Source organism: Bacteroides fragilis (genome assembly GCF_019583405.1).
GTDB classification, from domain to species: Bacteria; Bacteroidota; Bacteroidia; order Bacteroidales; family Bacteroidaceae; genus Bacteroides; species Bacteroides fragilis_B.
This window is the reverse complement of record NZ_SZUU01000003.1, coordinates 346,029-403,699: the sequence shown is the minus strand read 5'-3', so window position 1 is coordinate 403,699 and position 57,671 is coordinate 346,029. Positions and strand designations below refer to the sequence as shown.

53 protein-coding genes (1 of these 53 only partly in view) are annotated in these 57,671 nt (G+C 39.6%); 26 read left to right on the top strand and 27 right to left on the bottom strand.

The annotated features are described in order from the left end of the window. Nucleotides 1–1,370: the 5' portion of a TrkH family potassium uptake protein gene (locus FDF36_RS09005; RefSeq protein ID WP_220391105.1), read on the bottom strand. The gene continues 466 nt to the left of window position 1, outside the view; the window shows 1,370 of its 1,836 coding nt (coding positions 1–1,370); it begins with the start codon at nucleotides 1,368–1,370; its stop codon lies off the left edge, out of view. Between the two features lie 135 nt (nucleotides 1,371–1,505). On the opposite strand from FDF36_RS09005, the gene FDF36_RS09000 reads away from it, so the two are divergent. Both FDF36_RS09000 and nfo read left to right on the top strand, forming a co-directional pair. Further along, nucleotides 1,506–2,873 carry a TrpB-like pyridoxal phosphate-dependent enzyme gene (locus tag FDF36_RS09000; RefSeq protein ID WP_220391104.1) on the top strand — a complete coding sequence of 456 codons (1,368 nt, stop codon included), beginning with the start codon at nucleotides 1,506–1,508 and terminating at the stop codon, nucleotides 2,871–2,873. Nucleotides 2,874–3,001: 128 nt separating this feature from the next. Further along, nucleotides 3,002–3,838, top strand: a complete 837-nt coding sequence (nfo, locus tag FDF36_RS08995; RefSeq protein WP_220391103.1) for a deoxyribonuclease IV — start codon at nucleotides 3,002–3,004, stop codon at nucleotides 3,836–3,838. Here nfo and FDF36_RS08990 read toward each other — a convergent pair. Continuing rightward, nucleotides 3,832–5,403, bottom strand: a complete 1,572-nt coding sequence (locus tag FDF36_RS08990; protein ID WP_220391102.1) for a ClC family H(+)/Cl(-) exchange transporter — start codon at nucleotides 5,401–5,403, stop codon at nucleotides 3,832–3,834. The two genes, nfo and FDF36_RS08990, sit on opposite strands and share 7 nt — an antisense overlap. A 413-nt stretch (nucleotides 5,404–5,816) precedes the next feature. On the opposite strand from FDF36_RS08990, the gene FDF36_RS08985 reads away from it, so the two are divergent. After that, nucleotides 5,817–7,367, top strand: coding sequence for an RNA-binding domain-containing protein (locus FDF36_RS08985; RefSeq protein WP_220391101.1), 1,551 nt, complete (start codon nucleotides 5,817–5,819; stop codon nucleotides 7,365–7,367). Nucleotides 7,368–7,374: 7 nt separating this feature from the next. Beyond that, nucleotides 7,375–8,076: a hypothetical protein gene (locus FDF36_RS08980; protein ID WP_220391100.1), complete on the top strand. Its 702-nt coding sequence runs from the start codon at nucleotides 7,375–7,377 to the stop codon at nucleotides 8,074–8,076. Between the two features lie 30 nt (nucleotides 8,077–8,106). On the opposite strand, the gene FDF36_RS08975 is transcribed toward FDF36_RS08980, so the two are convergent. Then, a complete protein-coding gene (locus FDF36_RS08975; protein ID WP_005816359.1) occupies nucleotides 8,107–8,931 on the bottom strand; it encodes a restriction endonuclease in 825 nt (274 codons plus the stop codon). Between the two features lie 322 nt (nucleotides 8,932–9,253). Here FDF36_RS08975 and FDF36_RS08970 point away from each other — a divergent pair, with 322 nt between their 5' ends. The 7 genes from FDF36_RS08970 (at nucleotide 9,254) to FDF36_RS08940 (ending at nucleotide 20,591) form a co-directional block, all read left to right on the top strand. Then, nucleotides 9,254–9,466: a helix-turn-helix transcriptional regulator gene (locus FDF36_RS08970; protein WP_220391099.1), complete on the top strand. Its 213-nt coding sequence runs from the start codon at nucleotides 9,254–9,256 to the stop codon at nucleotides 9,464–9,466. Between the two features lie 32 nt (nucleotides 9,467–9,498). Continuing rightward, the gene (locus FDF36_RS08965; RefSeq protein ID WP_220391098.1) at nucleotides 9,499–10,662 is read left to right on the top strand and encodes a DNA cytosine methyltransferase; all 1,164 of its coding nucleotides are present in this window, start codon (nucleotides 9,499–9,501) and stop codon (nucleotides 10,660–10,662) included. Further along, nucleotides 10,652–11,833, top strand: coding sequence for a DNA cytosine methyltransferase (locus tag FDF36_RS08960; RefSeq protein WP_220391097.1), 1,182 nt, complete (start codon nucleotides 10,652–10,654; stop codon nucleotides 11,831–11,833). Before FDF36_RS08965 ends, FDF36_RS08960 begins: the two co-directional genes overlap by 11 nt. Further along, nucleotides 11,826–13,547, top strand: a complete 1,722-nt coding sequence (locus FDF36_RS08955; RefSeq protein ID WP_259281401.1) for an McrB family protein — start codon at nucleotides 11,826–11,828, stop codon at nucleotides 13,545–13,547. Before FDF36_RS08960 ends, FDF36_RS08955 begins: the two co-directional genes overlap by 8 nt. 27 nt (nucleotides 13,548–13,574) lie before the next feature. Continuing rightward, entirely contained in the window at nucleotides 13,575–15,818 is a 2,244-nt protein-coding gene (locus tag FDF36_RS08950) for a DUF2357 domain-containing protein (RefSeq protein ID WP_220391096.1), read from the top strand. 50 nt (nucleotides 15,819–15,868) lie between these two features. Continuing rightward, a complete protein-coding gene (locus FDF36_RS08945) occupies nucleotides 15,869–19,999 on the top strand; it encodes a hypothetical protein (protein ID WP_220391095.1) in 4,131 nt (1,376 codons plus the stop codon). Nucleotides 20,000–20,072: 73 nt separating this feature from the next. Then, nucleotides 20,073–20,591 (top strand): very short patch repair endonuclease, encoded by a 519-nt coding sequence (locus FDF36_RS08940; protein WP_220391094.1) that lies wholly within the window; start codon nucleotides 20,073–20,075, stop codon nucleotides 20,589–20,591. 27 nt (nucleotides 20,592–20,618) lie between these two features. Here the strand turns inward: FDF36_RS08940 and FDF36_RS08935 are convergent, their stop codons facing one another. The 11 genes from FDF36_RS08935 to FDF36_RS08885 all read right to left on the bottom strand — a co-directional run bounded on the left by FDF36_RS08935 (nucleotide 20,619) and on the right by FDF36_RS08885 (nucleotide 32,553). After that, the gene (locus FDF36_RS08935; protein WP_065538132.1) at nucleotides 20,619–21,272 is read right to left on the bottom strand and encodes a hypothetical protein; all 654 of its coding nucleotides are present in this window, start codon (nucleotides 21,270–21,272) and stop codon (nucleotides 20,619–20,621) included. Beyond that, complete coding sequence (locus FDF36_RS08930) at nucleotides 21,272–22,171, bottom strand: relaxase/mobilization nuclease domain-containing protein (protein ID WP_220391093.1); 900 nt, start codon at nucleotides 22,169–22,171, stop codon at nucleotides 21,272–21,274. Before FDF36_RS08930 ends, FDF36_RS08935 begins: the two co-directional genes overlap by 1 nt. After that, complete coding sequence (locus tag FDF36_RS08925; RefSeq protein ID WP_220391092.1) at nucleotides 22,155–22,523, bottom strand: MobC family plasmid mobilization relaxosome protein; 369 nt, start codon at nucleotides 22,521–22,523, stop codon at nucleotides 22,155–22,157. Before FDF36_RS08925 ends, FDF36_RS08930 begins: the two co-directional genes overlap by 17 nt. Before the next feature lie 101 nt (nucleotides 22,524–22,624). Then, entirely contained in the window at nucleotides 22,625–24,430 is a 1,806-nt protein-coding gene (locus FDF36_RS08920) for a DUF3987 domain-containing protein (protein ID WP_220391252.1), read from the bottom strand. Next, nucleotides 24,381–24,980 (bottom strand): BT4734/BF3469 family protein, encoded by a 600-nt coding sequence (locus FDF36_RS08915; RefSeq protein WP_220391091.1) that lies wholly within the window; start codon nucleotides 24,978–24,980, stop codon nucleotides 24,381–24,383. Before FDF36_RS08915 ends, FDF36_RS08920 begins: the two co-directional genes overlap by 50 nt. After that, entirely contained in the window at nucleotides 24,977–25,330 is a 354-nt protein-coding gene (gene mads1, locus FDF36_RS08910) for a methylation-associated defense system helix-turn-helix domain-containing protein MAD1 (protein ID WP_220391090.1), read from the bottom strand. Before mads1 ends, FDF36_RS08915 begins: the two co-directional genes overlap by 4 nt. Before the next feature lie 312 nt (nucleotides 25,331–25,642). Beyond that, nucleotides 25,643–26,905, bottom strand: a complete 1,263-nt coding sequence (locus FDF36_RS08905; RefSeq protein ID WP_220391089.1) for a site-specific integrase — start codon at nucleotides 26,903–26,905, stop codon at nucleotides 25,643–25,645. Then, nucleotides 26,902–27,447, bottom strand: coding sequence for a helix-turn-helix domain-containing protein (locus FDF36_RS08900; RefSeq protein ID WP_220391088.1), 546 nt, complete (start codon nucleotides 27,445–27,447; stop codon nucleotides 26,902–26,904). Before FDF36_RS08900 ends, FDF36_RS08905 begins: the two co-directional genes overlap by 4 nt. Nucleotides 27,448–27,650: 203 nt before the next feature. Next, entirely contained in the window at nucleotides 27,651–29,570 is a 1,920-nt protein-coding gene (gene dnaK / locus FDF36_RS08895; RefSeq protein WP_101602872.1) for a molecular chaperone DnaK, read from the bottom strand. A gap of 288 nt (nucleotides 29,571–29,858) precedes the next feature. Further along, a complete protein-coding gene (locus FDF36_RS08890; protein ID WP_220391087.1) occupies nucleotides 29,859–30,383 on the bottom strand; it encodes a UpxY family transcription antiterminator in 525 nt (174 codons plus the stop codon). Nucleotides 30,384–30,390: 7 nt separating this feature from the next. Next, nucleotides 30,391–32,553: an SLBB domain-containing protein gene (locus FDF36_RS08885; protein ID WP_220391086.1), complete on the bottom strand. Its 2,163-nt coding sequence runs from the start codon at nucleotides 32,551–32,553 to the stop codon at nucleotides 30,391–30,393. Nucleotides 32,554–33,084: 531 nt separating this feature from the next. Between FDF36_RS08885 and FDF36_RS08880 the strand changes: the two genes are divergently transcribed. Beyond that, nucleotides 33,085–34,224, top strand: coding sequence for an ABC transporter substrate-binding protein (locus tag FDF36_RS08880; protein WP_220391251.1), 1,140 nt, complete (start codon nucleotides 33,085–33,087; stop codon nucleotides 34,222–34,224). Then, entirely contained in the window at nucleotides 34,221–35,222 is a 1,002-nt protein-coding gene (locus FDF36_RS08875; protein ID WP_220391085.1) for a FecCD family ABC transporter permease, read from the top strand. Before FDF36_RS08880 ends, FDF36_RS08875 begins: the two co-directional genes overlap by 4 nt. Nucleotides 35,223–35,317: 95 nt before the next feature. On the opposite strand, the gene FDF36_RS08870 is transcribed toward FDF36_RS08875, so the two are convergent. Continuing rightward, nucleotides 35,318–36,109 carry an META domain-containing protein gene (locus FDF36_RS08870; protein ID WP_005818811.1) on the bottom strand — a complete coding sequence of 264 codons (792 nt, stop codon included), beginning with the start codon at nucleotides 36,107–36,109 and terminating at the stop codon, nucleotides 35,318–35,320. 124 nt (nucleotides 36,110–36,233) lie between these two features. Here FDF36_RS08870 and FDF36_RS08865 point away from each other — a divergent pair, with 124 nt between their 5' ends. The 4 genes from FDF36_RS08865 (at nucleotide 36,234) to recA (ending at nucleotide 40,358) form a co-directional block, all read left to right on the top strand. Beyond that, nucleotides 36,234–37,484 (top strand): hypothetical protein, encoded by a 1,251-nt coding sequence (locus tag FDF36_RS08865; RefSeq protein ID WP_220391084.1) that lies wholly within the window; start codon nucleotides 36,234–36,236, stop codon nucleotides 37,482–37,484. Between the two features lie 94 nt (nucleotides 37,485–37,578). After that, nucleotides 37,579–38,772 (top strand): saccharopine dehydrogenase family protein, encoded by a 1,194-nt coding sequence (locus FDF36_RS08860; protein ID WP_220391083.1) that lies wholly within the window; start codon nucleotides 37,579–37,581, stop codon nucleotides 38,770–38,772. A gap of 85 nt (nucleotides 38,773–38,857) precedes the next feature. Continuing rightward, entirely contained in the window at nucleotides 38,858–39,304 is a 447-nt protein-coding gene (bcp, locus tag FDF36_RS08855) for a thioredoxin-dependent thiol peroxidase (RefSeq protein ID WP_220391082.1), read from the top strand. A gap of 10 nt (nucleotides 39,305–39,314) precedes the next feature. Beyond that, nucleotides 39,315–40,358 (top strand): recombinase RecA, encoded by a 1,044-nt coding sequence (gene recA / locus FDF36_RS08850; RefSeq protein ID WP_005775938.1) that lies wholly within the window; start codon nucleotides 39,315–39,317, stop codon nucleotides 40,356–40,358. Nucleotides 40,359–40,419: 61 nt separating this feature from the next. Here the strand turns inward: recA and FDF36_RS08845 are convergent, their stop codons facing one another. Next, nucleotides 40,420–40,644 carry a hypothetical protein gene (locus FDF36_RS08845; RefSeq protein WP_005809822.1) on the bottom strand — a complete coding sequence of 75 codons (225 nt, stop codon included), beginning with the start codon at nucleotides 40,642–40,644 and terminating at the stop codon, nucleotides 40,420–40,422. A gap of 141 nt (nucleotides 40,645–40,785) precedes the next feature. Between FDF36_RS08845 and FDF36_RS08840 the strand changes: the two genes are divergently transcribed. The 3 genes from FDF36_RS08840 to FDF36_RS08830 are packed head-to-tail and all read left to right on the top strand — an operon-like array spanning nucleotide 40,786 to nucleotide 42,499. Then, the gene (locus FDF36_RS08840; protein WP_032529733.1) at nucleotides 40,786–41,301 is read left to right on the top strand and encodes an RNA polymerase sigma factor; all 516 of its coding nucleotides are present in this window, start codon (nucleotides 40,786–40,788) and stop codon (nucleotides 41,299–41,301) included. Next, nucleotides 41,282–41,809, top strand: a complete 528-nt coding sequence (locus FDF36_RS08835) for a hypothetical protein (RefSeq protein WP_032543334.1) — start codon at nucleotides 41,282–41,284, stop codon at nucleotides 41,807–41,809. Before FDF36_RS08840 ends, FDF36_RS08835 begins: the two co-directional genes overlap by 20 nt. Nucleotides 41,810–41,815: 6 nt before the next feature. After that, a complete protein-coding gene (locus FDF36_RS08830; RefSeq protein WP_220391081.1) occupies nucleotides 41,816–42,499 on the top strand; it encodes a DUF4252 domain-containing protein in 684 nt (227 codons plus the stop codon). An 84-nt stretch (nucleotides 42,500–42,583) separates the two neighbouring features. On the opposite strand, the gene FDF36_RS08825 is transcribed toward FDF36_RS08830, so the two are convergent. The 3 genes from FDF36_RS08825 to FDF36_RS08815 all read right to left on the bottom strand — a co-directional run bounded on the left by FDF36_RS08825 (nucleotide 42,584) and on the right by FDF36_RS08815 (nucleotide 45,157). Continuing rightward, complete coding sequence (locus FDF36_RS08825; protein ID WP_005818794.1) at nucleotides 42,584–43,576, bottom strand: YeiH family protein; 993 nt, start codon at nucleotides 43,574–43,576, stop codon at nucleotides 42,584–42,586. Nucleotides 43,577–43,654: 78 nt separating this feature from the next. Beyond that, a complete protein-coding gene (locus tag FDF36_RS08820; protein WP_220391080.1) occupies nucleotides 43,655–44,551 on the bottom strand; it encodes a LysR family transcriptional regulator in 897 nt (298 codons plus the stop codon). A gap of 24 nt (nucleotides 44,552–44,575) precedes the next feature. Further along, entirely contained in the window at nucleotides 44,576–45,157 is a 582-nt protein-coding gene (locus FDF36_RS08815; protein WP_220391079.1) for a DUF6621 family protein, read from the bottom strand. Nucleotides 45,158–45,379: 222 nt separating this feature from the next. Between FDF36_RS08815 and clpB the strand changes: the two genes are divergently transcribed. After that, on the top strand, nucleotides 45,380–47,968 hold the full coding sequence (gene clpB / locus FDF36_RS08810) for an ATP-dependent chaperone ClpB (protein WP_220391078.1): 2,589 nt from the start codon (nucleotides 45,380–45,382) through the stop codon (nucleotides 47,966–47,968). Nucleotides 47,969–48,044: 76 nt separating this feature from the next. Here clpB and FDF36_RS08805 read toward each other — a convergent pair whose 3' ends face one another. The 6 genes from FDF36_RS08805 to nusB form a co-directional block, all read right to left on the bottom strand. Further along, nucleotides 48,045–48,254, bottom strand: coding sequence for a hypothetical protein (locus FDF36_RS08805; RefSeq protein ID WP_220391250.1), 210 nt, complete (start codon nucleotides 48,252–48,254; stop codon nucleotides 48,045–48,047). 516 nt (nucleotides 48,255–48,770) lie between these two features. Then, nucleotides 48,771–49,187, bottom strand: coding sequence for a DUF5606 family protein (locus FDF36_RS08800; protein WP_220391077.1), 417 nt, complete (start codon nucleotides 49,185–49,187; stop codon nucleotides 48,771–48,773). Between the two features lie 17 nt (nucleotides 49,188–49,204). Then, nucleotides 49,205–49,822: a dephospho-CoA kinase gene (coaE, locus tag FDF36_RS08795; protein WP_220391076.1), complete on the bottom strand. Its 618-nt coding sequence runs from the start codon at nucleotides 49,820–49,822 to the stop codon at nucleotides 49,205–49,207. After that, nucleotides 49,812–50,825, bottom strand: a complete 1,014-nt coding sequence (locus FDF36_RS08790; RefSeq protein ID WP_220391075.1) for a CdaR family protein — start codon at nucleotides 50,823–50,825, stop codon at nucleotides 49,812–49,814. The genes coaE and FDF36_RS08790 overlap by 11 nt, the downstream gene beginning before the upstream one ends. 23 nt (nucleotides 50,826–50,848) lie before the next feature. Beyond that, nucleotides 50,849–51,175: a preprotein translocase subunit YajC gene (gene yajC / locus FDF36_RS08785; RefSeq protein ID WP_005775925.1), complete on the bottom strand. Its 327-nt coding sequence runs from the start codon at nucleotides 51,173–51,175 to the stop codon at nucleotides 50,849–50,851. A gap of 46 nt (nucleotides 51,176–51,221) precedes the next feature. Next, on the bottom strand, nucleotides 51,222–52,148 hold the full coding sequence (nusB, locus tag FDF36_RS08780; RefSeq protein ID WP_220391074.1) for a transcription antitermination factor NusB: 927 nt from the start codon (nucleotides 52,146–52,148) through the stop codon (nucleotides 51,222–51,224). A gap of 168 nt (nucleotides 52,149–52,316) precedes the next feature. On the opposite strand from nusB, the gene FDF36_RS08775 reads away from it, so the two are divergent. The 4 genes from FDF36_RS08775 to FDF36_RS08760 all read left to right on the top strand — a co-directional run bounded on the left by FDF36_RS08775 (nucleotide 52,317) and on the right by FDF36_RS08760 (nucleotide 54,556). After that, nucleotides 52,317–52,703 (top strand): PUR family DNA/RNA-binding protein, encoded by a 387-nt coding sequence (locus FDF36_RS08775; protein ID WP_220391073.1) that lies wholly within the window; start codon nucleotides 52,317–52,319, stop codon nucleotides 52,701–52,703. 144 nt (nucleotides 52,704–52,847) lie between these two features. After that, the gene (locus FDF36_RS08770; protein ID WP_005809832.1) at nucleotides 52,848–53,438 is read left to right on the top strand and encodes a 50S ribosomal protein L25/general stress protein Ctc; all 591 of its coding nucleotides are present in this window, start codon (nucleotides 52,848–52,850) and stop codon (nucleotides 53,436–53,438) included. Between the two features lie 104 nt (nucleotides 53,439–53,542). Beyond that, nucleotides 53,543–54,106, top strand: coding sequence for an aminoacyl-tRNA hydrolase (gene pth / locus FDF36_RS08765; RefSeq protein ID WP_005809833.1), 564 nt, complete (start codon nucleotides 53,543–53,545; stop codon nucleotides 54,104–54,106). Between the two features lie 24 nt (nucleotides 54,107–54,130). After that, complete coding sequence (locus FDF36_RS08760; protein ID WP_005775919.1) at nucleotides 54,131–54,556, top strand: RNA-binding S4 domain-containing protein; 426 nt, start codon at nucleotides 54,131–54,133, stop codon at nucleotides 54,554–54,556. 105 nt (nucleotides 54,557–54,661) lie between these two features. Here the strand turns inward: FDF36_RS08760 and FDF36_RS08755 are convergent, their stop codons facing one another. Continuing rightward, the gene (locus tag FDF36_RS08755) at nucleotides 54,662–55,420 is read right to left on the bottom strand and encodes a BT1926 family outer membrane beta-barrel protein (RefSeq protein ID WP_220391072.1); all 759 of its coding nucleotides are present in this window, start codon (nucleotides 55,418–55,420) and stop codon (nucleotides 54,662–54,664) included. 47 nt (nucleotides 55,421–55,467) lie between these two features. Next, nucleotides 55,468–56,982 (bottom strand): coiled-coil domain-containing protein, encoded by a 1,515-nt coding sequence (locus FDF36_RS08750; protein ID WP_220391071.1) that lies wholly within the window; start codon nucleotides 56,980–56,982, stop codon nucleotides 55,468–55,470. A 226-nt stretch (nucleotides 56,983–57,208) separates the two neighbouring features. Between FDF36_RS08750 and FDF36_RS08745 the strand changes: the two genes are divergently transcribed. Then, nucleotides 57,209–57,568 (top strand): helix-turn-helix domain-containing protein, encoded by a 360-nt coding sequence (locus FDF36_RS08745; protein WP_199446681.1) that lies wholly within the window; start codon nucleotides 57,209–57,211, stop codon nucleotides 57,566–57,568. The last annotated feature ends 103 nt before the right edge of the window (nucleotides 57,569–57,671 follow it).

Genomic DNA, 57,671 nt, shown 5'->3' with positions numbered 1-57,671 from the left:
GTCTGTATACTGAGTGAAGTCAAATCGACACTGCTGAATCCGGCCGTTCGGGGACAAGTGGCATTAAAGAAAGCCTGTGTCCACTTATCAGCAATTGACATACCGGCAAACGAATGATTCCACTCAAAGATTGCAATGGCCACCGTGCCGAAAACAAGCAATAAGACAGTCATTATCAGGACAATCTTGGTATTCAGGTTAAATAAATGGTGCACCCGGTGATTGTCCCATTGACGGGTACGAATCAAACGCCAGAAACGACGGGCATGGTAAACAATAATATCTTTGAAATTAACAAGAATCGGGAAACCGATTCCTCCGAAAATGATCAGGAACGACACAGTTATATAAAGCCAATTATGATTAGTCATTACCATCGGATTACCCAAATTGCCCGGCAATGTAGAAAATCCCGCATTACAGAAAGCTGAAATAGAGTGGAAGGCAGAAAAAGCCAGTTCATCTTGTACATCCATCCCCAGTGTACCGTGTATGCTGAACCAAATGGACAGCATACCGACTCCTTCAATCACCAAAGTGAAACCCAATATATATAACAAGGTGGAAAGTAATGACCCCAACGAATTGGAACTTACCATATCACGTACCACTAACTGATTGTACAGAGAAGTATTTCCCATGAAGAACATAGCAAAGAAACTGGTCAGAGTCATGACTCCCAAACCGCCGATCTGAATCAGCAATATGATCACTGTCAGTCCCGCCGGAGTAAAGGTGGCAGACACATCAACAGGTACCAGCCCTGTTACACATACGGCACTGGTAGAAGTAAACAGCGCATCGACCCACGATAATGTAACACCGTCTACCGTACAACGAGGCAACATTAATAATCCCGCTCCGATTAAAATAATCACCAAAAAGCTGGCAGCCAAGATCAGAGAAGGATTCGTCCGCCTTCCTAAAAGGCGTACCAATCCGTTCGATAAATTCAAAAGAGAAAAAAGCAACAGCAGGATAATGTGATAAAAGTAGCCGTGTAAGAACTCCCACAAATGCAAGATAGCCCCTCCTTCTTCGGGACGGTGAAAAATGACAGGTATCAGAGTCAGATATAACAACCAACTCAGTATCCAGGCAAGTTTCCGGAAATTCTTTTTCGTATCCCTGTATTCAAGTAATATATGCAGGGTGACGTCAATCAAGAATATAATCCAGACCGTCTTATAGAGAAGATGTATTTTCGTAACTTCATGTGCAGAAAGCGTAAAGCCATGTTCATAGATCACTCCCACTATCAGCATAATGGAGGCCAGATAGGTAATGATTGCCATTAATCGTAACAAAAGTCGTACGTAAGGCTGCAATAATTTATTCTGATATAAAAAGAATTTATGATATATCTTCATCGGATTGCATATTAATTGAGTCGCACAAACTTAACTAAAATAACAAACATATCCGATTCTTTGTTGCTGAAATCATATAATTCTTAAAAATTATACTTACTTTTGGCATCAGAATAATCAAATAACTACAATATTATGAGCGACAAGAAAAAAAAGTACATGCTGCCTGAAGAAGAAATTCCACACTATTGGTACAACATACAAGCCGACATGGTGAACAAACCAATGCCTCCGTTGCATCCGGGAACCAAACAGCCATTAAAGGCAGAAGACCTGTATCCGATCTTCGCAGAAGAACTTTGCCGTCAGGAACTGAACCAGACTGACCAATGGATCGAAATACCGGAAGAAGTTCGTGAAATGTATAAATATTACCGTAGTACTCCATTGGTTCGTGCCTATGGTTTGGAAAAAGCATTGGGCACACCGGCACATATCTATTTCAAGAATGAAAGTGTCAGTCCGATGGGTTCACACAAATTAAATTCTGCCATCCCTCAAGCTTATTATTGCAAAAAAGAAGGCGTACAAAACGTAACAACCGAAACCGGAGCGGGACAATGGGGAGCCTCTTTGGCCTATGCCGCTAAACTCTTCGGTCTGGAAGCAGCCGTCTATCAGGTAAAGATCAGCTATGAACAGAAACCTTACCGCCGCAGTATCATGCAAACTTACGGTGCCCAGGTGACCCCATCCCCTTCAATGTCAACCCGTGCAGGAAAAGATATTCTGACTGCACACCCCAATCATCAGGGATCATTAGGGACTGCCATCTCCGAAGCAATCGAACTGGCACAAACTACTCCTAACTGCAAATATACATTAGGTTCCGTTTTGAGCCATGTCACTCTTCACCAGACAGTGATCGGTCTGGAAGCCGAAAAGCAGATGGCAATGGCCGGCGAATATCCTGATATGGTGATTGCCTGCTTTGGTGGCGGTTCCAACTTCGGTGGTATCGCATTCCCTTTCATGCGTCACAACATACTTGAAGGTAAAAAGACACGTTTCATCGCTGCCGAACCGGCATCTTGCCCGAAGCTTACCCGAGGCAAGTTTCAGTACGACTTCGGTGATGAAGCCGGATATACTCCACTGTTGCCTATGTTTACATTAGGACATAACTTTGCCCCAGCCAATATCCATGCAGGCGGACTTCGTTATCACGGTGCCGGAGTAATAGTTTCGCAACTCCTGAAAGACAAACTGATGGAAGCAGTAGATATCAGTCAGTTGGAGTCATTCGAAGCAGGATGCCTGTTCGCACAAGTTGAGGGCATTATCCCTGCTCCGGAATCATGTCACGCCATTGCAGCAGCCATCCGTGAAGCAAACAAATGCAAAGAAAACGGAGAAGAGAAAGTGATTTTGTTCAACCTGTCCGGTCACGGACTGATCGATATGGCTTCGTATGACAAATACCTGTCCGGTGATCTGGTAAACTATTCGCTTACAGATGATGATATCCAGAAGAATCTGGATGAAATAGGAAACTTAGCTTAATCATTAAGCCCATCTGAGCTTTTGCCCCATAACAATATATGTAATGAGTGATTACATATATTGTTATGGGGCAAAACATATATTGTTATGGAAATGTTATCTTTGCATATAAATCAAAGAAAAGAATTATGAAATATATCGGAGCACATGTCAGTGCATCGGGAGGCGTAGAGTTCGCTCCTGTTAATGCACATGAGATCGGGGCCAATGCGTTCGCCCTCTTCACAAAAAATCAACGCCAGTGGGTCAGTAAACCACTAACCGAAGATAGTATCCGTCTCTTCAAAGAAAATTGTGAGAAGTTCGGATTCGACCCCGAATACATTCTCCCGCACGATAGTTACCTGATAAACCTGGGACATCCTGAGGAAGAAGGATTAACTAAAAGTAGGACTGCGTTCCTTGACGAAATGCAACGCTGCGAACAACTGGGATTAAAATTACTGAACTTCCATCCGGGAAGCCACCTCAACAAGATATCGGTAGAGGAATGTCTGGACCGAATTGCAGAAAGTATCAATCTGGCTTTGGAAAAGACAAAAGGAGTAACCGCTGTTATTGAAAACACGGCAGGACAGGGAAGTAATCTGGGAAATGAATTCTGGCAGTTGAAATACATCATCGACCGCGTGGAAGATAAAAGCCGTGTAGGAGTGTGCCTGGACACCTGTCACACCTTTACAGCCGGTTATGACTTTCTGAATGATTATGATGACGTATTCGGAGAATTCGGTGAAGTGGTCGGATTTGAATATCTGCGGGGAATGCATCTCAACGATTCAAAAAAAGAATTGGGAAGTCGTGTAGACCGTCACGACAGCATCGGTAAGGGATTAATCGGTTTCGCTTTCTTTGAGAAACTAATGAAAGATCCCCGTTTCGACAATATGCCGTTGATTCTGGAAACCATCGATGAAACATTGTGGCCCGAAGAAATAGCTTGGCTGAGAGAACAAGCTCAATAAATATTGGCCATACTTACCAAAGGTTCGTATAATTTTTCAATATCTTGTGCATCCATCTCAATCTGCACCTGATCCCCCGGAACAAGTTTCTGCTTTGCCGGGGGTATATCTTTCCTGTCTCGGTGTATGTTGATAATTTCACAACGTTCCGGCAACAGTAATTCGCTTACCATCTTCCCATCAAAATACGAACCGCTCATCACTTCCACAGAAAGAGTATAGCGCTTCTCCTCCTGAAAATCAGGAGAATTAATCATATCATCATAAAGTGTCACATTAAACGGCTGGATCTGCAACATCTCCGTAAAATAGTAGGTCAGTCCACCCACGACGATAGAAGGATAGAAAACTTCCAAGTGCCCGGTGATTTCCGTAATCAAGACAATGGCTGTCAGAGGAGTCCGGATCACAGCTACTAAAAAGGCAGACATACATATCAACATAATATAACTGATATTTTCGTATCCGATGATCCCCTGACGTACCAGAATCAAAGCGACTATCTGCCCGATCAACCCTCCGGTAACCAAAGTGGGAATGAAACTTCCTCCTGGCAATCCAGATGAAAATGAAAATACGCTAAAAACAAAGTGCAGAATCATCATCCCCACAATCCACATAATATGAGTATCGGCATGCATCGCCTGTCCCAACAAGAATTGCTCACCTCCACCGGTTAAATTCACCTCAGTAAGCGATATTAAATAAGCTATAAACAAGAGATAAAGCATCTTAATATATGCCGGATGCTTGATGGCTGGATAAAGTCGCTTAAACCAAACTGTAATAACCGAATAAATCTTACCGGATACGGAAATCACTGCAGCCAATAATAAGAACAGTTTTACTTGTGAAAAAAAAGTCAGTCCGGGAGAAATGGCATCAATCTGAAAATAAGGATTGATGGGAAAAATCATACTTGCCACACCACCGGCCACCACTCCCGCAAGCAAAGTAGTTATAGCAGTCTTAGGTGCATCAAAACGCTCGATAGACTCAATGACCAGTAATGAAGAAGCCAAGGGAGCGGCAAAAGCAGCAGCCAATCCGGCACCGGCACCGGCTGCCAGTAGTTGTTTTCGTTCACCGGCAAGCACCCTTCCCCATTTAGACACCAGACAACCGATATAAGAACCGATCTGAACGGAAGGTCCTTCACGTCCCAAAGACAAACCGGCACTCAACGCCAACACTCCTCCCACAAATTTAGATACCAACTCTATAAAAGGATGCTTGTAAGAGATACGTCCGTTAATCACTCCACGGGTTTGAGGAATCCCCCCACCGGTGATCAACGGCATCTTTTTCACCAACCACATCACAAATAAGAGGATACCCCATAAAGACAAAAAGATAGGAATATGCCAATACCAATGTGGCTGTGAATCAAAAAAACTTCTACGAGTATTAAAAAATAATTGTAACAGATAGTGATAGGGTACAGCAACAAGTCCTGTCAACAATCCCACGAATATACTGACAAAATAAAGACGAGCATCTATCAGCTTCAGCTTCCATACCCGCCATTTCCTCATATCCTTTAAATCATCTGATTTCCCAAACATATCTCTGTCCGTTATACCGTTGCAGAGTACAACAATCCGGAGATTGCTTGGTTTCACCGGAATAGTTAAAATTAGTTCAAACAAATAAAGGCCGCCACAAGCACTCGTCTTGCAGCGGCCTTCTATATGTAGACCTATTGTTTAGAACTTACTTACTTGACTTCCTCAAAATCAACATTATCTCTGTATGAGCAACTTGCGTACACGTGTTGCAATTATATCGCAAATCCGAAAATAAGCATCCATAAGCAACCACAGCTCTTGACTGCAAAAGTATATAATTTTTCGATAAAAATCGTGATATAAACGCATAATAATCAAAAGTATGAGGCGTTTTTAACAGAATCTCCGGTTTTATCCTTACCTTTGTATATGATATTGGGGTAATGTGCCCAAACAACAATAAGGAAACGATGCAGATACATAACAATACATTGATAGCGGAATGCTCAGCTTACGATTTCAAGGAAATGTTGGAACGTAAGAAAGTGAAGTCATGGCTCAAATCCGTGTCGGCTTTTGCCAATACAGAAGGTGGCAGTCTGTTCTATGGAGTGAACGATGATGGAGTGATTGTAGGTTTGGAGAATCCGCAAGCCGATGCCGATTTTATCAGCGAAACGATAAAGGCAAGACTTGACCCTGTACCGGAAATACAACTCATCCCGATAGAACATGAAGGGCACTCTTTGCTTGAAGTGAAAGTAAAGGCCGGAACGCTTACACCTTATTACTACTATCAGGACGGAACACGTACTGCTTTTGTGCGGGTTGGCAATGAAAGTGTGGAGTGTAATTCACAGCAACTTCTTTCGTTGGTATTGAAAGGTACGCACATGACATGGGATTCACTACCTACCCAAGTGGATGCCAGCAAACACTCGTTTATTATTCTCGCCAATACTTTCCGTGAACAAACCCATCAGGAATGGAATGACAAGTATCTAGAATCATTCGGTCTGGTTACTCCTGATGGTAAACTGACCAATGCCGGATTATTGTTCGTGGATAATTGCACCGTATTCCAATCGCGTATCTTTTGCACCCGTTGGACTGGACTCTATAAGGATGACGCCATCAGCTCCGTAGAGCATCGGGATAACCTCGTATTACTTCTGAAATACGGCATGGACTTCATCAAGAACTATACCATGAGCGGCTGGGTAAAGATGCCAAACTATCGTCTAAACCTACCGGACTATTCCGACCGTGCCATCTTTGAAGGGTTGGTAAACCATCTTATCCATAGAGATTATACGGTAATGGGCGGTGAAGTGCATATTGACATTTACGATGACCGCGTAGAACTGGTATCACCCGGTGCGATGCTTGACGGTACACAAATTCAAGACCGTGACATATACAAAGTGCCGTCCATGCGCCGCAATCCCGTCATTGCGGATGTGTTCACACAGCTGGACTATATGGAGAAACGAGGTTCCGGCTTACGCAAAATGCGAGAATTGACGGAAAAACTACCCAACTTCCTGCAAGGAAAAGAACCGCAATATCAAACGGAAGCGACTTCTTTCTACACCACTTTCTATAATCTGAATTGGAGCGAAAACGGAAGAATATCTGTTGAGGAAGTAGCCAACAGGGTAAATAGTACCCTCGAAAAGTACCCTGTAAACGAAGAATATTCGGTCGAAAAGTTCGGTGTAAATGCAGAAAAGTTCGGTGTAAACGAAAAAGGTTCGGTGAAAAAGTTCGGTGTAAATGCAAATAGGTTCGGAGATACATCGAAAACACCGAAGAAGGTCAGTAAAACTGCACAAAAGATAATCGACCTCGTTATTTCTGACCCATCAATCACAGCCGATAATATGGCTAATAAAATTGGTGTAACTAAACGTGCCATAGAGAAAAACATCAAAAGCCTTAGGGATATGGAGATTTTGGCTCATGAAGGTTCTGATAAAGCTGGCTATTGGCGCATTATTGTTAACCCTCAAACTGAGTAATAAACCTATGGTAACATCTTTCATACCATTCAGTGCTATAATTGCCGTTTTGATTATCGCCTTTTTGTTTGCCTCCTTACCGCAGGTAAACCATAAAATACGATACAGAGTACTTTATGCAATAGCCATCATCATGCTATTTGCTGTTATTCCTATCAGTGAGTATCTAACCGGGGACACTAAAAATTCAAACAGCAATTATCTGCTTGTTCTGATATTCGATGTTGCGGTAGGTTATTTCTGTATGTACATTGCCGCATTGCTGAAATTCAATGTCCTTAAACGAAAGAATCAAGCATTGGAAAATGCTTTGACCGAAAAGCAACAAGAAAATGTAGCAATTCTATTGGAACATCAGAATGAAAAGCAACAAGCACTTCTGCAAAGAGAACTTGAATGGTTAGCAGATAAAATCAAGATGTTCACTGAGGAAGAACAGAAAGCGATTCTTGCCAGTGCTTGCACATTTGCAGAACACGGTTTGATAATCACTCCCTCAATAACCATTCAGCTCAAAGACACATGTAGCCAGCAAGATCTTATGTACTTTGTTTGTTCTGCTTTTTTCAATATGGGTAAGAAGCGTAGTGATATTGTAAGTTTCTTATCTCAGGTCTTTCCGCTTTATTTCCCTGCAGGAGAAAGTGTATTGGCTAAAAAGATGCCGGGATTGGAAAAGGTAAAAGAGAGGAGAGAGAAAGAAAAATAAAATCATTAGTTCCACATTGAAACCGTACCACTAGCGTTTGGCAACTAATCTGATTTCCCCATTCAAAGCATCCTTTAGGATAGCCTTGATAAACTCTTGAGCGTCAATAGATATATTCATAGTTTTGTTATTTTGTTCATATTCATATTTTATTGCTCTAATTTTCACTAAGCCACAATGGGTATCTATATAGGAATTCTCTAAATAAAAGACATGGTCTTCATCTGGACGTAACTGATTTTCTAAATTATCCAATGTGTCTATAATTTCTCCTTTCGCATTACAGATGCTTCTGTCTTTAACTTGCAAAGGAATATAAATGGAATGAAGCCATTTTTCTTTTGGAGGAAAGTTTAGACAATCTAATCGTTCCCTATATGCTTGAAGATCTAAACCATTTTCTTTTGCCCATATATCATCCACCTCAAAAAGACAATGTCTGACTGATACATTTATACAGGTTCTTACTTCTGCAACAATAGCTTCTCCTTGATTGGGTGTTCTCAATTCTTTTAAACATATACCATAATGGCTGCCCATTTTTTTAGCTCCCTCTTGGTAACCAATCTTTGTAACCATAATTCCAGATACATTATCCAAATCCGACAGCACACCATAAAAATCACGAACTTTACTAATTGGAATAGGCTTGTTATAATTTTTGCATTCAACAGCAACCTTATGTAATACTCCTGCTATTTCATACTCCCAATATACATCTATTTGATGTTTCTGTCCTGATTTACCAAGAATCTTTATATTATGTTTGACTTTTGTACTTTTTACGACATCAGCGTTCACTAATTCTTGATAAATTTCTTGGGTAAATTTCTCATATTCTATGTTAGCATTCATATTTCGCATCAAATTAACTTCAATAATTAACCATATTACATATGTAAAGATACGAATTTTCTTTTTATAGACGCACTTTACGAGTAAATATCTTTTAGCAGATCCTTTGGATAACACGAAATAAGTTGTATAAATTGTAGATAATTCTAATACACTTTTTAAGTCAAGAAACAAACATAGTCAACTACAGGCAACCATATAATTGAAACATACAACAATATAAAGTCGTTTTTCATCATCATATCATCATATAAACACAATTATAAGATGATAATACAAAAAGAATGATTACCTTTGCATTCAAAAACATATCATAGAACGTATGAGTAAAGACATAAATCGTTTGAAGGTGGTTTTAGCTGAAAAGAAACGCACCAATAAATGGTTAGCAGAACAGTTAGGGAAAGATCCTGGTACTGTTTCAAAATGGTGCACTAACACCATGCAGCCTAATTTAGAAACATTAGTTGAAATCGCAAAAGTCCTTGGAGTGGATACTAGGGATTTATTGTGGTCAATTAAAAACGACAAATAGAAAATGAAGAAGAAATTTAGAAAAATAGATTAATGCCTAATATAGTCCAAAATACAAAAAACAATATTGACTGGAACGGTCTTTCTTGGGTAGAGCGAGAGTTCTCGTACCCTAAAAGGACGCTTCGCCTTGCCACATCTTTCAGTGGTATAGGCGCAATAGAGTATGCCCTTAAAAGACTTGGCGTTAGAACAAAAATCGTCTTTGCAGGTGATATTGACAAGAATTGCAAAACTGCATATTTTGCAAACTATGACATAGAAGAGAATCAATGGCATACAGATATTCACCAATTAGATGCTACGCCATATAAAGGGAAAGTTGATTTATTCGTTGGCGGTGCACCATGTCAGGCTTTTTCAATTGTCGGTGAACAGCGAGGATTTGAAGATACACGAGGCACATTGTTCCGTGAATTTGCTCGTGTGGTTAAGGAATGTCAACCTAAAGTTTTTATCTTTGAGAATGTGCAGGGATTATTCAAACACGATCATGGTCGCACATGGGAGGTAATATACAATACATTCAAGGATTATTGCGGATATGATGTGCATTATCAACTTTTAAACGCAAGGGATTATGGCATTCCTCAGACAAGGGAACGTTTATACTGCATAGGATTTAAGAAAAAGACTAACTTTAAGTATCCTGCGCCTATACCTCTCAAATATAGAATGTATGACTTTTTGGAAGATTATACAAATAGCATATATTTTGACTCCACTAATAAGGAGAAGGTCTTATCACCAAACGAGGAGCATCGGCAAGCAATAATTCATGGAGTGGCAACGGAAAGGTTTAACGATTTCATCTTCCCTGTGAGAGAGGTTGATGATAAATATTATCTTTCAGAAAAAGTTGCAAAGTATGTGTTATGTACTGGAACAAAAACATTTAAAACACCGATTAAAACTGACTTAGATATAGCTAGACCACTCTTACAATCCATGCATAAAATGCATCGTGCTGGTGTTGACAACTATGTAACATATAATAAGGGAAAAGGTATTAATGGTTTAAGAAGACTCACTCCAAGAGAATGTCTACGCCTTATGGGATTCAAGGATGATTTCAAAATAGCAGTAAGTAATACATCTGCATACATGGAAGCAGGAAATAGTATCGTTGTCGATGTGCTTATTGCATTATTGAAGCAATTGGATATAACTAAATATGGAATAGAAAATGAAGAATAAATATTCTGACATACAAAACACAAGTGCTAATATTGATTCTCATTCAGATTGGCGACTTCATGAGTTCTCCCATCCTGAGAGAACAATAAGACTTGCCACGTCTTTTAGCGGTATTGGCGCCATAGAACATTCCATGCATCGCTTAGGTCTAAAATATCGTATACAATTCGCAGGAGATATAGATGCAAATTGTAAAAAAGCTTATTTTGCGAATTATCCTATAACAGAAGCACAATGGCATACAGATGTACATAATTTCAATGCAAAACCATATAAAGGCAAGGTAGATTTGTTCGTCGGTGGAGCGCCGTGCCAAGCCTTTTCTTTACGTGGTAAACATGGAGGTTTTGAAGATACTCGAGGTACATTGTTCCGAGAATTTGCTCGTATCGTGATAGAATGCCAACCCCAAATTTTCATCTTTGAAAATGTAAAAGGTATGCTTAGCCATGACAAAGGTAAAACATGGAAGGTTATAAAAGAGACTTTTGAAAACGACTGTGACTATAATGTGTACTATCAAGTTTTAAACGGTAAAGATTACGGCGTTCCACAAAGTCGTGATCGTATATATTGTATAGGATTTAAGAAGGAAACAGAATTCAAATATCCAGCACCTATCTCTTTGGAAAAAACAATGTATGACTTCCTACAGAAACAATTCGAGAAAAAGTATTTCCTTAGACAGAAGGGAGTAAACTTTATAACAAGAAGTATAAATTATCAAAAGAGTTATACTCAAATTAACGGTGATATTCTTTTATGTCAAAAAAGAAATCAGCAGTTTAATTGGCATGGCGATTTTGTATTTCATCCAAAGACAATAGTTGACCCCAACACCCCTCAAACTGATGAGTATCTTTTTGCATTAAAAGATTATGAGGAAAGTTATTTCAAAGATAATTATCCCGAGAAATATGCAATAAAGTCATGTGGAGAAAATATGGAAATTATGGAAGAAGTCGTTTCCAGCATGATAGATACTCAGTATGGCAGGTTTCGTAAGCTAACACCACGTGAATGCCTCCGTTTGATGGGATTTGATGACTCATTCAAAATTGTTTGCTCTGATACAGAGACTTATAAGCAAGCGGGTAATAGTATTATAGTTGATATTTTAATGGCATTAATGAAACAAATTGATATAACAAAATACGGACATAATGGCTGATATAATATGTAGGTGGCGAAATGCCACACCAAAAACAGTTTGCGAGTTCGTGCAACAGTTACCTCACGAACAAATGAGTGCAGAAGATTTCAGACTTCGCATGGGGAATGACTTCTTTCACACTGCTTATCAATTGGCGTGTCAATTAGGATTGTATCTTGAACATCAAGATAAATACATTCCACGTTTCACACATACTATAACAGAAGATGAAGCCAAGGAATATTTAGAACATTGGATACAATACTATTATGCTCCAAATCCATTTACAAAGAGCCTGAAAGGATTAGTTGAACCTGTGTTTGTTGTTAAAGAACTTGTAAAATATTTAGAGCAGCATAATTCTTCTGCAAATTTAAAAGAGGCGTTAACTGATATTTTCCATGACCCTATGGGAAACTTGGACATTATGACAAATGCACTTAACAATTATTCCAAAGTTATATCTGTTAAAGATGGCTGCGCTAAATTAGAAACAAATTATAAAGATTATATGAAACAGATACCCAATAGAAATGACAAGGAGGCTTTCTTTAAGAACTTCGATATAAAAAATAAGAAACAAGAGATTATTGATAACTGTATAACAAGTAAATGTCGTCCCCACATTACCGCCATCAAAACCAAGCCATTCCTTTTGCTTGCCGGCATTTCCGGTACAGGTAAAAGCCGCATTGTTCGTGAACTTGCCCGTGCATGTTGGGATGAAAACTCCGCCGAGTATAATGCTCATAAGCCTAAGAATTTTGAAATGATTCAGGTTAAGCCGAATTGGCATGATTCTACTGAACTAATGGGTTATGTAAGTCGTGTCAGCGGAAAACCAGTGTATGTAATTGGCAATTTCTTGAGATTTATTACACGGGCTTGGGAAAATCCTGATACACCTTATTTTTTATGTTTGGATGAAATGAACCTTGCTCCAGTAGAACAGTATTTTGCGGAATACCTAAGCGTGATAGAATCCCGTAAAATCCATGAAGACGGAACTGTGACAACAGACCCAATATTCAAGAAAGTTGATGAAGAATGGTATTTCAATTTAACCGCCTCATTAACCACAGCTGAAGACATTAGAGTAAGATTCAACGAAGAAGGTATTTGTATACCTCAAAATCTTATAGTTGTCGGCACTGTCAATATGGATGAAACAACCTTCTCATTCTCACGTAAGGTACTTGACCGTGCCATGACCATAGAAATGAATGAAGTGGATTTGTATGCCGGATTGGATAGTAAATATGAACGCATTGGTAAACTGAATAGCGATATGCTTATCGGTACAGCCGTTGAAGGTGTGGATGTATATGCAGATAACGAGGATGTTTGCAATAAGGTATTGGCTTATTTGCAAGCAGTGAATGACGTTCTTAATGGCACTCCGTTCAAAGTTGCCTACCGCACGCGAAACGAATTCCTGCTTTATGTGGTAAACAACTTGCCTTACAATATGGATGAAAAAGGAAACGAGTTCAGTGAGGATGAGGTCATAGCAACCGCATTGGACGAGATAACAAGCATGAAAATCTTGTCGCGAATAGAAGGTGATGATACAAAAGTCAAGCATTCACTTCTTGAAAGACTGATTACCACGATCGAAGCGCAGTTGTTGGCATTGACCGGAGAAGATAAGAAAATAGAATCCGTTTCCATAGCCAAATTGAAAGAGATGCAAGAACGGTTGTCATCCGGCTATACAAGTTTCTGGAGTTAAAAGCTATTAGACAACCAGTAAGAGAAAATGGAACTGCTTACCATAAAGCATCAGGATTTTGAAATGATTGTCGAATGTGCAAAATTCGATGGCATTTGGCAAAAAGCCAAGAGTAATATTGGAGAAGAATGCTTACACTCCACTTATTCTTGGTCAGAAGGTGTATCATCCGTTATCCTGAGCAACTATGCCGGAAAAGAAATTACGATTGAAAACAGCCAACAAGCTCCTGCCATATTTTTCGACAACACCGATTATCCTATTTGGGTGGAATTCAAGAACTATGTGAAAAAGGCTAAGTTTGGCTCCACTCTCCAGAGTGAAAATGAAAAATTCACTTTCCGCAGACAGATATTGGCAGGTTTCTTGAATTATGGCAATGAGGTTGGACGCAGCGAAATACAACTCATGTATCAAGTGGGAGCAGAAACCCGCAGTTTTGTCTTCTCTTTTGAAGTGTTGAGTACAAAGCTCAACTATCACGAGCATTGGAAAGCCATTATAGAGGATATTGAACAAGAGTACAGAATGCTTTCGCTCGACTATATGCGAAGAACCTTTCATGGCTTTTCGCCCGATGCAAACGGTGAGACTCCGGAAATAATCTGGTGGAGCGTATTTGCCAATGAGCAAAAGAAATTCATAAAGGCCTGCAAAAACATCATTGACCGTCCAAGACATCGGTTACACGGAAAAGAGACTTACAAACGTGCCGATAAGCTGACATTTGTCCCCTCTTGCATAGAAAACGAATTGGCAGAACACAGACAGGACAGCTCTCACTTATATCGTGTAGAAGAACGCGTCCGAACAAATGACACGCAGGAAAATAGGTTCTTGAAATTCGCTCTTGGACAGATTACGGATAAATACACAGTCTTGAAGAAGCGCATAGAAGCGGTAAAGAATGCTTCGGATGTGATGAAGGATGACATGCAAGCCACATTGGCAACGCTAAAACATTTGCAACGAAACCCCTTTTTCCGTACCGTAGGAAATTATAAGGGAATGAATCAGGAAAGTCTGGTTTTGCAGAAAGCTACCGGATATAGTCAGGTATATCGCACGTGGAGCCTGCTCCGCCGCTCTTATTCTTTGAATGATGGCATATACCGTTTACAGACCAAAGACATAGCGACACTCTACGAAATATGGTGTTTCATAGAAGTAAGCCATATAGTGAAAGAAAAACTGCATTTGTCTGATGAAGATATAGACCATAAGAACCGTATGGAAATGAATGGCCTGTTCACGTGGGATTTGGGCAAAGGAGAACATTCCCGTATCCTTTTCAAGAAAGACAATGTGGAACTGGCAGAATTAGTCTATAATCCCAAGAACACAGACAAGGGGAATTGCGATATTGGAATGAAAGACCTTGTAGTGCGTACCGTACCACAAAAGCCGGACATAGTCCTGCAACTGACTAAAAACGATTTGCAAGAAGGAATGAAAATGACTTATCTGTTTGATGCGAAATATCGTATTGACGGGAAAGACAAAAACGGTGTGGACGTTCCACCGGAAGATGCTATCAACCAAATGCACAGATACCGTGATGCCATCTATTATAAAGATTATCAATCGAATACTTTGAAAAAAGAAGTGATAGGCGGCTATATTCTGTTCCCGGGTGATGGCGAGCCAGCCGATGTTGCTGTATCGAAATTCCGTAAGACTATAGACGACGTGAACATCGGTGCATTCCCACTTCGTCCTAAAGACCAACATAATCGTCAGCTATTGGAACAGTTCGTTGAACAACTTATCACTACAAAATCACATGAGACAATCTCTAAAGTGATATCGCAAAAGGGAACATTCGTAGAAGTAGGAAACCGTGTACTCATCGGGCTGGTAACTAATAGTAGCCGTAAAGGCTATTTGCAAAGTTTCAAAGACGGTAATGCCACTTTATACTACACTGGCAGTCATTTCCCTACTACTATTGCTCTGCAAAATCTACATTACTTCATGCCTTACTTCAAGGGAGAAGGCATTCGTGATGTCTATGAAATTGTGCGAGTTAGGACTATCACGTCAAAGGAAGCAAAACAAACCGATGGAGAAGAAAGTGTCGATGACCTTCGCCTAGCCTTCGAACTGCGCTACTTCCGTAAACAATATGCCAACATTCAACCCATCAATACAAGCAAGATGATAAACTATACGTTTATTGATACTACTTTTGAGGAGTTGGACCAAATAGTTATGATGGATAAAGGTATTGTGCAGGGGAATAAGCATGAGCGCATGAGAGAGAAAGAATAATAGAGCATTATGCACATAAGTGAAAAAAGAGCTGTATAGGAGTGGTATTTATGCTGAATATTGATTTCAATAATATTAGATCCATAAACGGGTCTGCAAATGAAGGGTTTGAAGAATTTGTGTGCCAGTTGGCACGTAGAGAGGAAATTCCATGTACAAAGACATTTGTACGCAAAGGTAAGCCAGATGGAGGGGTGGAATGTTACTGGACTCTTGAAGATGGAAGTATTGTGGCTTGGCAAGCTAAATATTTTTGTAAGGCTTTTGATGATTCACAGTATCAACAAATAGATAGGTCTGTAAAAGAGGCACTCGATTCCCATCCCAATTTGAGACGATATGTCATAGCAGTACCCACAGATCCCTCCGATGCTCATGTCGCAGGTAGAATGAGTATGAAAGAGCGAATTGATGGATATGTGGAAAGATGGTCAAAGATAAATTCTCATGTAACTTTTGATTTTTGGTGGGCATCAGACTTAATAGAAAGACTTCAAAAGTCCTCTAATCAAGGTCTACTTCGATTTTGGTTTGGAAAGCACGAATTTTCAGATGAAGATATGATGCGATTTAATGCAGGTTCAATAAAAGATTTAGGTAAACGATATACACCTAAACTGAATATTGAAGTTGAACCCGTTCAATATTTCGAGGTTCTTTCACGAGGAAGTTCACTGAGACATTTTTTTGATAAGGAGCTGATAATAGCAGAAGATACATGTAGAAAAATAGAGAAAGATAAGTATTGTCAAGATATTATTAATTTAGTAGAAAGTGTCCGCAATGCGATTAAACAAATAAAGGAAATTAATATCAACGGTATAGATAAAATACCTCTTAATGAATTATTGTCAGCATTGATGTTATTGGGAGAAACTGTTCAAGATATTGCCAACAGTATTGTTGAAAAAGAAAGTGTAACAGAAGAAGAAAACAGAACATCAAGTAACATATTTGAACTAGGTATAAATATTTTGCGCGTTCACAACGATTTGCATCAAGATATAATGAGGCTAGTAAATGACCCTATTTTAATACTTGAAGGGGATGCTGGAGTCGGTAAGTCGCATTTGATGGCTGATACTGTTCAAAGAAGACAAAAAGAGAACCTGTTTAGTCTATTTTTTTTAGGGCAGAAATTTGTTACTGATGAAGAACCTTTCACTCAGATAATGAGAATGCTTAGCTTCAGCAGTTCTTCGGAGGAGTTATTAGAAACGCTTGAAGCCAAGGCAGAATCAACCGGACATCGCATCATCATTTTCATAGATGCAATAAATGAGGGACACGGGCTGGCTATTTGGCAAAGTAATATCCATAGTTTTATTGATAGGATTCGACAACATCCGTGGCTTGGACTCGTTTTGAGCATTCGTACATCATATACCCCTGCAATACTTCCATGGGAAGAATTTGGAAATGATTATTGTGTGTGGGCAAGACATTATGGATTTGGGACTAATACACAAAAAGCCGTACAACTATATTTTAAGGAATACGATATATTGTATCCTTCTGTTCCACTCCTCAATCCCGAATTTAAAAATCCACTATTTTTACATTTGTTCTGTGAAGGAATGAAGAACAATGGTTATAAAAAGATACCGGATGGTGTGAAAGGTATAACATCAATAATGAATTTGTTTTTCGATGGTATTGAAAAATCTCTCAGGAAAGCCAAACATTATTCCCCATTAATCAAGTGTGTAGATAAGGCTGTCCGTAAGTACATAGAATTCACAGCTAAAGAAGGAAGGCATGAAATGCCAATAGACACTGCTATAGAAAACTTTTCCGATATTTATCCCCGTGTGTTTACAGAAGGTGAATTATTGGATTGTTTGATATCTGAAGGTGTTTTCAGCAAAAATGTTTTTTATAATACGGTTGGCAAGTACGAGGAGTGCATATATTTCACATATGAACGATTTGAAAATTTTCTTCAAGCAGAATATCTAATAGATAAATTACAATTTGACGATAAAGCTATAGAGGAATATGTACTAACGATAAAATCTCCTTATGTAGTTGGTGGATTATTGGAATCACTGGCAATTTTATTGCCAGAATGTAAGGGGATAGAATTATATGATTCATTACCTAATTTCCATAGTAATAAAGCCATTATAAATGCAGTCCTTTCTAGTTTAACATGGAGGGAGGAAAGAACAATAGACTCACATCTTGACACATATTTTGCAGAATTTGTAAGTAATGAACAATTCAGAGACCGCTTTATTCGAACCGTTATAGAGGTTGCATTTAATCCGGGGAACTATTATAATGCCAATTATCTTCACAAAATGCTGGAACCAATGCAGTTAGCTGACAGGGATGCCATGTGGACACCTACATTATATCGCATTTATAGCAATCAGGATGAAATAATAAAAGATATTATTAACTGGGCATGGGATGAAAGCGATAAGGTCAATATGGATGAAGAGTCTGCTGAGTTGGGAGCTACTTTACTTTCTTGGTTTTTGGCAAGTACCAATCGACAACTACGCGATACAGCGACAAAAGCCCTCGTACAACTTCTGCATAATAGGATGCAGGTACTTATACCACTTTTGGAAAAGTTCTCAAAAGTAGATGATCCATATATTCATGAAAGACTTTATGGTGTAGCATTAGGCTGCGCCGTGAGGTCAAAATCAAAAGAATATTTGGCCAGTTTGTGCCAATACATTTATTCGTCAGTATTTAATGTTGAGGGTGAGGTTTACCCTCACATCTTGCTGCGTGACTATGCACGGAATGTTATAGAATATGCTATTTTTATAGGAGAAAAACTGAATGTTGATATTAATAAAATACGACCACCATATAATAGCTCTTTTGATTATACTCCTGTATCTGATGAGGAAATAAAGTCTATATTAGACGAATGTGGGGAATACAAGAATTCTCCGGGTATGTGTAACATGCTTACTTCCATGTTTACAGAACATTCAGCCATAGGTCTTTATGGCGATTTTGGAAGGTATACATTTCAAAGCGCATTGAGCAACTGGAGAATTGATGCAGAACGTCTGAGTAATGTGGCCATAAAACTCATTATCGATAAGTATGGATACCAAGAAGACAAGCATGGTACATTTGACCAAGAAATTGGATCTGGAAGAGGACGCTCAACCATACCCAATGAACGAATTGGAAAGAAATATCAGTGGTTAGCCTTACATGAATTGTTAGCTCGTGTAGCAGATAATTTCGAAAAATTAGAATATTCATGGAGTGATAATGTCGTAGAATATGAGGGAACTTGGGAACCAACCGTTCGTGATATAGATCCAACAACTCTTGTTAGAGTAAATGAGAATCGTCAAGATCCAGACTTCAAAGAAAATTTCTGGTGGTATGGAGGGAGGTATGCTAACTGGGGACATAAAATGTCTGATTGGCTTAATATAAAGGATGATATTCCAGCAGCCGAACCAATTATAGAATTGACAGATGCAGATGGATGCGATTGGCTTGCATTGGAATGTTATCCAGAATGGAATGAACCTCATGGCAAAGATTGCATATACAAAAGCCTGTGGTATCAAGTAAGAAGCTGCATCATTGACGAGGATGAGTTCCCTCTCGTTTGTGAATGGGCTTCAAAACAAAATTTTGGTGGGAGATGGATGCCCGAACACTCTGATAAATACGAATTGTTTTATCGTGAATATTACTGGTCATCAGCATACAAACATTTTGATATTAAAGGGCTTACCAAGAGGGACATATATGACAAGAAAACGAATCGGTTCATAGCTCATGTAGAGATAACCACAATCGGTTATTTGTGGGAGGCAGAAGAAGACCATTCTAAAGAAACATCCTTTTACTGTCTCATGCCTTCAAAACAGTTATTTGATGGTCTTAGGATGCAATATGCAGACGAGGAAGGGGTATTCTTAAATGAAAAAGGCAAGGTGATTTGTTTCGATGCAAGAGCCGTAGAGAAGTCAAAAAACAATCTTTTAGTCCGGAAGGATGCCCTGTTGGATTATCTCAAAACACATCACAAGAAAATATTGTGGTATGTACTTGGTGAAAAAAACATTATAGGGCTACATAGTTATAATAATGTACCTAATTTTCCTATGTGGCTTGTAGTGAGTGGAACTTATACATTGGATGAGAAAGGCAAAGTAACAGGATATATGAAAACGTCCCATGAGAGATAGTGACTATTCTTCCTTTGTTTTTATGGCTTTGCAAGAATCTAATAAGTCTATTCTATGAATACACCTTACAAATATGGATAAATTAACTAAAGAACAACGCCATCGTTGTATGTCCGCTATAAAAGGAAGGAACACAAAACCTGAAATACTGGTGAGAAAGTTCCTTTTTAGCCGTGGCTTCCGCTATCGGCTAAATCATCCGCGCCTTCCCGGTCATCCCGATTTGGTGCTTCGCAAATATCGCACTGTCATTTTTGTAAACGGTTGCTTTTGGCATGGTCATGATAATTGCAAATATTTCCGTTTACCTAAAACCAATATAGATTTTTGGTCAAACAAAATAAAAAGGAATAAGGAACGAGATAAAAAAGAACAATGCCAGCTTGCTGCTATGGGCTGGCATTGTATCACGATTTGGGAGTGCCAACTAAAGCCAAAGGTCCGAATACAAACACTTGAGTCGTTAGCTTATACATTGAATCATATTTTTCTTGAAGATAGGAAAATCAAGACATACGAGTTATCTGATACAGACAGTACACTTGTGGCGGCAGAACCAGAAGTGACTTATGGAAGAAATAAGCAACAATAAAGTGCTGTCGCTTATTTTCTCCGATGACTATTCCGTATTTCTTTTTAGTTCTATTCCTGTTTTTTCCATCAAGCATTGATGCTGTTCTTTCACCGCCCGATACATCGAATAATACGCAAAGGCTTCTTCTCGATGCTTCATGCTACTAACCGATGCTACAACAGCCCACGTAACAATAATGACAACAAACACTACGACATATCGAAGTTTTATATGATAGCCCCGTATAAACATCCCATTGATATTGGGTGGAATAACCGTTACTGGATTTTTCAACTCATTGATTTTTGCAAATATCTCATCCTGCCGTTTTAATATGCTTTCGGTATTTGCTTCAATAGTCATACGATTAAGATTATAATCGCAAACGTGCCGATAAAGATATTCAAGAAATTTGGACTTCTGCTTGAATAATTCAATAAGCTTCGGAAACCATAGCGAGAACGGCAATGTGTCCGATTGTTGCTTCCAGATATGCTTCTTCACCACTGATAACGCATCGTTCCAACAAGTACAGAAACTTTTGGCGACTCCATTATAAATGGTCTTTTCGTCAAAATCTATTTTTACAGACTGATCTGGTTTGGGAATTGTAGTATTCTGTTTTTCAATACACTCTTTTAGCTCGTTGATACTTTGGCGCAAATTTGCAAGATTTGCAGCTACTACATCTTCTTTCATTATCTTCTACGTTTTGAGGGTTTATAAAAAGGTTCGGTTCTTTGGTTATCCTTGTCTTTGTCGTCTCGCCATCCCAGTTCATTACTTGCTCCTCCACCTCCACTGGGAGTTATGGCTTGATGAGGTTGAACAACCAGTTCCGCTGCCACATTACCCAATGTAGCACAAAGGCTATTAAAACTCAAATCACGGTCAAGTTTAGAACCGGCTATACTATATTCATTTTGACAGAATGATATGCCATGAATTTTATCAGAGTTATCTATACGATTAAAGCGTATATCTATACCCTGACCTTTGAGAATGCCAAGAAAATCATTCCATGAGCGAGATACAGCCAGTGCATCAAGAGTTGCAGAACGTAGATTATACTTCCGTAATTGATAAGGACGCAAACGACTCTTGTTTCTAGCTTTACTATTCTTAGGAGCAAAATACAGTCCATATTCTTTCGTCAAAGCCCGACATACCTTAGTATTACGTATTCTTTCATTACTATCAGAAATGAGATTGCCTTCATTGTCTATCCGATTGAACACCAAATGACAATGAGGATGTTTCGTGTCATGATGTCGGGCTATAATATATTGAGTATTGCGGATGCCCATTTGTTCCATCCATTTCTTGGCAATCTCTAACATCAGTGCATCTCCTTCTTCGTTATCGGGGAAACGGTTAATGTCCTGCGAAGAGAAAGCAAGTGATACGTGTTTTACCGGACTTTTTACTTTCAGGCGCATGGACGCTTGTATCTGAAAAGAATCGGCTATGGTTTTATTACTGATGACACAGACACCTTCGTGTGCTAAAAGTATGGCACATTTCTTCTTGTTCTTTTGGTCATTAGCGTAATTCACTATTCCTCCGAAATCTGCTCTTGTTTTAATCTTCGCTATCATGGCTATTGTTCTTTACTTGAGTGATAATTCTACTGACTTCTGATATGATTGAAAAGCATTGTTGTTTGACTGCTTCCAAACCATAAGTGTGCATCTGATGGGCAATCTGATTGACATTGTTGGCAATGCCGGAAAGGTCACGAATTGCCGATGCCATTTCCGGACTGATGCGCTGACAGACCGGACAATCCATTGCAGCCTGATGGCAAAATTCATTGACAGACAACCCAGCTTGTTCCGCTTTGGATTGGATATAGATATAGTCGTTCTCGGTAAACATTACCCGAAAACATTTGGTACGTTTCTGATAGTTCGCCAACTTAGGGCGACCGCCAAGTTTCTTCTCCTTCATATTTATCTTAACTTTCAATGTTCATGAATTGATTTTTTGAGAGTGGCAGTTTATCAGCTTGCCGTATAGGTTTTAGTGGCACTAAAACACAAACTTGCCACTCAAAAAATCTTCCTATATTTCCCCTGCTCTATTCGGCATAGCTTACCATCTTTGATAAAGGCTTCTATCCACTTGTTTGCCGTACTTCCATTTTCACCCAAAGATGAAACTTGTGCATCATAATCCTTCTTCGTGAATGTCTCAGGCAGCATATTATAAAGGGCATTCCTTCGTGCATAAATGCCAGTTTCTTGCGAAGCGGAATTAAATCGTTTGGACTGATTTCCTGACAAATTCTGATAAATGAATACGGCATGATAAAGTAAGGTTTCGCAAATATTCATGGCTGTAGAATAGTCAAACTCATGGCAGACCAGTTGCTCTGCCCCGTCAAGTGAGGAAGAATTACGATGTACATTCTCCAAATGCCGGATAGCGGTCAACACCATCATTATACGATAAGCAATCAGTCCCATCCGTCTGACTATTCCCTGCATCTTGTTATCCACTTCGTCACAACACTCTTCATTCACACGACTGAGATATTCAATAAAGTGTTCCTGTAAATCGGAGGGAAGGGAAAAGGAATAATTTCCCTGTCGTACAAATTCTTCATGCAGATAGCAGAACTTATCTCCCAATAGTTTGAACATTACGTTCTTGGATTGAGAAATATCGCTTGTGGCAAACACATTTCTTATGCCTCGCTTGAAACGGATGATATAGAAACAAAAGCGACTCATCAATCCGTTTTCCGCATCAGGTATCAATCTTCTTACTTGTTCGGGAGTTCCAGCCAAAGCTACTGACACTCTTGGATTAGCTACTTCACAATACTCCCTATCCTTGCGACGACTCAAACTTACCAACTCATGATGGAATGCCTTTCGCAACACATCGGAATAATTGCCATAATCCGACTTCAAAGTCTGGCTTAACGTGTCGCCCTCCGATTCAAACAACAGTCCGATTCCGTCATTATCTCCCAATATCTTCAAGAAAGAGCTTGCACTGCTGTTAGCCGGAATAACAAGCATACGCATGGGCGGCTCGGCCGGCATAGTCACTCCACTATCTTTCTTACCTTTGATATAAGCCGCTATCGCTTCTTTATATTCCTGTTCCAATCGTTTTGAGAGTTCATGCAAATTGCGATTAATGGGTACTACCAGTTCTCTGCATAGGGTTAATGCCCCTTTTCCCATACCTGCATCTGCCACAACAAACAGATAAAGATTCGGATAAACAATGCGTTCATCGTACACACCACAAACATTATGAAAGCATACCGACAAACACACAATCGCCCCAATCAGTATCGTATCACGGTCATCTACTGAAATGGAGTTATTGACAACCTCATTTAGAAAAGGAGGAAGATGCTCAAATACACATTCAGGAAATGCAGGAAGTTCTTCTTCTGATTTTATCCATTTGCCCGTTTTGCCATTTTGGATATTTGGCAAAATGGCTAAATCCTCTTTGTTGGATGGAGCCAATGAGATTCCAGCTTGATTTGCCAAATGGAAGAAAGAACGGATAGTAATACCTTGCCCCTTGGATTGCAGACAATGCGTATATTGTTTGTCTGTTTCTTCCCTTTGATAGGTAGGGTAAAATCTGCTGATGCGATGATAATACTCCCGTCCGTTCTCTCCCAATCCATCAACAAGTGCGAAACCCAACTCCATCCAATCTTTATAATTGGGTGCTATATCAATGCCACGTTGTTCTATCTCCCGAACAACACATTCCACATCGTCTTTAACCTTATTATATATAGGGACAATATCAAGCGTATGTGTTTGCTGTATTTCAGAAGGGACATTCTCCCAATCTTGGGCGGAAAATATTTTCTTCGACATCATCTTTGTATTTAGGGTTAATATATGCTTGTGGGTCGCATGGCAGGAAGCAGGAACGAGCCACATCGCTGCCGGACATATCCACTGATGGCAAACCTGTCGCTTTGATACAGTTGGCGACAGCCTTGAAGTACCGGGAATGTTCCCATCCTTTCAAGTCAACAGGTATTATCCACTTCAATCCGCTACCGGATGGACTAACAAATAACAGTTCCGTATCGAAATATTCATGATTGAGCAATTGCTGTTTTAGCTCCACGATATTCTCCACATGGTCGAAATCCAGACACATCAATCCTGAGTGCATAATCAGTTCCTTTTCATTCCGTTTGCGAAATAATCCCGAAAAAGTACAATAGTCGAAATGGGCGGCTTTGTATCTTTTAGCTTCGGGAGAAGATAGCATCAAACGCAGGGCTTCGGTTTGTGGTTGGGCATAATGCCCGATGACATAGCGATACACATCCACAATGCCTACTGCCCTTATCGGTTCGATGTTTTGAATGGGCTTGCGAAAGAACGAAAAGCAATAATCTGTCGTTCCCATCATTTGATGATCTTTTTAGATTCGACAAATCGTCTGGCTTCTTCCATTAAGTCATCTTGGGTTCTGTGCGATTTGTTCTTCAACCAATCGTCAATCTCCGATTGCAGGAAAGCCAAAGCCTTATTTATTTTATGTACGGGAATCTGTTTGGTAGATACCCATCCATAAACTGTCTGTTTGGCTGGATGTGATGGCAGATAAGCACAAAGCTCGTCTATATCCATCCACTTGGGTGAATTACTTGCTTGCTTATGTTGCAAGGCATTTACTTTGGATTGCAGTACTTCTACGGACTCAATCAGGTAGGACAACGCATTTGGCATTTCCTCCAATGAATTTACTTTATAGGCCATTTTCTTCGTATTAAAGTTGATGCCGCAAAAGTATAGGGATGTTTATGAGTGCTAAATAGGTGCTTGAAAGCCACCAATTAGCCACTTATTTGCCACCGATAGATTTAATTTTCATTAACCTAAGGATTGGTTGGAAGAGATAATAAAATGGGGAAAAAACATTATTGACACTAATAATATCATCCCTGAGAACGCCTATACTACAAGATACCCCTCAAAAAGCCGATGCTTCATGAGGGGGATACGGTGGTAAGTGTGTCGTTGATACTATATAAATCATTGATGTTCAATGGTGGAAATCTCCACTATAACCTATAAAGCCAAATTCTCTATATACAGCGTATTGGCGGCTTTCTCTTTTTGTTCATTTACGATATGCGTATAAATCTGCGTAGTTTTGACGTTTGTATGTCCCATCAAAGACTTGATGGTGTATATGTCAACACCGTTTTCCAATAATAGCGAAGCGTAGCTATGTCTCCCGCAATGGAAGGTGATATGTTTCTTGATGCCAGATGCTTCTATCCAAACTTTCAGAGGACGGGAAATCCAAGAGGCATCAGTCAATCCTTCAAAAACGAAAGCTTCGTCATTGCTTGAGCGTTCACCACATAACTGAAGGGCTTGTTGGATGACTGGCTTATAATCGGGTCTTTTTGTCTTTTGCTGAACTACGACTGCTTGCCATGTGCCCTTACTTGTTTGCTGAATTTGTTTCCATTTCAAAGTTTGAATATCACTATGCCGCAATCCTGTGAGAATAGAGAACAAGAACGCACGTTTCAAAACATCATCCTTGCAAGGAGTATCAACCAACATTTGCACTTCATTCATGGTAAGCGCAACACGAGGTTTCTCAATGTTTGTTATTCCCTTTACTTTCGCGCTTATATCAACGGTCAGATATTCATCAATAAATGCCTGTTTCAATCCGGCTTTGAGTATAGAAAAATAAGTCGATGCCGTGTTTTGTGAGATGGTACCTTTCTTATTCCCTCCCATTGGAGCACGGAGAAGGAACATCTTTATATCTTCAAGCAGTTTAACTGAAATCGTCTTGAATGAAATCGGCTGCCCTTGCGAATACATTTTCAATAATTCGCCTACACGCCTCCAATTGACTATTATTGAATCAGAACTGTTGGGATGACGTGTGCTTATAATACCATTGAAATACTTGATAAAATCCTGTTCACTCCGCTCATTCTGTGCAGCGATTTCGTTTTCCTTATCAGTGTAAAGGATGGCACTATCGTATTCGTGTTGCCGCAACTTACGCACATTATCGGCATAGATACAAGCCTCTTGGTCTATCGTTGAACGGCATTGGATAATTCCATTCAAATCGCGCTTAGGCTTATAGTTGAATGTCCCATCCGGCAAGATGCGTGCAATGGACGATTTGTCCCAAACAGGCGTGGATATAGTCCGGTTAATGGATTCCACCACACGGCTTGCCCGTTTAGAACCTCGCTTATAAACTGGGTATGATTCTATAATCAGATACCATTCTTCTTTATAATTCGACCTTCTGAGTTTGACGGTCACTTTGGTATTAGGTAATGCTTTTTTCATAACGTCTTATATAATTTATCAATTTCAGATTTGGGAACATAAACATAGTTACCGATTTGGCGTGTAGGAATAGAATGACGGCGTATGTGCTTAAATACACTGCTGTCATTGATATGGAACTTCTTTGCGATCTCTCCGATGGTGTAACAATCTTTGGGTTCAAAGGACAATGCTTCCTTTTTTCTCTTTCTACTCCCTGCCTTTGTTTTGAAGTGTTCATCCATATACTGCCGGCTAAGGCGTGTCAGACGTTGGCCAAAATTGTATGACGGTATCAAGCCTTGCCGTATCATACGATAAAGAACGTTTTTACTAATGCCGTAAATCAGCATAGCCTCTTTAACCGTTAGATATCCCTTACTGGATGGTATTCGCCTGACCAACGCTTGACGTATCGCCTCTTTCTCTTTTGCGATTTGCCTTTTCTTATACGCCCTCTTGGAACAAGCTGGACAACAATACTTCGACACTAATGTGGGAGGAGTAAAGATTTTACCGCACTCCTCGCAACTTCTTTGAATGGTGTAATTTCCTCTTGGCATATTCTTCTCGTTATAAATGGTTTATATCAATCTAAGTTGTACCTTATCGCCAAATAAGACGTGTCGCAAACATGTCGCAAATAAGAGATAAAAAAGCCCATAGAAAACACATAGCAACCATGAACCCTATAAACGCAAAAAGCGTGCAACTCGTTGAGCTGCACGCTTTTGATTATTGTTTATTATCTGTTTCCTTATCGGAATCATTTGACTTCCTCAAAGTCAGCATCCTGAACGTTATCGTCCTGTTTGCCGTTATTTTGTCCGGCATTAGCCTGACCTGCGTTCATATCCGGACCAGCCTGCGCACCACCTTGTGCACCGCTCTGAGCATACATTTCAGCACTTGCAGCCTGGAATGCTGTATTCAGTTCGGCCATAGCGCTATCAATGGTTGCCATATCCTGAGCCTTGTGAGCATCTTTCAGTTTCTGAAGAGCAGCCTCTATCGGAGCTTTCTTATCTGCCGATAACTTATCGCCCAATTCTTTCAACTGAGTCTCAGTCTGGAAGATTAAACTGTCAGCCTGATTCAACTTGTCGATCTTCTCACGTTCTTTCTTATCTGCTTCTGCATTAGCCTCAGCTTCTGCTTTCATCTTTTCGATCTCTTCTTTGCTCAAACCGCTGGAAGCCTCGATACGGATAGCCTGTTCCTTACCTGTAGCTTTATCTTTAGCAGATACTTTCAAGATACCGTTGGCGTCAATATCAAATGTAACCTCGATCTGAGGAACGCCACGACGTGCCGGAGCAATGCCAGTCAGATTGAACTGACCGATTGATTTATTTTGTGCAGCCATCGGACGTTCACCTTGCAGAACATGAATGGTAACTTCTGTCTGATTGTCGGCAGCAGTAGAGAATGTTTCGCTCTTACGTGCAGGAATTGTAGTATTAGCGTCAATCAATTTAGTCATCACACCACCCAGTGTTTCGATACCCATTGACAACGGAGTTACATCCAACAATACCACACCTTTGATTTCGTCAGTCAGTACAGCACCTTGAACAGCGGCACCTACAGCTACTACCTCATCCGGATTAACACCCTTTGAAGGAGTTTTACCGAAGAAATCTTCAACCAACTTCTGTACAGCCGGAATACGTGAAGAACCACCTACAAGAATTACTTCATCAATATCTGAGTTACTCAAACCAGCATCTTGCATTGCTTTCTTACAAGGTTCAAGACAAGCCTGAATCAGATTGTGAGCCAAAGATTCAAATTTAGCACGAGTCAGAGTCTTAACCAAGTGCTTAGGTACACCACCTACCGGCATGATATACGGCAAGTTGATTTCAGTACTTGTAGAAGAAGACAGCTCAATTTTAGCTTTTTCAGCTGCTTCTTTCAAACGCTGCATAGCCATCGGATCCTGAGTCAGGTCAGCACCTTCGTCATTCTTAAATTCCTGAACCAACCAGTCGATAATAACCTGGTCAAAGTCATCACCACCCAAGTGGGTATCACCGTTTGTAGAAAGTACTTCAAATACGCCACCGCCGAATTCCAGAATAGAGATATCAAATGTACCACCACCTAAGTCGAATACGGCAATCTTCATATCTTTGTGAGCCTTATCGAGGCCATAGGCCAACGCAGCTGCAGTCGGTTCGTTTACAATACGTTTCACTTCCAGACCGGCAATTTGTCCGGCTTCTTTTGTGGCCTGACGCTGTGAGTCAGAGAAATATGCAGGAACAGTGATTACTGCTTCTGTCACTTCTTGTCCCAGATAATCCTCAGCTGTCTTCTTCATCTTCTGCAGAATCATTGCTGAAATTTCCTGTGGAGTATATAAGCGTCCGTCTATATCTACACGCGGAGTATTATTATCACCTTTCACCACTTTATAGGGTACACGTGCGATCTCTTTCTGCACCTGATCCCAATTTTCACCCATAAAACGTTTGATAGAGAAAACTGTACGGGTAGGATTCGTGATAGCCTGACGTTTTGCAGGATCACCCACTTTACGTTCGCCACCGTCTACAAATGCTACAATGGAAGGAGTTGTACGTTTACCCTCACTATTTGCGATTACTACAGGTTCGTTTCCTTCAAATACAGAAACACAAGAGTTTGTAGTTCCTAAGTCAATACCAATAATTTTTCCCATGATCGTTATTCTTTTATTTATTATTATTTCAGTTTCTTTTGTCCGGTTATTCCCGCACTCTCTTTAGGAGTTTGTCTTAAGCGGACGACTATAAAAAAACAAACCTTATGCCAAAAGGTTGAGTAAGATCGAAAATGACAGGATTCTGACAGAAAGTCAGATTTTGGTATTCTTATGTCATCTAAAAGGTGAAAAGGAGTCAAAGTTACAGGGAAAATGAAATAATAATTCCCCGCCCTGTAACAGACGAGGAATTATCGTTGAGATGAAAAAAAGAGAAAGTATAATCTAAAGCCTTTCAATCCACTCTCCGGGTATGGTTATGCGAAAACATCCCATAGCATGAAAACGGATCATTATCCGCATTTCTGTTTCCGAAGTATCAAGTTCGCCCACCAGTCCATTTAAAGAACCTCCGGTGACACGAACCATAGGAGCCGGTTCCGGACAATCAGGTATCCACTCCACAGCAGTATCTATATGAGAAAACAGTAATTGATAACTGTTCACCTGCCATTCCGGTATCCGATATTCCCATATATTGTGAGGAATAATTAATCCTTGTATTCCGGACAACTGCAAAACATCAGATTCTGAAGCCCGGATAAGAATGCAACGAGTTATCTGTGGTAACAATGTTTCCTTGGGACGACCCTGCCATTGATAAGTAATTTTCCGCAACGGAAGATAATTCCGCACTTTTCGTTGATCCAGTTCTTGTTTTACACGTTGCTCTGCCCGCGAAGCTGTAAAAGCAAGATACCAATGACATGACTGTTTCTCCGCCATTTCGGGCTTTTCATTTATATTCATCTATCTCTTATTTTGTTAAACTCACCATAGAAGCAACCATTGCAGCAATAGAAGCAATGGAACTACTCATGCCTACTGCTCCGGACACAGTAGCTTTTTTCCGTTCTTCTTTAGTGGGAACGATTATTTCACACCCGGGCTCAATGGCATTTGCCGTATTGTGTCTTAATCGGGAAACAGTGCCATTCATATATACAACATAGGCACGTCGCTTCAAGGCCCGGTTGCCAAAGCCGCCCGCTTGACCTATATAATAATCAATTCCACTTCCTTTTTGATAAAGAACCGTATTGGGATACATCACAGCTCCGGTAATGGTCACAGTACTGACATATTTAGGAATAAAAAGTACATCTCCCTCACGCAACACCAAATCTTCATCGGACTTTGGTTTTGCCAATGCTTTTTCAAGTTCAATACCTACTGAATAAGTCTGATCGACTTCCAGAGCAGCCAAAGATACCGAATCTTTTCCGGTTCCCTTAACAGCAAACCGGACTGCATCTTGTTTTTGCCGGATTTCATCAGCTGTCATCCTACGCATCAGGCGTGCACCTTTTACATAGGCATCTTTCGATAATCCTCCGGCCTTAGCTATCAGATCACTCAACCGTTCATTCCTTTTAGTCAGCGCATAGTTGCCTGTGAATATTACTTCTCCGTCAACCGTCACATTCGCCTGTTTCTGATAGCCCGGACTTCTACGTATAAAAACCATATCATAAGGTTCCAATTCAAACACCCGCTTTGCTCCTACCAATAGGCCATTCTCCAATTCAACCGTAAAACTTTTCCCTATTACAGAAGAGGAAGAGGTGCTTTTAGCATCTTTAATACGCCGCGATACATCGATACGAACCGTTGAAGCTGATTCCAACAGACCACCGGCTTTTAAAATCAGATCCTGGATAGTCATATTTTTAGCAAAAGGAAAATATCCCGGATTTGCCACATCACCATAAATAGCCAATGTTCCTTCCTTTTCCAGTTCCCGGATACTCGATATATAAAGTACATCATTTTTCTGAAGGGGTAAATCCGGAATAATACCTTCCATCAATTTCCTTAAATCAACAGGAATCATTTCATGTGACAGATCCTCACGCTCTCGCTTAAGCAACGCTCTATTAAGAAAAGCATCCCCACGAAGCCCTTCGGCCTGACATATCAGTTGTTTTATAGTTCCTGTCAAACTGTCCAGTTGATACATACCGGCACGATATACCGCCCCACGAACTTCCACTTTATTAGAGAAACGATCTAATACCGCCTCTACGGAAACTTCATCATCATCAGTCAGAATAAAGTTTTCATAATCCACTTTATCTACATTATATATTTGCTTCTCTCTTCCGCTACGACGCAATAAACGAACCGTATTCCGATAAGCATCCCCCGTAAAGCCGCCTGCATAGTTGATTAAGGCAGCCAGAGACTCTCCCTGTTTCATCTCATAAATCATCGGTCGTTTCACTTTTCCTGAAATACCGACCAGATTCTCATAAGGAGAGACCAGAATCACATCTCCTTCCGACAAACGGATATCATCTGCCAGTTTTCCCTCCATTATATATTTATATACATCCACATCGGCTACCTTTTCACCGTTCCGCACGACTTGAATCGTACGCAAGCTGCCAATTCGATTGACCCCTCCGGCCCGATACAAAGCATGAAACACTGATGCAAAAGCAGATAACCGGTAGGTACCGGGAACTTCAACCTCCCCCATGACATTAACCATAATGGAACGTATCTTCCCTAATGTCACCTTGATATGTACCGATTCTCCGGAGATAGCTGCATAGATTTTACTAAATTCACGCCGTAGATGCTGCTCGGCCTCCTGCATGTTCAGACCACTCAGGTAAATAGGACCGATGTTCTCCACCAAAATACTTCCTTCGGGAGAGATAGTCTCTCTTACCGTATTTTCCGAAGTTCCCCATATATCAATTATCACTTCATCTCCCGGTCCTAACATGTAGTTTTCCGGAGTAGGAATATTCAGATTAGGTTCAAATGACAAGTTCCGACTTGCAAATATATTGCGCCCAAAAACCTGAGTTTGTGTGCTCTGCCCTACTACTCTTCCCAACTCTCCTTGTTGAGCACTTACCCATCCAATAAATAAAAAAAGCAGTAAAAAGACTAATACTTTCTTGCCCATTTGCCTAAGTCATTCTATAAGGTTATTTTTCTTCTTAAATCGCCGAAAATCATAAAGTATCCATATCAGGCAAGCAAGCAGCCCCAATATTACACTTCCAAGAATCAATCCCAATAAATTCATAGTGGTTAACTTTTAATAAATTCTCAATAAAAAATTCTTATTATCAGCATATTATATCTAAAAAATGTGTTTTTAAACGTACGTTTATTTGTCACAAAGATAAAGCTAATATTTAAATACACAAAGTGTTTAATAAAAAGACTTTTATTTAACTTTCATTTTTATTGAAATAACCTCATTCTCAAATCAGTGGCTGTTCTTTCTCTTTTCATTTTATCTCTATGATTTTATAAATCTTTTCTTTCAATGAATTATTTATTTTTAATGTGTTTTTAAACGTACGTTTAAAAACACATCTCCATCAATTTTCCCTTTGCTCGTATTTACGGCATTTTCCTTATTAGGCAGACCTATAATCCGGAATAATCCTGTATTTTTGCACCACGACTAATCAATATTTAAAGTATGATGAACCGATCTTCTTTTATTCTTTTTGTACTAATATCATTTCTGCTCACTGCTTGCAAAGAAAAGCAGAAAGCAACACTCACTGTCGAAGAAGGTGTTCCGGCCCCTCTTTCATACGCAGAAGGATTCGGAATAACACATTCTCCTGAATACACTACAGTAACAGTATATAATCCCTGGAAACCGGGAGAGGCCTATGATATCTATTATCTTGTGAAAACCGAAGATCAGCCTGTCCCTGCCAATGGTCACAAAATAGTGATCCCACTAAAAAGTATGATGACCAACTCAGCTACTCATTTGGGTTTTCTTGAACTTCTGGGGGAATTGCATAAAGTGACAGGGGTGTGCAACTCGGCCTATATTTACAATCCTACCATTCTGCAAGGTGTCAAAGAGGGTAAAATAAAAGATTTGGGCGATGCTTTCAATCTGGACATAGAAAACTTACTTTTATTACACCCACAGGCCGTAATGACTTCTGCCTACAATACCGAAGACGAAAACAGCCGACGCATGAAACAAACGGGATTGCCTATCCTATATAATATTGAATGGCAAGAAAAATCTATTCTGGGACGTGCAGAATGGATTAAATTTGTCGGAGCCTTTTTCGACAAAGAAGCATTGGCTGACAGCATTTTCGGGCAAATAGCAAAACAATACAATGAAGTAAAAAAGAGTGCCGAGAAATTTTCATATGCGCCTTCTATACTTTCCGGGCAAGATTACAGGGGAACCTGGTCTATGCCGGGAGGAAGAAGCTATAGTTCACAACTCTTCCGCGATGCAGGTGCCAATTACTATTATGCCAACGACACAACAGCTTCCGGTAGTATATCCAGCAGTATTGAAGAAGCTCTGATACATTTCAACCAAGCTGACATATGGGTAGGCGTACAAGCCAATACTTTGGAAGAGTTGGGACGAATGGACCCAAAATACAAACTATTCAAATCATATAAAGACGACAATGTATACCATATAAACAAGCGGACAAATGCTACTGGTGGAAACGATTATTGGGAAAGTGGAGTAGCTCGTCCAGATCTATTATTGAGTGATATGATCAAGATCGTTCATCCGACACTATTGCCTGACTACGAGTTAACTTACATGGATAAATTAAAAAGTGAATGAAAAACTACCGGCTGTTTTTATTATTAATCATATTGTTAGTCGTTGCTTTCATGGCAGATATTGCTATTGGGAGCGTCAACCTCTCCATACGAGACGTATGGGATACGCTTACCGGAGGCAGTGATAATCTTATCTATCGTGAAATTATCATCAATCACCGACTTCCCAAAGCATTAACAGCTATTTTAGCAGGAGCATCACTTTCTGTTGCCGGAGTATTGATGCAGACCTTGTTTCATAACCCACTGGCCGGTCCTGACGTATTGGGAGTAACTTCCGGCGCCAGCCTGGGAGTAGCCTTACTCACTTTAGGCACTTCTTCGCTTCCCCTGTGGCTCATAGCAGGATGGGGGCAAGTGACAGCTGCTATCATTGGGGCTATAGGAGTTTTATTATTGGTAATAATCGTTTCTATCAAAATACCTCAGACTGTCTCCCTGTTAATCATAGGCATGATGTTCGGCAACTTTGCCGGTGCCATCGTCAGTATCCTGCAAAGCATGAGCAATCCGGATACTCTCAAGCTTTTTATTACCTGGACCTTTGGCAGCCTCTCTTCAGTGGGCTGGGAACAGATGAGTGTGATGGCCCCCGTCATTGCCTGTGGAATTCTGACTGCATTGCTCTTGCAAAAACAACTCAATATCTTGTTGTTGGGAAAAAACTATGCCAACGGATTGGGAGTCTCTGTGACCAGATTACGCCTCTGGATTATTCTGGCCACTGCACTTTTGGCCGGAACTTCGACAGCTTTTACCGGTCCTATAGCCTTCATAGGCATCACCATGCCCCATGTAGCCAGAGGATTGTTTGGGAGCCCTAACCACCGTATTATTCTTCCGGGCTCCATACTGTGTGGTGCCATTACGCTGTTAATTTGTGACTTAATTTCTCAAATGCCCGGAATGCAGGGTACATTACCTATCAATGCAGTAACTGCTTTGTTTGGCTCTCCAGTAATCGTTTGGATCATATTCCGCAACTCATATCTAAAATAAGAAGAACCATTATTATACTAAACCTTAGTTAAAAGATACAGAGAAGGGTGTCCTTTGCAGGACACCCTTCTCTGTATCTTTTAACTAAGGCACTTCTATTTTTTCACTAACACCATTACCAGTGTTCCGTCTGCGTTATACAAACCAATTCCACCACCGGACAACACATCAAATGATTTCACCTCATTGATAGCCTTCATCACTTTACTTTCTACCTCCATGTCCGGACAAGCCATCATAGTAGAAATAACATTTGGGAAAGAAATAGAACGAGGATTTTCTTTATCAGTTTCAAATCCCCCATTAATCAGATTACATCCGGCATTTCCATGAATAGATTTCTTTTTAACGTCAAAACTGATAAAAGGCTGCTTCTCCATACCGGAAGGGATAGTCTCACCATTCACTTCCTCTATTTTCCATTCACCGCTCAGTGCAGACAACTTCACCGTAGATACTTTCTTCTGAAGGACAACTACCGGGCGACTGGAAGCATTACAAAGAGCTATGTTCTGTTTACCCAGTTTTTTATAACTCTTTACCTGTCCCAATGCATTCAGTACATTTTGTTCCGTTGTCATATCAGGACAAGCCATACGAGTACTTCCCAAACGACTCATATCAATAGTACCGGGTTTTGAATTTAGGTCTATCGAACCCATCATACGGTTACAGCCGCTGTTACCATATACTTTTCCAGTTGCTGTATCAAAACCGATAAACGGCAATTCCTGATTCTCTGCCGGAACAATAGCCGAACCGTTCACTTCAATAATGTTCCATTCACCATTTAAAGATGATAAAGAAGCGGTCTCTTTGGTTGAACCACAAGATGACATTGCGAATGCTGCACCTGCCATGCAAATTGAAAACAATACTTTTTTCATTGTTATACTATTTAAGTTAAATATTGGCGCAAATATAGATAAAAAATAATATAAAGTTGATACATTTGTCGAATTAAGATAAACAGAACAGACATACGAATAGTTCAACAAACAATATACAATCATGAAAAGACGTATCAAAACCTTATTACTCCTTCTATTGACAGTCGCTTCCACGGCAATTGCACAGAAAGATTATTCCGTACCCCTCTCTTCCCCCTTGGCCCCATCGGTTGACGAAGAAACGAATTTCATAACAACGTATTTTCCGATGAAACAATTATGTAAGTGGACACCTGGAATAAAATTTATGTTTATTCCGGATAGCGGTGACGAATTCATCCCCATATTTTGTTGTTACGAAAACGGGAAAGAAGTAGTTAACGACTTACTCAAAAATAAAACTGTAGAATATGTAGGATCCGAAGAAACAGAGCATGAAACATATATCGGTAAAATATATACTTCACGTTTCATTTTTGAATGTGAAGGTAAAAAATACTATTACGAAATGAAAGATACCAAACTGAACGATCTGTGTGATAAAGATCCTCGTGCCGGTATCAACGGACTCATCTACCTGCAAGATATAAATACCGCCAAAGAATTATTGATTGGAAAAACACTTTATACCCGGACTACCACAGTAAAAATAAATGATGTCAGCAGTTACTCCGGATACAGAGAGGTCAGTATTCCCAAAGGTGAACCCGTAAAAGTCATAGCAATCAGTGTTGGCAGCAAAGCTTTTCCTGTGAGAATTATTTTTACTGATAGTAAAGGGAACACCTATTATATTGACGTAGCCATGTCCAGAACAAATTCCGGTATGGAACCTGACGATTTTCAAGCAGAAAAGAGGATGAGCTACTTCCCCAACGCATTTTCTTTTACCAATCCGGACATTAAAGCCAAAGAGTCCATTCAATCTAAATATATCGGACAAGCCGTTTATCCCTTAAAAACAATACGAACAAAACAAGCAGATTTACTGCGTTATACTCCGTTACAAATCAAAGATGTGCAACCTGAAAAAACAGGAACGTCAGCTACACTCCTACTGGCAGATGTTTTGGGAACAACATACCAGATAAAAGTAGATTTGAGATATGATCCTATCCTTAGAAATGAAGATTTCATTGAAAATCTTTTTGCATTTACCAACATACGAAAAAAATATCCGAACATTAGCGAAGCCAATTGGTTAATGCTTGCTAAAGGAGAGGTAAAACCGGGTATGACAACCGAAGAGTGTAAATTGGCAATCGGCGAACCTATCGAAATCAGAGTCCGGACCGACTCTCGTTTTGAGACATGGTTATACAGGGGGAAAATACTCGAATTTGAAAATGGTATCTTGCTTCGCGCCAAATAAAGAAACTTAAATCGGCGAATATTCTGAAATAATGCCGTATATTTGTTCCATCAACAATTCTTAAATTCTTAATTTAAAATTCTTAATTAAAGAAATGGGTAGAGTTCTTATTATCGGTGCAGGCGGTGTAGGTACCGTTGTAGCACACAAAGTGGCACAAAATGCCGATGTATTTACTGATATCATGATCGCAAGCCGCACGAAGTCAAAATGTGACGACATTGTGAAAGCCATCGGCAACCCCAGCATAAAAACAGCCCAAGTGGATGCTGATAATGTAGACGAACTGGTAGCACTATTCAACGACTTCAAACCGGAAATGGTTATTAACGTTGCTTTGCCTTATCAAGATCTGACTATCATGGAAGCCTGCCTGAAAGCAGGTGTAAACTACCTGGATACCGCTAATTATGAGCCTAAAGACGAAGCTCACTTTGAATATAGTTGGCAATGGGCTTATCACGAACGTTTCAAAGAGGCAGGTCTGACTGCTATCTTAGGTTGTGGATTCGACCCGGGAGTAAGTGGCATTTATACGGCATATGCTGCCAAACATTATTTCGATGAAATTCAATACTTGGATATAGTAGATTGTAATGCCGGAAATCATCACAAGGCTTTTGCTACAAACTTCAATCCGGAAATCAATATCCGTGAAATAACCCAAAACGGACGTTATTATGAAAACGGACAGTGGGTAACCACCGGACCCTTGGAAATTCATAAAGACTTGACCTATCCGAATATAGGTCCTCGTGACTCATACTTGTTATACCACGAAGAGTTGGAATCACTTGTAAAACACTTTCCAACTATCAAACGAGCACGCTTTTGGATGACATTCGGCCAGGAATATCTGACACACCTACGTGTGATTCAGAACATCGGTATGGCCCGCATCGACGAAATCGATTACAACGGGCAAAAAATTGTTCCTCTGCAATTCTTGAAGGCCGTGCTACCTAATCCTCAAGATCTGGGTGAAAATTACGAAGGGGAAACCTCAATCGGTTGCCGTATCCGTGGCTTAAAAGATGGCAAAGAACGTACCTACTATGTATACAATAACTGCAGTCACGAAGCAGCATACAAAGAAACGGGTATGCAGGGAGTAAGCTATACCACAGGTGTCCCGGCTATGATTGGTGCCATGATGTTCTTCAAAGGCGAATGGAATCGACCGGGTGTGAATAATGTAGAAGAGTTTAATCCGGATCCGTTCATGGAACAATTGAACAAACAAGGTCTGCCTTGGCACGAAGAATTCGACGGAAACCTGGAATTGTAATTAACATAACAATATGTCAATTGGCTATATGCCACCTTGTGGCAAACGGATTGACATAATTTATACATTGGGAAAATCATCAAAGATGAATATAGGAGATAAAGTCCCTGAATTGCTGGGTATCAATGAAAAGGGAGAAGAGGTACGCCTCAGCAACTATAAAGGAAGAAAAATCGTCCTTTATTTCTACCCCAAAGATAGCACTTCTGGCTGTACAGCTCAGGCTTGCAGCCTGCGTGACAATTATGCAGAATTGCGTAAGGCCGGATACGAAGTGATCGGTGTCAGTGTAGACAATGAAAAGTCACATCAAAAATTTATTGAAAAGAATAATCTGCCATTTACCTTGATTGCCGATACTGATAAAAAATTAGTAGAACAATTTGGAGTATGGGGAGAGAAAAAGCTATATGGCCGTGCCTATATGGGTACTTTACGCACTACTTTCCTGATCAATGAAGAAGGAGTCGTTGAACGAATCATCGGTCCGAAAGAAGTAAAGACCAAAGAACACGCTTCACAAATTTTATAAATCGATCATTATGGCAAAGAAAGAAGACGAGTTAAATTTTGAAACAGATAATAATAAAATGGCATCAAGCGAAAAATTAAAAGCCTTACAGGCTGCCATGGACAAGATAGAGAAAAGCTTCGGTAAAGGTTCTATCATGAAAATGGGTGAAGAAGTGGTAGAACAAGTAGAAGTAATTCCTACAGGTTCGATTGCACTGAATGCAGCATTAGGCGTAGGCGGTTATCCCCGCGGAAGAATAATTGAAATTTATGGTCCGGAATCATCCGGTAAAACCACACTGGCGATCCACGCCATTGCAGAAGCACAAAAAGCCGGTGGAATTGCCGCTTTCATTGATGCAGAACATGCCTTTGATCGTTTTTATGCGGCCAAGCTGGGAGTGGATGTAGATAATCTGTTTATCTCTCAACCGGATAACGGAGAACAGGCATTGGAAATTGCGGAGCAATTGATCCGCTCTTCAGCCATCGACATCATCGTAGTAGACTCCGTAGCCGCCTTGACTCCGAAAGCAGAAATAGAAGGAGACATGGGTGACAATAAAGTAGGTTTGCAGGCTCGATTAATGTCTCAGGCATTACGCAAGTTAACATCAGCAGTGAGTAAAACCCGTACGACTTGTGTTTTCATCAACCAATTGCGTGAGAAAATCGGTGTAATGTTCGGTAATCCCGAAACAACAACCGGTGGCAATGCATTGAAGTTCTATGCTTCGGTACGTTTGGATATCCGCGGTTCACAACAAATAAAAGACGGTGAAGAGGTGATTGGTAAACAAACAAAAGTCAAGGTTGTGAAGAATAAAGTAGCTCCTCCTTTCCGTAAAGCAGAATTCGATATCATGTTTGGCGAAGGTATATCACATTCTGGAGAGATTATTGATCTGGGTGCTGATTTGGGAATCATCAAGAAAAGTGGTTCATGGTATAGCTATAATGACACGAAGCTGGGACAGGGTCGCGACGCAGCTAAACAATGTATTGCCGATAATCCCGAACTCGCCGAAGAACTGGAAGGATTAATCTTCGAAAAATTGAGAGAACACAAATAACTAATCAACAGATAACGACTGGCTGTCATTCAATGAAATACAGCCAGTCGTTTATCATATATCAATTCAGAGAATTCCGTTTTTCCAATGCCAACGGATAGTACTTATCCAGCAACATCGCCCACTCCGCTATAAGTTCAATTGGCATTCTCTGACCATTTTCATCACCAGACTCTGCAAATGTCCTTATCCGATCATCCAATGTAACCAAGCGCCGTATCTCTGGTTCTCTCTCACCTAATACCTCTACAATAATATCCAATTTCGTAATTTCACTTTCGCTCATAGTATTTCATTTTAATTAAGTCATTAAAAGTACATCCTTTTCATCAAATATCTTCATATTACTTGCTCTTTTTTCTCTTTCTTTGTAACATAATTCGTCCCGTTACGTCTTACAAATATAAACATTGACAAAAACGAATCCATGGATGCTGAGAGTTTTAAAAAAGAGTTTCTGCCTTATCACCGCAAACTGTACCGTGTAGCTTACCGGCTACTGGAGAATTCAGCCGATGCGGAGGATATAGTGCAAGAAGCCTACCTGAAGCTGTGGGATAAGCGGGAAGGACTGACTGTTATTAGTAATCCGGAAGCATTTAGTGTCACTTTGGTAAAGAATATGTGTTTTGATTTGCTCCGCTCAGGAAAGTACATATTGTCCCGACAAACCGTAGAACTGTCTGCCGTTCAGGATATTTCCCAGTCGGACAACCTGGAAGTACGCGAAGGCGCACGACAGGTAAAAGATATCATAGCCCACTTACCCGAACAGCAGCAACGGATCATAAACATGCGCGATATCAAAGGCTGTTCTTACGAAGAGATAGAACAAGTCACCGGATTGAATTCTATTAATGTTCGTGTACTGCTATCACGAGCAAGGAAAAAGATACGTGAAGAATTTAATAAATGGAATAATTATGAAAGTCGAAGAAATTGAAAGGTTACTCGCCGAGTTTTATGAGGGGACTACTACCGAGAGCCAGGAAGAGGCGCTGAGAGATTATTTCAGAACAACAGAAGTACCCGAATATCTGTTGAAGGATAAAGAAATCTTTCTTAACCTTTACTTAAACGCAGATCAAGATGTGGAAATTCCTGCATATTTGGAGGACAAACTAAACTTGTTGATTGATGAAATGGCCGAGAAAGAACAACGCTTCTTCCACCCCAACAGTTCCAAGAACAACTGGCGGTGGATTGGAAGTATAGCAGCCACTATGCTATTACTTGTCGGCCTTGGATATGGTATCGAAAATCTGGGTAAAAATGTGTGTCCACCTACACCGCAAGACACATTTTCTGACCCGGAAGAAGCCTACCGAATGTTCCAGGCGACTTTACTGGAGATTTCCATTAACCTGAACAATGGGTTCAATGAAGTAAAAGAAAGCCAAATAGACATGAGAAGAATACATCAAGAAGTAAAAAACGAAATAAAAAAATAAACGGTTATGAAAACAATGAAATTTATTCTGGTTTGTGTACTGTTATTGTCACCTCTCTTTTGTCAGGCACAAAAAAATTTGTTCAACAAATACAACGACATGAAAGGAGTATCATCAGTTTATATCTCTAAAGCTATGATGGAACTAAATCCGAACTTATTTATGAAAGACCTTTATATAGGTAAGGTGGCAGAACACTTGAACTCTGTTCAGGTTCTTTCTACGCGTGATAATAAGATACGTGAAGAGATGGCTAAAGATATTCGTTCTTTGATGCAGTCATCCAAATATGAACTGTTGATGAAACAAAAAGGGACAACTTCCGGTTCAGAAATCTATGTAAATCGTAAAGGAAGTAAGATAAAAGAACTAATTATGGTAATGGACCGGGCATCTTCCATAAAATTCGTATATATGGAAGGAGATATGACGACGGATGATATCAAAAAACTAATGTTGTATCAAAATACCAGTCAGTGCTTTATAATATCAGGAGATAGGCTCTATACCAATAATAAACCTGCCATTTATGACAGCAAGAAAGATATAAGCAAACAAAAAGGTATGATAGAATTAAGCGGAACTTATAATTTGAACACTATAGATGCGAATTATAGGGAAGAATTAAACGCTTTGAATGAGGAACTAAAAAACCTTGGGAAAGAACTAAAGAACATAAGTATAGAGTAAATGATATAGGATATTTATTAAATGTAAGAGGTACGATGTCTAAATACATCGTACCTCTTTACATATAGTTCTGTTTATATTTAATCAGCACCAATAAATATATGCTAAAGTGCTCAGACTAATCACTGCCCACAAAAGTACTCCCTGTATCAAAGGTTTGATACCTACGGACTTCACAACATCCAAAGAAAGAGAAGCCCCGATGAAAAACATAGTAATAGTTAAAGTCTTACGAGCCAATCCATTGATAGCTGCCCCCAATGCGGGCACACTACCCAACAAATAGGTATTCACAATCATAGCCAATACAAAGAAGAAGATAAACCAAGGAATGCTGATCTTCTGTCCTTTACTTTTAAAGATAAATGAAGTAGCAAATGCCATTGGAATAATCCAAAGGGCACGGGTCAATTTAATAGTAGTAGCAACTTTTAGCGCCTCCTCACCGTATGCAGCACCGGCACCTACCACAGAACTTGTATCATGAATAGCAATGGCAGCCCAAGTTCCGAACTCATGTTGACTCATATTTAAAGCATGCCCGATTACTGGAAAGATAAAAAGAGCAAGTGCGTTTAATATGAATATTGTAGCCAACGCTACAGACATTTCACTATCATTCGCCTTTACTACGGGACCTACAGCAGCAATAGCACTACCACCACAAATCGCCGTACCCGAACTGATAAGATAAGAGGTATTACGATCTACTTTCAAGAACTTACGACCAATAAACCATCCTATGATCAATGTACCGATTACTGAAATAACAGTAAACTCCATTCCTTCTTTACCGGAAGCAAGTGCCGAATGCAAATTCATACCAAAACCTAATCCAACAACAGAGTATTGCAACAAATATTTAGATGTCTTTTTATTAAATTTCGGATGAGCCTGTCCACAAGTTAACGCAAAAGCCAATCCAAGAAAGAGCGCTAACGGTGGAGTTACCCATGCAGAAAGTGCCTGCAATCCTGGAACATAATCCAACATTAAAAAGAAAGTCAAAATAGAAAGTAAAGAAACATAGACCTTTTTATTGTTTGTCTGTAACGTTTTCGTAATAGCTGATACCATATCTTATTATCTTTTTTATTTTTCGGGTGCAAAGATACGGCTACTTGTCGGTATATGCCAATTGCATCTAATTATACTCTATAACTTTTTGTTATGATGCATAGCAAACTGCATCAAAACTTGTGATAACCCACTCTCTTGGCCTTGAGGTTGAGCAAAACAGAACTCACGTAGCATTGGCATACCTTTAATCTCAATAACACGGAAAGTACCTGAAAGTAATTCACGACTGATAGAACGGATAGAAACAATTCCGATACAATCTGTATATTCTAAAAACAGCTTGATACTCTCTGTACTGCCTAAATATAAAAGTACGTTCAAGGATGATAACTTCATATTATGCTCGGATAAAGCTCTCTCGAAAACATCCAATGTGCCCGAACCTCTCTCCCTGAGCACAAGCGGAATTCTGGATAAATCTTCCGGCGCTATCTCATCTGGCAATGAAAGTTTGCTACCTGTATGGACAACTGCCACTAATTCATCCTGCAAAAATGTAGTATATTTAAGATTGGGTAGGCGGCAAATACCTTCTACCAATCCTAAATCGATACGATGTTCCTGCAAAGCAGCCTCTATCTCTCTGGAATTCCCATTCAACAAAGAAAGATTTACTTGGGGAAACTTGGCTATAAAATTAGCAAGCAAAGGAGGAAGCACATATTGAGAAATGGTAGTGCTGGCACCTAATTTCAAATCACCTATACACTCGTTATGCAGCAAATGCATTTCATATTCCAACCGCTTGTAGTCCTCCAATATCTTTTCACTATGTTCCTGCAAAAGTTTACCCGCTTCTGTCAAAGAAATCTTATTTCCCTGCCGATCAAACAACCGAACCTGATAACAGGTCTCCAATTCCTGAATATGTTTGGTTATGGCAGGCTGACTGACAAACAACTCTTGTGAGGCCTTAGTGAAACTGAGGTTCTTAGCAACGCTTAAAAATACTTTCAGACGAAAATCAGACATAAATATAAAGGCTTATTGCTAATATTACAACTCTTCTCCCTTGATTCCCAATGCTTGCATCACGGGATATGCCAACATCTCCCACTGATGTCCTTCAATATTCTCCTCCGGTTCATTCATACGGAATTGAATGATTTCCTTATTCTTGATAGCTTTTAACCGCTCCATTACCTTAGCACCATATTCTTCATTGAAAGAGACCAAAATCAGCCGTTCCACATCAGCAGAATCTGAAACGATATTCAACAAATCCAAATATAATTCTTCACGAGATACCATTTCCTCGCAAGGTACACTGGCAAAAGAAAACTCTCCGAACTGACTCTTAAATGCCACCCCATTCAACTCTGCCGATAAATCGGAAGGTCGGCAATTAGACAACTGAGTCGAATCCTTATCATATACCATTAATATTTGGATTTGATTATCGCCTACTGCCATACCTGCATCAAGTACTATATAGGTTATCAGTTCCGAGAGATCAATCTCTTGCAGTTCACGCATCAAGGTTTTCTCAAAGTATTTCTTCAGATCCATTACAACTAAATTCAGAAATGCTGCATCAATCAGTACCACATTCGAAGGAAACTTTATTTTTTCGTCCATATCGTAATTCCTTAATCATTATATTGAGGGCATAAAGATACAACATACTTCTAAAATGCTCTTACATTCGGACACAATTTCCTCCATAAAAGAAAATACATGACATTTTGGCTTTTATTTTTCTTAAAAAGCTGAAAAAAAGTCAGTTTTTACCCCATGGCAAATCTTTTGCGCCTCTAATAGTGTTATTGAAAACAAGAATAAGAAAGGAGAACAAACGATATGAACTTTAACAATTTTACCATTAAATCTCAGGAAGCTGTACAAGAGGCTATTAACCTGGCACAAAGTCGGGGGCAACAAGCCATCGAAACGGCTCATATCCTGTACGGAGTGATGAAGGTAGGCGAAAATGTGACTAACTTTATCTTTCAGAAGTTGGGACTGAACGGACAACAAATCTCCCTCGTACTCGATAAGCAGATCGACTCTTTCCCAAAAGTTTCCGGTGGAGAACCTTACTTGAGCAGGGAAGCGAACGAAGTCTTTCAAAAAGCTACACAGTATTCCAAAGAAATGGGCGATGAGTTTGTTTCATTGGAACATCTTTTACTGGCCTTACTGACAGTAAAGAGCACAGTGTCTACCATCCTGAAAGATGCAGGAATGACCGAAAAGGAATTGCGTGGTGCCATCAGTGAATTGAGAAAAGGAGAAAAGGTAACCTCTCAATCCAGTGAAGATAATTACCAGTCACTGGAAAAATATGCCATTAACTTAAATGAAGCAGCCCGTAGCGGTAAGCTCGACCCTGTGATCGGACGTGATGAAGAAATCCGACGGGTACTTCAGATTCTAAGTCGGCGCACAAAAAACAATCCTATATTAATAGGTGAACCGGGTACCGGTAAAACAGCTATTGTTGAGGGGCTGGCACACCGTATTCTTCGTGGTGATGTCCCTGAAAACCTGAAAAATAAACAGGTATACTCACTTGATATGGGCGCACTCGTTGCAGGAGCTAAATATAAAGGAGAATTTGAGGAACGACTGAAATCGGTAGTGAATGAGGTGAAGAAATCAGAAGGTAACATCATATTATTCATTGATGAAATCCATACTTTGGTAGGAGCAGGAAAAGGAGAAGGTGCTATGGACGCAGCTAATATTCTGAAACCTGCACTTGCCCGTGGAGAATTACGCTCTATCGGTGCTACCACTCTCGACGAATATCAGAAATATTTTGAGAAAGATAAAGCTTTGGAACGTCGTTTTCAAATAGTACAGGTAGATGAACCGGACAATCTGAGCACAATATCTATCTTACGTGGATTAAAAGAACGGTATGAAAATCACCATCACGTACGTATCAAAGATGACGCAATCATTGCTGCCGTAGAATTAAGCAGCCGGTACATCACTGACCGTTTTTTGCCCGATAAAGCAATTGACCTGATGGATGAAGCTGCCGCAAAACTTCGCATGGAGGTGGATTCCGTCCCTGAAGGATTAGATGAAATCTCACGAAAGATTAAACAGCTGGAGATTGAGCGAGAAGCTATAAAACGGGAAAATGATGAACCGAAATTACAGACAATCGGCAAAGAATTGGCTGAATTGAAAGAACAGGAAAAATCATATAAAGCAAAATGGCAAAGCGAAAAAAGCCTGATGGATATAATCCAGCAGAACAAAGTTGAAATAGAAAATCTTAAATTCGAAGCTGACAAGGCAGAACGTGAGGGAAACTATGGCAAAGTTGCAGAGATTCGCTATGGCAAATTGCAGGAACTGCATAAGGAAATTGAAGATACCCAGAAAAAACTGCACGAAATGCAAGGGGATACAGCCATGATAAAAGAAGAGGTGGATGCTGAAGACATCGCTGACGTAGTATCCCGTTGGACCGGAATTCCTGTAAGCAAAATGATGCAGAGTGAAAAGGACAAGTTGCTCCACCTTGAAGAGGAATTACATCAGCGTGTTATCGGACAAGACGAGGCTATTGCAGCCGTATCTGATGCTGTACGCCGCAGCCGTGCAGGTTTACAGGATCCCAAACGACCTATTGGTTCTTTCATCTTCTTGGGCACTACAGGAGTTGGTAAAACCGAACTTGCCAAAGCTCTTGCCGAATTTCTGTTTGACGATGAAACGATGATGACCCGTATCGACATGAGCGAATACCAGGAGAAGCACAGCGTTTCGCGTTTAGTTGGAGCGCCTCCGGGATATGTCGGATATGATGAAGGCGGACAATTGACAGAAGCGATTCGTCGTAAACCTTATTCTGTAGTATTGTTTGATGAAATCGAGAAAGCACATCCGGATGTATTTAATATCTTGTTGCAGGTACTTGATGACGGACGATTGACAGACAACAAAGGCCGCGTGGTAAACTTTAAAAATACAATTATCATTATGACCTCTAATATGGGCAGTGGCTACATACAGAGCCAGATGGAAAAACTGAATGGTGCCAACAACGAGGAAGTAGTGGAAGAAACCAAGAAAGAGGTAATGAACATGCTAAAGAAAACCATCCGTCCGGAATTCCTAAACCGTATCGATGAGACTATCATGTTCCTGCCATTAACGGAAAAAGACATCAAACAGATTGTCTTGTTACAGATTAAGAGCGTACAAAAGATGCTTGCCGGTAATGGAGTAGAGCTAGAGCTGACAGATGCGGCTTTGGATTTCCTTTCACAGGTCGGCTATGATCCGGAATTCGGTGCACGTCCTGTAAAAAGGGCTATTCAGAGATATTTGCTCAATGATCTATCGAAAAAATTATTGGCACAGGAAGTAGACCGTAGTAAAGCAATCATTGTAGATGCACAAGGAGACGGATTAGTTTTCCGTAACTAAAGGATTAAGAAGTAATAAACAACAGCGATTTGCCGGTATGCCTTATGGTATACCGGCTTTTCTTTTATTGAAAAGTTCAATAAATAACTCGCCTAACTTCCACCGGATAGGATAAACAGTGAATTACAAGCACATACATACCTTTTTGGGGTAATGTAAAAGTAGCAGAAGATTTTGTTGAGTGAATTTTCCCTATTAACTCACCCTTCTCACTATACAGATATACCATCGTATTAACATCCAGATGCTCTATCGATAAAACTCCGGTAAAATCATCCAGTTTCATACAAATCCCGCTATTTCTTGCTGCTTTCATGCTCTTTTCCTTCCTTCTATCCCTCCCGGTTCCCTCGAAAGAATCTTTCGTATATAAAAAAGCGTGGGAACGTTGTAATTATCGTACCTGAGGCTCTGGACTGCCACTATTCAAATAATGTACAACAACCCACGCTCGATACTATATATTTGCATATACAGCAGAGCATGAGCGTTCGTTACATTATTCCTGAATAGTGAAATTGTCCAGATTTCAAGTACAGAATAATATCTTAAAAACGCTTTTGTTCTTTTTGTGTAATATTCCTCGTAACACTGACTCTTCAGGTTCCGACGGATTGCAACAAAGATAATTAAAAAGCCCTGAATACGACAAATAAGTTCTCTAAAATATTCTATGCAAATTTGATATAGTCCTGCAAGAACAGCTTAAAAAAACTTTTGTTTATAGAGATATAATAAAAAAATAAAAGCACAATACCCTTTAATAAAGGACATTATGCTTTTAACTAAAAGTATGGTAGATTTATTCTGCTTCAACAGCAGTCTCTTCACCAAAGTCTGTAATTCCGTTAGAGACTAAGATGTTATACCACAAGATCAATTTCTTGATATCATTGGCATATACTCTGTCACGATCAAAGTCAGGCAAAACCTCAGCCAAATACTCACGTAATTGCTCAGAAGTAGCTTTCTTCACATCTATAGAAGCGATAGCTGCATTTTCTTTTTCTTTTATTGAACGCAACACGTCACGTAAAGGCACTTCTGAATCGTTTGTGTACATTGCTATATCTGCCAAAGAGATAATTTTTTCGTTACCATAAGCAGGAAAACGTTTCTTAGTTGCATCAATTGTTTCTACAATCAACATATTTTTACCCTGCGAAATAAGCTTATACAACCCCGGTTTACCGGAGATAGACAAAATAGTCTTTAACATAGTATATTACTTTTATATTAGTTATTTTTTGCGGAACAAAGGTAATGAATCTTTTGATATAGAAAAGCAATTAGATCTAAAATCTGTGGTATCAACGGCTTTTCACCATCGTTTATTATGACGAAAGAAGCCCTCTCACATTTTTCTTCATCACTCATTTGGCTCCGGATACGCTGCATAATCTGCTCGCATGAAGCATTGTCACGCCGTACCGCACGTTCTACTCTGAGTTCCAAAGGGGCGTAGACCATCACTATACAATCAACTTCATCCGCAAAACCCGATTCTATCAGAATTGCCGACTCCATACCTATTATGTCCAGACACTCTTTGTGTGAGCTCCATTCCCTGAAATGCTCCTTAACCCTCGGATGTATGATTCCATTAACCTGATAAGCATGCGTCGAAGAAGCAAAAAGATATGTGGCCAGTAAAGTCTTATTTAATTTGCCATCAGAAAAGACCTCCTCTCCTACTAAATCACACAATTCTTTACGAATAACAGGATCAGTCGCCACCACTCTCTTTGACTCTTCATCCGAGATATAGACAGGAATCCCCATCACTTCAAGTAAATGTGAAACAACACTTTTACCACTACCGATTCCACCGGTTATTCCAATTTTAATTGCCATCAGAAGAGAGTTGTTCTATCAGGAAATCAACCTGTTCCGGATGGATTCGCACATGACTTACTCCACGCGGAAGAGATTTTAATTTTACAGTATATTTATCAGTACCTAATTTCAAAAGTTCTTCATAAGAAACATTCACAACAAAGTCACTTGCCTTAATCTCGCGAAAACGACTTAATCCAACCTGAAACGTAATCTGAACTTTAGATGGAAATGCCCTTAACACCTTATCTGCAGGAAAATTGATACCATGTAATAAGACTTCAACTGTTTTCTCCGTATATATATCCACGGGTAAAGTCAAATCAATAGCTCCGGGAACAAATTTCGCACCTTTTACTCCGGCAAGCGCTATTCGTTGCTTCAATGTATCCATTACATTTTCAAAATTAACTTTTTGTGTATAAGCTGCCGTTATTGTATCCAATATAGCCACGGGAGCATATACCAAAACAGAATCCGGAGAATAGATCGTATCCGAAATATAATATTGACGTCCTGCAACAACTTTACCCTCCAATTTAACAGGCACTAATTTAGACTTTCCGGTAGAATAAATATACTCCAAAGTATCAGGCTTTACAGACAGCAACCGGGTCGATACATTAAGTTGCCCCGCAATTTTTTTCTCAAGTTCTGACGTATAAATCTTCACATGATTATCAGGTACTTTCGACTCGGAAAAATCGATATTAACCGGAAAGAAACTTTTGCCCAACATATAGTTTAGCAATACCGTTCCTTTATCTTTTACTTTAATGCGGAGTTCAGAAGGAGGTTCAGAAGTTAAAACCACATGATTGGGAACTCCTTTCAGACGGACAGGAATAGAAAATTCGGCTTCATAATCATTGTTTAGCGTTTGAAGCAACCAAAATCCACCTGCAATAAAAAAGAAGAATAAAAAAATTAAGAACTCTCTGCTCTTATCACTAAGCAGAAAGTCCTTAATCCTTTTTGATAATTTCAAATAAATATACTTTATGTTCCTACGTTCGAACATAGGCTTTATTTATTTTTAGTTCCTTATTTTGTAGCAGACTGGCTATTGGCAGCAGAAGCGTCTGCAAAAATAGAGTTCTTATCTATCTTAATTTTTACATTAGAAGCGATTTCAAGAACAATGTAATCATCATTGATTTCCTTAATCACACCGTGAATGCCACCAGCCGTAATTACATTCTGGTTAACCTGGAGAGATTTGCGGAAATTAGCGATCTCTTTCTGCTTCTTGTTCTGCGGACGAATCATGAAAAAATACATGATAACAAACATTGCTATCAGCATGATCCACATCAAACTACCGTCAGGACCAGCAGCAGGAGCTTGAAAAAATACAGTTAATAGGTTCATAAAATAATCTGTTTTATTAGTTTTTTAATCTATTTAGACAAAGGTATTAGTTTTTTGTCAACTTACCTTCTTTTTTTAATTGATTAACTATTCCGTCCAATGTACCATTGATAAAGCTACCGCTCTTCACTGTACTATAGAGTTTAGCAATCTCTACATACTCATTTAACGAAACACTAACCGGAATGTTCGGAAAACTAAGAATTTCTGCTAATGCACATTGCATAATAATTACATCCATGAAAGCTACGCGATCCAGATCCCAGTTCTTTGTATTTTCGCTGATCAGATGCCGGTAATAATCGGCATTTAAAATGGTTCGACGGAACAAACGGCGTGCAAACTCCTGATCTTCGTCATCTTTGAATTCGGGTAACAGTGGTTGGTTAGCTCCCTGTTTTTCTTCAAAACGCTTAATAGTCTTCAATACAAATGTATCGACAATCTCTTTATCATCATTCCAGTATAAACTCTGATCCTCCAACACCTGATCTAATGAATCATTGTTAAAAACGAAAGTTTTATAGAGTTTTCTCCATAATTCACGATCCGCCTCATAAGATTTGTCGGAAGAAGCCATATACTCCTTGTATATATCAGATGCAATAATCTTTTCGTATAATTCTTTAATAAAGTCCTGATCATTAGCCCAGGTCCTTTTCTGATTAGCTATAAATTCGCTTAATTGTTTATTCACTTCGAGTTGTGCCACAAATTTATTTTCCACAAATTTCATGTTGGGATACAACTCTTCTTTGGTAGGTGCCAGTTTAGCTTTCGCTGTGTCGATGCGTTTTTGTGCATATTCCGTCAAAGCAATCATAAGCATCAGCAAATAGTTGTACAGATCGTAAGCCTTTGAGAGGCTAAAGAACAACTCTTTCTCCGCTGAGTCTAAATTTTTGCTGCCGTTTTGATAGTAAGCATACACTATCTGTATGATCTTTAGACGAATAAGAACTCTGTTAATCATAATTTTAATTAATACTGTTATTAACGAATTGCAAAAATAGACATTTTTAATGAGTTTACACAAATAAATCACATTTTTTAATGCAGTATTTCATTCTCTTTCCTTTTTCTTTTGACAGTTTAAAAAAAATATCCAATTTTGAAGCCAATTATAAACAGACCTAACAATATGGAAGATTTAAAAAAGAAAATAGGAACAGATATGAATGATAAAGAGATCGTATTTTCAAAATCAATAAAGGCTGGTAAACGTATATATTACCTGGACGTTAAAAAGAACCGCAAAGATGAAATGTTTCTTGCCATTACCGAAAGCAAAAAGGTTGTGATGGGCGAAGGAGATGATTCTCAGGTAAGTTTTGAAAAACATAAAATTTTCTTGTATAAAGAGGATTTTGGTAAGTTCATGGCCGGACTCGAACAGGCTATTAATTTCATCAATCAGAATCAAGAATATACAGAAGATTCCGAATCGGAGAGAAAAATCGAATCTGAAAGTGAACCAGAGACTACAGTTTTAGATAGCGAAATCAAGATCGACATTGATTTTGAATAATTAAAAGCATCAATTCTTTGATATTTCAGAAAGAAAGTGTACTTTTGCACCGCTTTTTGCACATCGTGTGATAATCACATCGTGTGATGGTGAATTAAGCAAGCAAAATAACTTAATTTAGAGTAACACAAAAAATTTCAAGAAATGAGATCAATTGAAGTTAAAGGAACTGCAAGAACAATTGCAGAACGCTCTTCTGAACAGGCAAGAGCTTTGAAAGAAATTCGTAACAACGGTGGTGTACCTTGTGTACTTTACGGTGGTGGAGAAGTTGTTCACTTCACAGTGACTAACGAAGGACTTCGCAATCTGGTTTATACTCCGCACATCCACGTAGTAGACCTGATTATCGATGGCAAAAAAGTGAATGCGATTTTGAAAGACATTCAATTTCACCCTGTAAAAGATACTATCCTGCACGTAGACTTCTATCAGATTGACGAAGCTAAACCTATCGTAATGGAAGTACCGGTACAACTTGAAGGTCTTGCTGAAGGTGTGAAAGCCGGTGGTAAATTAGCATTGCAGATGCGTAAACTGAAAGTTAAAGCTTTGTACAACGTTATTCCTGAGAAACTGACTGTCAATGTATCTCACTTGGGTCTTGGCAAAACAGTTAAAGTAGGCGAATTGAGCTATGAAGGACTGGAACTTCTGAACGCAAAAGACGCTGTCGTATGTGCCGTTAAGTTGACTCGTGCGGCAAGAGGTGCAGCTGCTGCAGCAGGAAAATAATATCGCTATCCCTTTATTAGAGATATCATTCAAACGCAGATTAATGCAGATTTCACATCTGTGTTAATCTGCGTTTTTTATTTAAAACAAATAAACTGAAAGATATGAAATACTTAATTGTCGGATTAGGCAACATTGGTCCAGAATACCATGAAACTCGCCATAATATAGGCTTTATGGTGTTGGATGCTTTGGCCAAAGCAAACAACCTATCATTCAAGGACGGTCGTTATGGCTTTACAGCTACCCTATCCGTGAAAGGAAGACAAATGATTCTGTTAAAGCCTTCGACATTTATGAATCTAAGTGGCAATGCCGTGCGTTATTGGATGCAAAAGGAAAATATTCCATTGGAGAATATGCTAATCATCGTTGATGACTTGGCTCTTCCTTTTGGAACATTACGTCTGAAAAGCAAAGGTAGCGATGCAGGTCATAACGGATTAAAACATATCGCAGCTATCTTGGGAACTCAGAATTATGCACGGTTGAGATTTGGCATTGGCAATGACTTCCCAAAGGGCGGACAGGTTGATTTCGTATTAGGACATTTTACGGAAGAAGACTGGACAACAATGAACGAGCGCCTGGAGACAGCCGGAGAGATTGCCAAAAGCTTTTGTTTGGCAGGAATCGACATAACGATGAATCAATTCAACAAAAAATAATAATTCATTTTCAATTTATAACCAATGCCTGAAGCAAGAATAGATAAATGGATGTGGGCAGTCCGCATCTTCAAAACCCGCACCATCGCCGCTGAGGCCTGCAAAAAAGGACGAATCAGCATCAACGGATCGTTTGTGAAAGCATCTCGTATGATAAAGCCAGGAGACGTAATTCAAGTAAAAAAGCCCCCCATTACATACTCTTTCAAAGTATTACAAGCTATCGAGAAACGAATCGGAGCAAAGCTTGTATCCGAGATGATGGAAAACGTAACGACACCCGATCAATATGAACTTTTGGAAATGAGCAAAATCAGTGGGTTCATTGATCGCGCAAGAGGCACCGGACGCCCGACTAAAAAAGACCGTCGAAGCATTGAAGAATTCACTACTCCGGAATTTATAGACGATTTTGATTTTGACTTTGATTTTGAAGAAGACAATAAATAAAAATCCCCGACAGCCGTCACGGACATCGGGGAGGTATAAATAAATGGACTTATTTATAAAATCACCCACCCGACCGATAACCTATCGGCCGGATGGAGATAGAGGTCAAAACTTAAATCCGATCTTCAATGTCGGAGCCGCCAAAACACTGTAGTTGTGGCTGTCCGCCGAAAGATCGCCAAGACCGGCTTGCGGATTATACGTAGTCTTGTTGTACGTATAAGCAAACGGATCGATCTGTGCACCGATGTAAAGGGCAGGAAGAACATAGTAATCGACACCGATAGTCAGGGCGCCACGAAGATTCCAGCTCTCGGCAACCGATTTACCCATAGAGGTCTCTTCATCATACTTCATTTCATTTTCGCCGTAAGCAAAACCTACGCGAACGCCTGTATACCACATCAGGTTAGGAACACGCTTGATGTTGAAATAACGATCAACACCTGCCGACACATTATAAGCGAACGACTGAGCACTGGCTACGGCACGGTAGTTAGGAATACTCCCATCACCGATCTCCGTATTTTCGTCTATTGTACCGGGAACAGCCGGATAACCGGGGTTATTCGTGAAGCTGACACCGCCACCCAAATTTAGTTTCCACTGATCTTTGAAGAACCAGCCCCCTTCGAAACCAACCATCAGCTTTTTATCTGCCCAGTTGGTTGAAAGCGCTCTGACTTCATAGTCAGTCAGCAGCCCCGAAGGGGCTGTGACATTTGTGTAACTATTGTATCCAACAGTAGCCGCTACCGTAAAGTCTCCTTTTTTAGGAGTATTGTCTTTACTACAGTTCTGCGCATTAGCTGCAAGACACATTATGGGTAGAACGGCCAACACTAAAAGTCTTTTTATTTTCATACGATACTTTTTTTGATTTGTTGTTTATTTGCCGTTACTATTGGCGATTATTCAGCGTTTAATTCTGCGTCTAACGCAGCTTTTGCATTGTCAACAATAATTTTCTTAGCAGCAATCTCTTTTTCCAGGTTAGCCAACTCTTCTTTTTCTTTAGCTAATTGGGCCTCAGCATTCGTGATATTAACTTCATAGAATTTAATCTGCTCTTTAGCATAAGCAATATTATATTCACATTGAGCAATTAATTCTTCAAGGTTCTGACTATTATTATAAAGTGCATTAAGAACACTATACTCACTCCAAAGTTTCATCGGAGTCTCATTTGCATCATTAAATGCTTTAGCAACAGTTTCATTCGCTTTAACCAATGCTACAATTGCACTAACGGCATCATTATATGCTTTTACATCAACAGCTGCAAGAGCAGCAGCAAATTCATCAGAAGCAGCCTTTTCTTTATCATACTCAGCTTGTGCAATCACAATACCATCTTTCGCAGAAGCAATTGCACGCTTTGCATTTTCTATAGCTTGCTCTTTAGCCTCCTTTTCTGCATCTGTTGTTTCACCCATCTTATTTGCATCTTCCAACTGTGCATTAGCAGCAGCAAGACGACCATAAGCAGTATTCTTATCCTTAGTATCTGCTGACGTACCCAAAGCATCTGCAGCATTTTTTACACGATTTGCAAAAGATGTTTCTGCTTCAAGTTTTTGGCTTTCACTTATATAAGCCCCTAAATTAACAACATCAGATTTAATACCAGTAGTCGATTCCCACTGCAAATATTCTGTTCCTGTAAATGCAACGACACCATAATAAAGATTATTTACCTCATCAATTGCATCTCTATCCAAAGCATCAATAGCCTCCTGAATACCTTTGGCGTCTGCATCCAAAGCAGCACCTTCATTATTCATCACTGTACTATTGGCTAACCTATACTTTTGAAGAGCAGCCTCCTTTTTAGCGTTAAGCGCATCCTTATCAATATTTGCATTAACTGGGTCTTTCAGAACCTCCAATTTAGCAGTTTCCGCTGCGATACTTCTATTCAAAGTAATAGTGTTAATCTTAGCATTTGCTTCTGCTGTAGTTATACCTGCTTCTAACTGAGCAAGACCGGCTGTTCTGGTAAGAAAGTTTTCATTCAAAACAGCCAATTCACCAGCAGCTATAGTATACTGTCCGTATAACCACTGAACACGTTCATCAGCATTTTTTAAAATAGCCAGTTCAGCTTCAGAAGCAGCTTTCTTTGCTTCAGCAATTGCTTTTTCTGCCTCGGCTTTAATTTTTTCAATTTCAACAGCAAATTTCTGTTTAGCCTCTTCAGTCATTTCTTTCTGGTATTCAGCTTGTGCATTTTTTAATGCTGCCTCAGCCTCAGCTGTAATTTTCGTAGCCTCAGCTTGTGCATTTGCCAATGCTGCCAAACCTTTCAACTGTTCAGCTTTCGCATTACGTACCGCCTCCACAGAAGCTGATTCGTTGTTATCTACGCAAGCTCCCAGTGACAAAGCACCCAGGAGCATTGCAACCATCATGAGTTTCTTTTTCATAATCTCAAAATTTTAGTGTTAATAATAATAATATAAATGTTATGTTCCACTCTGTTTTTCTTCCGCTACCAGAAGAGTGTTGGTCCACTTCTTCCAGTAATTCGCAGCAAATATATCCCAATTTATCTGATAAAACAAATAAATTATGAACAAAATTCAAAAATAGACAGATATTCTTTTATACCGATAAACCTAACTCTTCGGATTATGTTGTACTTTCATGCAAATGAAAAAAAGCAATATTTATATAGGTGAAATTATCAAGAATATAATGTCCGAGAGGCAGATTACTAAAGCCGAACTCGCAAGAAGATTGGACGTTAAGCCTCAAAGTGTAGATTATCTACTGACAAGGAAAAGCATTGATACGGATACATTATATAATATTTCACTGGCGTTAGATTATGATTTTGCCCTTTTATATAGCATCAAACAAGAACAGATAAATTGTGATAACGAAGATATCAGATATAAATTGGGAAATGCCAAAATTACAGTAGAGATAGAACTGCAGCAAGATGAAATTATCAAGCTAAACCTGAAAAAGAAAATAGCCGAGTTACTGGATGGAAGAGCTAATAAGTAGAGTTGTTTATACCTTATTATATATAGGGAACAAAAGCTATCAAAGAAAAGATATAGCCCCTACAGAATAATTTAACAATGTTAAGGAAGAAACAAAGATCATT

Excerpts from the sequence above, each read along its gene's own strand:
- FDF36_RS09000 (WP_220391104.1), top strand. The coding sequence starts at position 1,506 with ATGAGCGACAAGAAAAAAAAGTACATGCTGCCTGAAGAAGAAATTCCA.
- nfo (WP_220391103.1), top strand. The coding sequence starts at position 3,002 with ATGAAATATATCGGAGCACATGTCAGTGCATCGGGAGGCGTAGAGTTC.
- FDF36_RS08990 (WP_220391102.1), bottom strand. The coding sequence starts at position 5,403 with ATGTTTGGGAAATCAGATGATTTAAAGGATATGAGGAAATGGCGGGTA.
- FDF36_RS08985 (WP_220391101.1), top strand. The coding sequence starts at position 5,817 with ATGCAGATACATAACAATACATTGATAGCGGAATGCTCAGCTTACGAT.
- FDF36_RS08980 (WP_220391100.1), top strand. The coding sequence starts at position 7,375 with ATGGTAACATCTTTCATACCATTCAGTGCTATAATTGCCGTTTTGATT.
- FDF36_RS08975 (WP_005816359.1), bottom strand. The coding sequence starts at position 8,931 with ATGAATGCTAACATAGAATATGAGAAATTTACCCAAGAAATTTATCAA.
- FDF36_RS08970 (WP_220391099.1), top strand. The coding sequence starts at position 9,254 with ATGAGTAAAGACATAAATCGTTTGAAGGTGGTTTTAGCTGAAAAGAAA.
- FDF36_RS08965 (WP_220391098.1), top strand. The coding sequence starts at position 9,499 with ATGCCTAATATAGTCCAAAATACAAAAAACAATATTGACTGGAACGGT.
- FDF36_RS08960 (WP_220391097.1), top strand. The coding sequence starts at position 10,652 with ATGAAGAATAAATATTCTGACATACAAAACACAAGTGCTAATATTGAT.
- FDF36_RS08955 (WP_259281401.1), top strand. The coding sequence starts at position 11,826 with ATGGCTGATATAATATGTAGGTGGCGAAATGCCACACCAAAAACAGTT.
- FDF36_RS08950 (WP_220391096.1), top strand. The coding sequence starts at position 13,575 with ATGGAACTGCTTACCATAAAGCATCAGGATTTTGAAATGATTGTCGAA.
- FDF36_RS08945 (WP_220391095.1), top strand. The coding sequence starts at position 15,869 with ATGCTGAATATTGATTTCAATAATATTAGATCCATAAACGGGTCTGCA.
- FDF36_RS08940 (WP_220391094.1), top strand. The coding sequence starts at position 20,073 with ATGGATAAATTAACTAAAGAACAACGCCATCGTTGTATGTCCGCTATA.
- FDF36_RS08935 (WP_065538132.1), bottom strand. The coding sequence starts at position 21,272 with ATGAAAGAAGATGTAGTAGCTGCAAATCTTGCAAATTTGCGCCAAAGT.
- FDF36_RS08930 (WP_220391093.1), bottom strand. The coding sequence starts at position 22,171 with ATGATAGCGAAGATTAAAACAAGAGCAGATTTCGGAGGAATAGTGAAT.
- FDF36_RS08925 (WP_220391092.1), bottom strand. The coding sequence starts at position 22,523 with ATGAAGGAGAAGAAACTTGGCGGTCGCCCTAAGTTGGCGAACTATCAG.
- FDF36_RS08920 (WP_220391252.1), bottom strand. The coding sequence starts at position 24,430 with ATGTCGAAGAAAATATTTTCCGCCCAAGATTGGGAGAATGTCCCTTCT.
- FDF36_RS08915 (WP_220391091.1), bottom strand. The coding sequence starts at position 24,980 with ATGATGGGAACGACAGATTATTGCTTTTCGTTCTTTCGCAAGCCCATT.
- mads1 (WP_220391090.1), bottom strand. The coding sequence starts at position 25,330 with ATGGCCTATAAAGTAAATTCATTGGAGGAAATGCCAAATGCGTTGTCC.
- FDF36_RS08905 (WP_220391089.1), bottom strand. The coding sequence starts at position 26,905 with ATGAAAAAAGCATTACCTAATACCAAAGTGACCGTCAAACTCAGAAGG.
- FDF36_RS08900 (WP_220391088.1), bottom strand. The coding sequence starts at position 27,447 with ATGCCAAGAGGAAATTACACCATTCAAAGAAGTTGCGAGGAGTGCGGT.
- dnaK (WP_101602872.1), bottom strand. The coding sequence starts at position 29,570 with ATGGGAAAAATTATTGGTATTGACTTAGGAACTACAAACTCTTGTGTT.
- FDF36_RS08890 (WP_220391087.1), bottom strand. The coding sequence starts at position 30,383 with ATGAATATAAATGAAAAGCCCGAAATGGCGGAGAAACAGTCATGTCAT.
- FDF36_RS08885 (WP_220391086.1), bottom strand. The coding sequence starts at position 32,553 with ATGGGCAAGAAAGTATTAGTCTTTTTACTGCTTTTTTTATTTATTGGA.
- FDF36_RS08880 (WP_220391251.1), top strand. The coding sequence starts at position 33,085 with ATGAACCGATCTTCTTTTATTCTTTTTGTACTAATATCATTTCTGCTC.
- FDF36_RS08875 (WP_220391085.1), top strand. The coding sequence starts at position 34,221 with ATGAAAAACTACCGGCTGTTTTTATTATTAATCATATTGTTAGTCGTT.
- FDF36_RS08870 (WP_005818811.1), bottom strand. The coding sequence starts at position 36,109 with ATGAAAAAAGTATTGTTTTCAATTTGCATGGCAGGTGCAGCATTCGCA.
- FDF36_RS08865 (WP_220391084.1), top strand. The coding sequence starts at position 36,234 with ATGAAAAGACGTATCAAAACCTTATTACTCCTTCTATTGACAGTCGCT.
- FDF36_RS08860 (WP_220391083.1), top strand. The coding sequence starts at position 37,579 with ATGGGTAGAGTTCTTATTATCGGTGCAGGCGGTGTAGGTACCGTTGTA.
- bcp (WP_220391082.1), top strand. The coding sequence starts at position 38,858 with ATGAATATAGGAGATAAAGTCCCTGAATTGCTGGGTATCAATGAAAAG.
- recA (WP_005775938.1), top strand. The coding sequence starts at position 39,315 with ATGGCAAAGAAAGAAGACGAGTTAAATTTTGAAACAGATAATAATAAA.
- FDF36_RS08845 (WP_005809822.1), bottom strand. The coding sequence starts at position 40,644 with ATGAGCGAAAGTGAAATTACGAAATTGGATATTATTGTAGAGGTATTA.
- FDF36_RS08840 (WP_032529733.1), top strand. The coding sequence starts at position 40,786 with ATGGATGCTGAGAGTTTTAAAAAAGAGTTTCTGCCTTATCACCGCAAA.
- FDF36_RS08835 (WP_032543334.1), top strand. The coding sequence starts at position 41,282 with ATGAAAGTCGAAGAAATTGAAAGGTTACTCGCCGAGTTTTATGAGGGG.
- FDF36_RS08830 (WP_220391081.1), top strand. The coding sequence starts at position 41,816 with ATGAAAACAATGAAATTTATTCTGGTTTGTGTACTGTTATTGTCACCT.
- FDF36_RS08825 (WP_005818794.1), bottom strand. The coding sequence starts at position 43,576 with ATGGTATCAGCTATTACGAAAACGTTACAGACAAACAATAAAAAGGTC.
- FDF36_RS08820 (WP_220391080.1), bottom strand. The coding sequence starts at position 44,551 with ATGTCTGATTTTCGTCTGAAAGTATTTTTAAGCGTTGCTAAGAACCTC.
- FDF36_RS08815 (WP_220391079.1), bottom strand. The coding sequence starts at position 45,157 with ATGGACGAAAAAATAAAGTTTCCTTCGAATGTGGTACTGATTGATGCA.
- clpB (WP_220391078.1), top strand. The coding sequence starts at position 45,380 with ATGAACTTTAACAATTTTACCATTAAATCTCAGGAAGCTGTACAAGAG.
- FDF36_RS08805 (WP_220391250.1), bottom strand. The coding sequence starts at position 48,254 with ATGAAACTGGATGATTTTACCGGAGTTTTATCGATAGAGCATCTGGAT.
- FDF36_RS08800 (WP_220391077.1), bottom strand. The coding sequence starts at position 49,187 with ATGTTAAAGACTATTTTGTCTATCTCCGGTAAACCGGGGTTGTATAAG.
- coaE (WP_220391076.1), bottom strand. The coding sequence starts at position 49,822 with ATGGCAATTAAAATTGGAATAACCGGTGGAATCGGTAGTGGTAAAAGT.
- FDF36_RS08790 (WP_220391075.1), bottom strand. The coding sequence starts at position 50,825 with ATGTTCGAACGTAGGAACATAAAGTATATTTATTTGAAATTATCAAAA.
- yajC (WP_005775925.1), bottom strand. The coding sequence starts at position 51,175 with ATGAACCTATTAACTGTATTTTTTCAAGCTCCTGCTGCTGGTCCTGAC.
- nusB (WP_220391074.1), bottom strand. The coding sequence starts at position 52,148 with ATGATTAACAGAGTTCTTATTCGTCTAAAGATCATACAGATAGTGTAT.
- FDF36_RS08775 (WP_220391073.1), top strand. The coding sequence starts at position 52,317 with ATGGAAGATTTAAAAAAGAAAATAGGAACAGATATGAATGATAAAGAG.
- FDF36_RS08770 (WP_005809832.1), top strand. The coding sequence starts at position 52,848 with ATGAGATCAATTGAAGTTAAAGGAACTGCAAGAACAATTGCAGAACGC.
- pth (WP_005809833.1), top strand. The coding sequence starts at position 53,543 with ATGAAATACTTAATTGTCGGATTAGGCAACATTGGTCCAGAATACCAT.
- FDF36_RS08760 (WP_005775919.1), top strand. The coding sequence starts at position 54,131 with ATGCCTGAAGCAAGAATAGATAAATGGATGTGGGCAGTCCGCATCTTC.
- FDF36_RS08755 (WP_220391072.1), bottom strand. The coding sequence starts at position 55,420 with ATGAAAATAAAAAGACTTTTAGTGTTGGCCGTTCTACCCATAATGTGT.
- FDF36_RS08750 (WP_220391071.1), bottom strand. The coding sequence starts at position 56,982 with ATGAAAAAGAAACTCATGATGGTTGCAATGCTCCTGGGTGCTTTGTCA.
- FDF36_RS08745 (WP_199446681.1), top strand. The coding sequence starts at position 57,209 with ATGAAAAAAAGCAATATTTATATAGGTGAAATTATCAAGAATATAATG.